The organism is Pelagimonas sp. KU-00592-HH, assembly GCF_040369695.1.
GTDB lineage: Bacteria > Pseudomonadota > Alphaproteobacteria > Rhodobacterales > Rhodobacteraceae > Shimia.
Genome location: NZ_BAABWM010000006.1, coordinates 1 through 56650, shown reverse-complemented (window position 1 = coordinate 56650; position 56650 = coordinate 1). Strand labels below are relative to the sequence as shown.

Below are 56650 nucleotides of genomic sequence, written 5' to 3'. Positions count from 1 at the left end.
GTCGGCAAAGCGCACATCGGCGAGGATCTTGCCGGTGTATTGGTCGACATGGATCGTTGTATCGCTGAAGGGGTCTGTGCTGTCGCTGCTCATCGAATCGCGGTTGATGGTCCAGACGCCGGTTTCGCCGCCCGGATAGGCGACGCGGAAACGCCCTGGAAGGCCGAGGCTTTGACCAAGGGCAATCAGGTTGTCGATGTTGACGGGTGTGCCTTCGGGGATGCCGAACTGACCGGCGTCTGACCCGGAGGCGGGCATGGGCGTTTGTTCCAGCGCCCATGGCACATCGTTGGTGTGGCCGTGATTCATGCTGGCATGGGTGGCGTCGGACAGGGGAACGTTGTCCCATTTGGCGGCGGGGAAGCTGCTCCAGGGTTGAACGAATTTACCACCCCAGACGCCGGCCCAGGACAGGCCGGAAAGCAGAAACACAACCATCAGGATGGACATCCAGAAGCCGATCGATCCATGCAGTGATTTCCAGAGGCTGCGGCCCCTTGCCCTCAGGTTGGGGATCAGAATGCTGGTGTCGCCGCCACGTGGCCACCACATGTAAAGGCCGGTCACGACCAGCACGAGACCCAGACCTGCCGCGATTTCGATCAGGCGGTCGCCGGTGGTTCCGATCAACAGATCAGAGTGGATGTTGTCGGCAAAGTCATACCATCCGGCGCGGCGATCCCAGGTCTCGATGATTTCACCGCTGTATTGGTCAATGGCGACCATGCGGTTTCCGGTTTCGGTTTTGACGCGGAAAACGGTTGCCAGATCGGGGGATTTGGGGCCGATCCATTCGGCAATTGTGCCGGGCTCGGCCGCGAGGACCGCATCGGACAGCGTGCTGGCGGCCATGGCTTCGCCAGTTGGGGTGACGGTGATCTTCTCGCCGTCGCGGCCGTCGAAGAGGTTGATGTACATCATCATCAGGCCGGTGACGGCGAGCATGATCATGAAGGGGATGACATAGAGCCCGGCATAGAAGTGCCAGCGCCAGGCAGACATGTAGAATTTTTGCGACAGCGCGTTCGCGCCGCCGTTGGTTTCGGTGGTCATGAGAGTCTCCAATAGACACGAAAGGGCAGGCCAGAGGCGCCCTGTTGATTTCAGATTGTCAGTGAGTGTCAGGAGAGATGTGGCGGACCACGGGCATCATAGCGCCAGTGAAAACCGGCGCTGCGATGGGTAAAGTCGCGGTGTTGCCAGCGGTTGATCACCGGGGCGACCATGTTCACGGCAGCGGGGGAAGAGTGCGACAGGTCTGCGGTTTGAACAGCCGCAAACGGGCAGGTCGAACTGGCGCGGGGATCGCTGTCGTCATGTGGGGTAGCATCGTCAAGATCGACAACGCGTTCCTCAACGCCGTATGCGGTACAGATCACCATCACCACCTTGCCGCTGTCATCCATGACGGGCATCCAGCCCTGAGGGATCAGGCTTGTCACTGCGAGCGCGATCAAAAGCAGTGCTGACAGGGGCAGGCGGCGGAGCATGGGGTTAGTCCAGGCTAGCGATGAGGGCCCGCAGGGTGGGGATGCCAAAGCCCTTTTCCGAACTTGTCAGAACGAGCTCGGGGAAGGCGGCAGGGTGTTTCGACAGTTTTCCGCGGACCTGATCGAGGATCTTCTCGCGGTCTTTCTCTTTCACCTTGTCGGTCTTGGTCATGACGACCTGGAAGGTGACGGCAGAGCTGTCCAGCAGGGACATGATTTCTTCGTCCACGGCCTTAACGCCATGGCGAGAGTCGATCAGGACAAAGGCGCGGCGCAGGTTCACGCGGCCCGAAAGGTACTGCTTGAGAAGCTTTTGCCACTTTTCGACCACCGGCAGGGGGGCGTTTGCATAGCCGTAGCCGGGAAGGTCGACGAGATAGTGGCTCTCGGCGAGGGTAAAGAAGTTGATTTCCTGCGTGCGGCCCGGCGTGTTGGAGGCGCGGGCGAGGCGGGTGCGGCCGGTCAGGGCGTTGATCAGAGACGACTTGCCAACATTCGAGCGGCCCGCAAAGCAGACTTCGATCCGGTCTGCCGGGGGCAGACCGTTCATGGCAACGACACCCTTGAGGAAATCGCTGTTGCTGCCGGCAAAGAGCTTGCGACCTTGCTCGCGTGCGAATTCTTCGGGTTCTTCGACGACGGGGAAGGGCAGTTGCATCACGAAACCTCTACGGTGTCGCCCACGGCGACGTCACCTGTGCCGGTGACAACGGCATAGACGCCAAATTCCTGGTGGCCACGCTTGTTCAGGGCATCCAGCGTATCCGCATCGCGCGCGCCGGTTTCCGGGTTGGCGGTGGTTGCGAGGCAGCGGGTGATCTCTTCGCGAACTTCCAGGGTGGCCCCGCCGATGCGCAGGGTTTTCCCGATCCAGGTTTTCTCTTCCCATGGCTCGAGGCCGGACAACAGGATGTTGCCGCGCCAGCGGTCCATGGACAGAGGCATCTTCATCTGCTCGGACAGGGCTTCGTTCGAAGCGATGTTGAGAAGGCTGATCGACGGGAAATCGGTGTCGGTCATGCCGCGATTCTCGACACGCAGGATGCGGGCCGACTGCGCGCGGTCGGCGGGCATGATCGGGCGCACCCAGTTCAGAAAGCCGCGCAGTTGGGTATCGGGGTTGAAGGTGATCTCGCCGTGACGCGGGTGCGTCAGGGTGACGGTGCCTTCGTCCTCGTTGCTTTTGGCGGTCACGGCCATCAGGCCGGGAGCCTTGGCCCCGCGCGAGAAGTTCACGCAGGCCACCCATTTGGAGCCGTCCGCCTTGGACACCTCATGCGCCACGGCCCAGCGGCGATCCCATGGCATGGTCTCGCCTTCGGTCAGAGTCACCCGGTCCACGGACTCGCGTCCGTGGGATTTGATCGGGTGACGCCAGAGGGCAGCGACGCGGATGCTCATCAGTCGCCCGACTTTGCCTTGCGGGCAAAGCTGCTCTTGATGTTGCCGAAGACGTCGGGTTTGTAGCCGTGGCTGCGCATGATGAGGTATTGCTGCGTAAAGGTGATCACGTTGTTGGTGATCCAGTACAGCACGAGGCCGCTTGCAAAGCTACCCAGCATGAACATGAAGACCCAGGGCATCCAGGCAAAGATCATCTGCTGGGTGGGGTCGGTGGGGGCCGGGTTCAGCTTCTGTTGCAGCCACATCGAGATACCCAACAGGATCGGCAGGATGCCGAGGCTGAAGATTTCGAAGAAGCCCAGTTCCGGAACCGCGAAAGGCAGGAGGCCGAAGAGGTTGATGATCGACGACGGATCGGGGGCCGACATGTCGGTGATCCAGCCAACCCAAGGGGCGTGACGCAGTTCGAGGGTTACGAAGATCACCTTGTAGAGCGAGAAGAAGATCGGGATCTGGATCAGGATCGGCAGACAGCCCGAGGCGGGGTTCACCTTTTCCTTCTTGTAAAGCTCCATCATGGATTGCTGCAGCTTCTGGCGATCGTCGCCAGCGGCCTCTTTCAGCTTTTCCATCTGCGGCTGGAGTTCTTTCATCTTGGCCATCGAGGCATAGGATTTATATGCCAGCGGGAAGACCACGATCTTGATCAGGACGGTCAGGCCGATAATCGCCCAGCCCATGTTGCCGATCAGGGCGTTCAGCCAGTGCAGAACCGCGAAGATCGGTTTGGTCAGGAAGAAGAACCATCCCCAGTCGATGGTGTCGAGGAAGCGGTAGATGCCGGATTCGTTCTGGTAGTTGCGGATGGCTTCCCATTCCTTGGCACCGGCAAACAGGCGCGATTCCATGTTCTTGGTTTCGCCTGCGGCAAGGGTCATGGTGGGGAAGCGGGCGATGGCCTCGTAGGTGTCGACCTGCGGCGAGTAGCGCAGAACCGAGGTGAAGGGCTGATCGCTGTTGGGGATCAGCATCGCCATCCAGTAGTGATCGGTAAAGCCGGTCCAGCCGTTGCCGGAGACCTGTTCGACGTCAGCGCCCGGTCCCCAGACCGGATCAACGCCAAAGTCCTGCATGTCGGAATAGTCGATGTCTTCTCGCTCTTCCGAGAGTTGGCGCATTGCGCCTTCGTGCAGGATGAAGAAGTTCTTGAGGTCCTGCGGCTCGCCATGGCGGGTCAGGGTGCCGTAGGGCGCCAGCGAGACGGTTTCCGAACCGCTGTTCTGAACGCTTTGATTGACCGAGAACATGTAGTTCTCGTCGATGCTGAAGGTGCGGCGGAAGGTCAGGCCGTTGCCGTTGTCCCACTTGAGGGTGATCGGCGAGGTGGTCGACAGGGTCGAGCCGCTTTCGAGGGACCATTCGGTGTTGGCACCGGGAACCTGGTCGAGCGAGAGGCCTGCGCCGGGGGCCCAGCCATAGAGGGCGTAGAAGGCGTTCGGCTCGCCGCGTTTGGCAAGGAAGGTCACCGTCGGCGAATTTTCGTCGAGGGTTTCGCGGTAGTCGTTCAGGTGCAGGTCGTCGAGACGGCCGCCCAGAAGCGAGATCGAACCGCTCAGGCGATCCGTGGCGATGTCGACGCGCGGGGCATCCTTGGTTTCCACGACGTCGGCCGTGTTTGTGGCCGCGCCGGCATCAGCTGCGGCGTTCGGGGTTGCCGCCGCGGGCTGGGTTGCCTCAGCGGTGATCGCGGGTGCGTTGGGATCTTCCACCGGATCGGGCGGGGGAAACATGATAAACCAGACCAAAATCACGACGAAGCTGAGTGCGGTCGCGAGAATGAGGTTCTTGTTCTGATCGTCCATTGCCGGAAGCCACCTGTCTCTTGAAACTTTGTGGTGGTTCAACAGAGGTGAGACCCAAAGGTCAAGCGGTTATTGGGATATGAGCGGCTTTGACCCCGCCAAACGGGGATCTGGCGGCCCTTAGCCGGTCTTGCGCCCAATTTGCGGGGGCGCAGCGAGGCGGGCGCGGTGTGCGCGTGTCCACGCAATTGTTTCTGCAAAGGGCATGGGATGGGCGATGCCAAAGCCCTGAACGTGGGCACAGCCCAGTTGGGCGAGCATGGTGTGTTCACCAGCGGTTTCCACGCCTTCGGCAAGGGTTTCGATACCGAGCCGTTCGCACATGGTGAGGATGGCGGTGATCATCCGCTGCTGATCCCCGTCGCGATCGACCTGAGACACAAACATGCGCGCGATCTTGAGGCGGGACACCGGCAACTGGCGCAGGGCACCGATCGAGGTCTGGCCGGTGCCGAAATCATCAAGGTCAATGCCGCATCCGAGATCTGCGAGCCGGGTGATGTTGCGGATCACCACGGTTTCCTTGGGGCCGGTAGCGACGCTTTCGAGGATTTCGATGGTCAGGCGTTCGGACAGGATGCCGAAACGGTCCAGCGCCCAGGCGACCTTGTCGGGCAGATTGGGATTGTGCAGTTCCTCGTCGGCGAAGTTGACGCCAACCTGCGGGATATCAAGCCCCAGCCTGTCCCATTTGCGCAGGGCCTTGAAGGCGTGGGCGAGCATCCTGTCGGTCAGGGTTTCCGACAGGCCATAGCGGTGCAGGAGGGGCAGGAATTCGATGGGGGGAATCACGCCGAATTTCGGGTGATCCCAGCGCGCGAGGGCCTCGAACCCGGACACGCGGCCTGTGTCAGTGGAAAGCTGCGGTTGAAACCATGCCTTGATCTCGTTGCGTTCAAGGGCAAAGGCCGCGTCGGCCTCGATCTGGCGATGTCGAAGCGCCCGCCGTCCGAGTTCGGGAGAATGGGCGCGGATGCAGGACGTGCCCTTGCGCCGCGCTTCTTCCAGTGCCTGTGCGGCGCAATCCAGGAAGGCGTTGGTCTCTTGTTGCGGTGTGGCGAGCGCAAAGCCGATGGAGCAGGTCGGCAGCAGCGTTGCATTGGGAAGGGTCACGGGCTCTTCGAGGGCGGTTTGCAGGCGTGCCGAGAGACGCAGGCAGGCGTCACGATCCAGCGAGGGCCCCGCGGCCAGTGTCGCGGCAAAGCGCGCCTCACCAATGCGGGCGACGTGATCGATATCGCGCATGGCCTGGCTGATGCGCAGGGCGGACTGGCGCAGAACCGTATCGGCACTTGCCTGTCCGTGGCGCGCCCGCAGGTCGATGAAATCATCGAGTTCGATGTGGAAGCAGGCGGTGGATTGATCGTCCCTGTTTGCCTGCGTCAGGGTCATTTCGGTCGCGATCTGGAACCCTTCGGAGTTCAGAAGACCGGTAAGCCCATCGCGCCCCTTGTCCCGCGCGGGTGGAGGAGGTGACGGCAGTGTCGAGACATAGGCCGCAGCGGGCAGCAGAGCCAGAATGGCAAAGACCCAGACCTCGCCCAAAAGAAGATAGGCGGACAGGATCAGGATCGGCGAGAGAATCTGAAAATACCGCGATGCGGCCCGGATGCCGTAGTGCCCCAGCATGGTCTGCCCCTTGTTTGGATCAGGGGCAGGTTAGGGGGCAGGATTTCCCGTGCGGTTAACGCAGCTTGGGAATATCGTTGCCAATTTCCTCAAATTGTTCCGTTCCGCGCATCAGGCCGGCGAAATCGAACAGTTTGGGATCAAGCATATGCGAGGGGCGGATGTTGGTCAGGGCACGGAACATGACCTGCCGCCGACCGGGGCTGTTCTTTTCCCATTGGTCGAGGATCTGCTTGACCTGCTGGCGCTGAAGCCCGTCCTGCGAGCCACAGAGATCGCAGGGGATGATCGGGTAGTTCATGGATTTGGCGAATTTCTCGCAATCTTCTTCGGCAACATGGGCCAGGGGGCGGTAGACAAAGAGATCGCCTTCTTCGTTGACCAGCTTGGGAGGCATGGTCGCAAGGCGGCCGCCGTGGAAGAGGTTCATGAAGAAGGTTTCGAGAATGTCATCGCGGTGGTGGCCCAGAACAACCGCCGAGCAGCCCTCTTCGCGGGCGATGCGGTAGAGGTTGCCACGACGCAGGCGCGAGCAGAGGGCGCAATAGGTGCGCCCTGCGGGGACTTTTTCCTTCACGACGGAATAGGTGTCTTGGTACTCGATGCGATGCTCGACGCCCATTTTCTCAAGGAACTCGGGCAGGACGGTAGCCGGGAAATTGGGTTGGCCCTGATCAAGGTTGCAGGCCAGAAGGTCGACCGGCAAAAGCCCGCGCCACTTGAGCTCGTGCAGAACGGCCAGCAGCGTGTAGCTGTCCTTGCCGCCGGAGAGGCAGACCAGCCAGCGTGCGCCGCGATCGATCATGCCATACTGCTCGATCGCCTCGCGCGTCTGGCGCACGATGCGTTTGCGCAGTTTCTTGAAACTGGCCGAAGAGGGGGCGCCGTGGAACAGCGGGTGGATATCGTCGAGATCATCAAGCATGGGCTGCCCTTTAGGGGAAACGGGCCTTGTGGGCAAGGATTCCCGCCCTGAGGCAGGCAAGAGTCATCCGATGGTGGGGTCGGGGCGTATCCGAAGGGAATACAGGAGCCTGCCATGCGTCTTTTCATTGTCTTTAGCCTTGCCCTTGCCACTTTGGTTGGTTGTGGCAAGCCGTCGCTTGATGATCCGAACCTGAGCGCTCGCAAGCTGGATCTCGAACGCTATTTTGACGGGCCAACCGTGGCCTATGGGCAGTTCCAGGATATCTTGGGGAACGTGCAGCGGCGCTTTAAGGTCACGATTGACGGGACATGGGATGGCAAGACCCTGACACTGGACGAGCGGTTCAAGTATGACGACGGGGGCACCGAGCGCCGTGTCTGGACACTGCGCAAGACCGGTGACGACAGTTGGGAAGGCACGGCGGATGGCGTTCAGGGCGTGGCGCGGGGCGAAGAGCGTGGCGATGCCTTCAACTGGCGCTATACCATCGATCTGCCGCGCGCCGATGGCGAGAGCACGATCCGCGTGACGTTTGATGACTGGATGTGGCTGATGGAAGACGGGCGGTTGTTGAACCGTGCCTATATGTCGAAAGCCGGGGTGCGTCTTGGCGAGGTCACGATTTTCTTCGAGAAGCTTTAGGGCTTCTTTTTCGGTTCCGGCACCGGATCATAGCCGTCGCCGCCGAGCGGATGGCAGCGGCCAAGGCGGCGGATGGTCAGGAGGGTGCCGCGAATGGGCCCATGCTTTTCCAATGCCTCGAGCGCGTAGGCCGAGCAGGTGGGTTGATAGCGGCAGTTGAAGCCGACCCAGGGCGAAAAGATCAGGCGATAGGCGCGGATCGGCAGGGCGACGATATGGGCAAGCGGTGACATGGCGCGAAGATAGGCGCGGCAGGGGGCATAGGGAAGTGGGGTGGCGGGTTTTGACGCACCCCACGCGCATTTTTGTGACTGGCGGCGGCGCAGAGAATTTTGCGGCGGTGCCTGCCCTCGCTTCGTAGCGAGAGGAAGCCACCACCATTTTCGGATGAAGGTTATCCGGGCATTTTCGCGAAGGCCGGCAGGTTTTCATCCAGGATCGTCGCGGCCATTACGCTTGATGTGTAGACATTGGCCTTGGGCGTGAATTCCTGTTGTTCGTTGATCGTGCCCGCGCGCAAGCCGATCATGCCCGGACGGTTCGAGTTCTGGGTGAACATCGGAGATCCGCAGTTTTCGCAGAAATGCTTGGTCATCAACGAGCCGGCGTCGGAATTGTGCTGAAAGGTCTTGGTTGTGCCGGTGATCTTGACGTCACTTTCCTTCATGAACATCAGCGCGGCATAGGCGCTTCCGGTGGCCTTGCGGCAATCGGTGCAGTGGCAATTTGCCATGACGGGCACCTCGCCATCGGCTTCGAAAGAGATTGCGCCGCAGAGGCATTGGCCTGTGAGTTTTGTCATTGGGGTCCCCTTGTCTCCTGTCCATCGACCTGATCGAGCCTAGGCCAATCGTGGCGAGCATCAAGGAGAGTGCGGGGTGTTCACGCAGATGTGCGTCAGCGCCTGTCGGCGTGCAGCTTGCGAAGGGCGTAGCGCAGATCGCTTTGCAGGACATCGAAGTTGCGGGCGGCGGTTTCGTTGGCGCGGCCGATCAGCACGTAGTCCCAGCCGGGTTTGCCATGGGCCGGCAGAACGAGGCGGGCGACTTCGCGCATCCGGCGTTTGGCGCGGTTGCGGGCGACGGCGTTGCCGACCTTCTTGGAACAGGTAAAGCCGACGCGGATGGCATCGGCTGGAACGTCTTCATCGGCGCGACGTTTGCGACCCTGCACCATCATCGCCTTGGTGCCCTGTTTGCGGGCGCGGGCGGCGGCGAGGAAATCGCTGCGGTTTTTCAGAACCTCAAGACAAACGGACACCGCCGGGGGCATGTCCCCTTGGGCGGCATTGCCATCCTCGGGGGCCTCCGGCGGTGTCATGTCCGTCAGAACGGTCGAAGCGCTTATGCGCTCAGCGACTTGCGGCCGCGCAGGCGGCGTGCGTTCAGGATCTTGCGGCCAGCTTTGGTAGCCATGCGCGCACGGAAGCCGTGGCGGCGTTTGCGAACCAGGTTCGAGGGTTGGTAGGTGCGTTTCATCGCTCCGTCTCCGTATCTGTCAGGGCGCCTCGCGACGGAATCGCGGGCCCAGGTGCTATTCGAAGCCCGGTCTATAGGCGGGCGGGAATAATAAGTCAAACACCGGATTGGCGTTTTGCAACAAAATCTGCACTGCAGGCAGCGCAATGTTTCAAAACCCCCGGTTTCTGGTCGCGCTTATCACGAGATTCGCCTCGGAGATCAAGCGACTGTGAGGTCCCTGTTGTTTTTTGTCGCCGTACCGCATGTTTAGAGCAAGCAAGCACATGGGAAGCCAATGAGTGACATGACAGAAACAGGCCGGAAACGCGGGTTGGGCCGCCTTTTGCCAATCGCGGTGATTCTGACGGTGGCGGGTATCGGTGCGGTGACCCTTGGCGACTACCTCAGCTTTGAGGCGCTGCGCGACAATCGCGAGGTGCTTTTGGCGTTTCGGGATGCAAACTATGTGCCGGCGGCCCTTGCGTTCATGGGCATCTATATCGTGATCGTGGCCTTTTCATTGCCCGGCGCGGCGGTGGCATCGCTGACGGGCGGGTTCATGTTTGGCACGGTGTTGGGATCAACCTTCAATGTCGTGGCGGCGACCATCGGGGCGACGCTGATCTTCTTGGCGGCGCGCCATGGATTCGGCGAGCGGCTTTCGGAGAAGATGGATGCGTCGGAAGGGCGGGTGAAACGCATGAAAGATGCCCTGGACGAGAACCAGTGGTCGATGCTGTTCCTGATGCGGCTGGTTCCGGTGGTGCCGTTCTTCGTGGCCAACCTGTTGCCCGCCATCGTGGGCGTGCCGATCCGCCGGTTCGTGATTTCGACCTTTATAGGGATCATTCCGGGCGGCGTGGTGTTTACCTCGGTTGGGGCGGGACTGGGCGAAGTGTTTGCCCAAGGCGAAGTGCCGAACCTCGGCGTGATTTTCGAGCCTCATATCCTCGGGCCGATCCTTGGCCTGTGTGCCTTGGCGGCGCTTCCTATTGTGATCAAGGCCCTGCGCGGCGGTAAGGACATCTGAACATGGAACGGATCAAGACGGATCTCCTGGTGATCGGCGCCGGGTCTGGTGGGTTGTCGGTTGCGGCGGGTGCCGTGCAGATGGGGGCGGATGTTGTCCTGTTGGAAGGGCACAGGATGGGCGGCGACTGTCTGAACTTTGGCTGCGTTCCGTCCAAGGCCCTGTTGGCCAGCGCCAAGGTGGCGCATACGCAGGCCCATGCCGCGGTGTTTGGCGTGGCGGATCAGGTGCCGCAGGTCGATTACGCGGCGGTCAAGGACCACGTGGCGGATGTGATTGCCCAGATCGAGCCTAATGACTCGGTCGAGCGGTTCGAAGGGCTGGGGGTTCGGGTGATCTCGGAGTACGGCCAGTTCCTTGGCGCAAACGAGGTGCAGGCCGGGGAGCATGTGATCGAGGCGCGCCGGATCGTGATCGCCACGGGGTCGAGTCCGTTTGTGCCACCGATTCCCGGGTTGGACAGCGTGCCTTACGAGACAAACGAGACCCTGTTCGAGCTGCGTGAAAAGCCGGAGCATCTGCTGATTGTCGGCGGTGGCCCGATCGGGATGGAAATGGCGCAGGCGCATCTTCGGCTTGGCTGCAAGGTGACGGTGATCGAGGGCGAGAAAGCGCTGGGCCGGGATGATCCGGAAATGGCGGCCTTTGTTCTGGACCAGTTGCGCGAAGAGGGGCTGGTGATCGAGGAAGGCGCTTTGGCGGCGCAGATCAGCGGTGAGGCCGGTGCCATTCGAGTTGAGGCCAAGGATGGCCGCGTGTTCGAAGGTTCGCATCTTCTGATGGCGGTCGGGCGCAAGCCGAACATTGACCGGTTGAACCTTGAGGTGGCGGGGATCGAGACCACGCGGGCGGGAATCAAGGTGGATCAGAGCCTGAAAACTTCGAACCGTCGGGTCTATGCGATCGGCGATGTGACCGGTGGCAAGCAGTTTACCCATGTGGCCGGATACCACGCGGGCGTGATCATTCGCTCGGCCCTGTTCGGGTTGCCCGCGAAGGAACGCAAGGACCACATTCCGCACGCGACCTATACCGACCCGGAGCTGGCGCAGGTTGGCATGACCGAGGCCGAGGCGCGGGCGGCGCATGGGGACGCGTTGGAGGTTGTTAGATTTGATCTGCACCACAACGATCGTCTGATCGCCGAGCGCAAGGCAAAGGGATTGATCAAGGCTATGGTGGTCAAAGGACGGCCCGTTGGGGTTTCCATCGCAGGCCATCAGGCCGGGGAGCACATAAACCTTTGGGCACTTGTCATCGCCAATCGTATGAAAATGGGACAAGTGGCCAGTATGGTGTCTCCTTATCCCACCGTTGGCGAGATCAACAAGCGTGCGGCCGGGGCCTATTTCTCGCCCAGACTTTTTGATAGTCCTAGGGTGAAACGGGTGGTTCGTTTCGTGCAACGCTGGTTGCCATAAGTTCATGTACGGAGCGCGGATGCTCAACACGTTATCGGGTCGATTCCTGTTTCTGACCATCATCTTCGTGATGGTGGCCGAAGTCCTGATCTTCGTGCCGTCGGTGGCGCGGTTCCGGGAAGACTATTTGCTGTCACGGCTGGAGCGGGCGCAGATCGCGTCCTTAGCGCTTTTGGCGGACGACATGATCGATGCGTCTCTGGAAGAAGAACTGCTGCGCAATGCGGGCGTTTTCAACGTGGTGCTGCGGCGGGACGAGATGCGGCAGTTGATCCTGACCTCGCCGATGCCACAGCCGATTGATGCCACGTTTGACATGCGCGATGCCGGTGCGCCCGAGTTGATCGGCGATGCCATGATGCGGCTGTTCGAGACCGATCAGAAGGTTATCCGGGTGATCGGTTCGCCGGTGCGCGAAGCCGGTTTGCTGATCGAGGTGACGATGGAGACATCGGGGCTGCGGTCGGCGATGATCGAATACGGTCTGAATGTTCTCTGGCTTTCGCTGGTGATCTCGGCGGTGACGGCGGCGCTGTTGTTCTTTGCGGTGCGCGGGATTCTCGTGAAGCCGATCAAGGGCGTGGTGCGCTATATGCAGGCCTATGCCAAGGCCCCCGAAGATGCGCGCGGGATCATTCACCCCTCGGCCGGGATCGTGGAGATTCGCGAAGCGGAAGAAGCGCTGGAGATGTTGCAGATCGAACTGACGGCGTCGCTCAAGCAGAAAGAGCGCCTGGCGCAGCTGGGTGGCGCGGTGGCCAAGGTGAGCCACGATCTGCGCAATATCCTGACGTCGGCGCAGTTGTTCACGGATCGGATCGAGATGAGCGAAGACCCGACGGTGAAGCGGATGGCGCCGAAGCTGGTGAATTCGATCACGCGGGCGGTGAACCTGTGTGAAAGCACGCTGGCCTTTGGCAAGGCGGAAGAACCGCCCCCGCGCCTGTGCCAGGTGGACCTTGGGCAGCTTGTGTCTGACGTGATCGAGAGCGAGCGTCTGGCGATTGGCGAGTTCGACCTGAGCTTTGCGGAAGACATTCCTGCGGGCATGGTGATGCGGGCCGATCCCGAGCAGTTGTACCGAGTTCTGTCGAACCTCGTGCGCAACGCGCGGCAGGCGATTGTTGCCACCGGCGTGCCGGGCGAAATCGCGGTTGCCGCTGTCGAGGAGTCGGATGCGTGGATCGTAACTGTGCGTGATACCGGCCCCGGATTGCCGCCCAAGGCGCGTGAGCACCTGTTCACACCGTTCCAGGGCGGGGTGCGCAAAGGTGGTTCAGGATTGGGGCTTGCGATTTCGGCCGAGCTGATTGGCGGGCATGGAGGGACGCTGGATCTTTTGTCGAGTGACGAAGGCGGTACGGCCTTTAAAATAAGGCTTCCGAAGGGTGATGTGGCAGAAAGTTGAAAAAACTTACTTTTTGCTCTTGCGACTCTCCAGCATACACTCTAAATCCCCCTTCACCGCGCTCTGGTAGCTCAGCTGGATAGAGTACTTGACTACGAATCAAGGGGTCGGGGGTTCGAATCCTCCCCAGAGCGCCATAGAATTCCAAGGCCCAGTCCACAGCGACTGGGCCTTACTTTTTTCTCCGGAAAAGTCGCAAACAGGCGTGACATGCGAGGCGCGGTCCTTGCAGGTTTGAAGACAGGATTTGCCTTGAGGAGACATTCATGCACCCGATTATCGCGCTTTGGTCTCATCCCCGATCCATGTCGACGGCGACCGAGCGGATCATGCGGGAGCGGGGGGATCTGCGCTGTTTCCACGAGCCGTTCATGTATGACTATTACATTGAGAGGCAGGTTCGGGTGATGCCGCATTTCGAACCTCAGGACGGGCATCCCGTGAGCTATGAGGCGGTGCGCGATATGCTTCTGACGGAGGCCGAAGCGCAGCCCGTGTTCATCAAGGACATGAGTTTCTATGTCATGCCGCATATCCTGAAAGACGAGGTCTGGCAGGGGCGGTTGGTGAACTGTTTCCTTGTGCGTGATCCGGTTGCGTCGATCCCGTCTTACTTCAAGCTGGATCCGGAGGTGACTCTGGACGAAATCGGGCTTGAGGCGCAGGCAGAGCATCATAAGGCCCTTGTGGCGGCTGGCGAGAAAGCGGTCGTGATCCGGGCCGAGGATATTCGTGGCGATGCCAGGGGCGTGTTGAGCGCGCTTTGGGCCGAGCTCGGTCTGGCGCCTGCGGATCACGCCTTTGACTGGCAGGGTGCGCAACCAGAGGACTGGAAGCAGGTCGAAGGGTGGCATTCGGATGTGACCAGATCGAATGGGATTCGCCCGATCACGGCCGAGGAGGTTGCAACCCAGAAGGCGAAGTTCGAGGCGATGAGCGGCGATCATCCGGCGATGCGCCAGTATCTGGCGCATCATCAACCGCATTACGAATACCTGTGTTCCCAAGCGCTGGGCGCCTGAGATTTATCAATCAGAGGCTGGCGAAGGCGCGATCGAGGCCGTCGTGGACCTGATCCACGTCTTCCAGTGACAGGCACATTGGCGGCACCATGCGCAGGCAGGACTGGAACGCGCCGGATTTGGACAGGATCAACCCGCTTTCGCGGCAGGCTTCGAAAACCGCGGCGGTGGTCTGCGGATCGGGTTCCTTGGTGGTGCGATCCTTGACCATCTCGATCGCCAGCATGAGACCGCGACCGCGCACGTCGCCAATGGCGGAATACTTGTCCTTGAGCGCGTGCAGTCGTTTCAGCAGGGCCGCGCCGACGGCCCGGGCGTTTTCCTGAACCTTGTCTTCCTTGATGACCTGCAAGACCGCGCGGCCGGCGGCGCAGGACGTGGGGTTGGCGCCATAGGTGTGGAACATGAACTTTTCGGCCATAGGGGCTGCGATGTGTTTGCGGGCCACGACCGCGCCCAGGGGGAAGCCGTTGCCGATACCCTTGGCCATCACGACGATGTCGGGGATGACGCCGTCGCGTTCAAACCCCCACATGTGATCTCCGGTCCGGCCGAACCCGGCCTGCACCTCATCGGCAATCAGCAGGCCGCCTGCGGCGTGAACCCGTTCCGCGGCACCGCTCATGTAGCCCTTGGGCATTTCGATAATGCCGCCGTACCCTTGTACGCTTTCGATGAACATGCCGGCAATCCGACCTGTGGTGGCAGTCTGGATGGTACGTTCGACCTCGTCGAGGTAGGGGGCGGTGCCGGGGCCAAAGATGCCGCGGTATTGGTTGGGCTCTGCGACAAAGGCGACGTTGCCGGGCATGCCGGGGTGACGCCAGCCGGAGATGCCGGTGATCGACTGTGCGGCGGCAGTGGGGCCGTGATAGGCAGATCGCAGGGCCAGCAGGTCAAGATTTCCGGTGTAGCTTCGGGCCATGGTCATCGCGAGGTCGATAGCCTCGGAGCCGGAATTGGTGAAGTGCACCACCCATTCGATATCGCCGTTCGGGTTTGGCATGGTGGCGGCCAGTTCCTCGGCGAAGTGGGCCGGGACGGGGTGATAGAACATGGTGGTGCAATGGGTGAGTTCCTGTGCCTGTTCCATCGCGGCGGCCACAACCTTGGGGTGCGAGTGGCCGACCGAGATGCAGACATTCATGCCCAGCAGATCGGTATACTTGCGGCCTTCAACGTCCCAAAGGTATTGCATCGAACCTTTTTTGAAGACCATCGGGTCCTTGAAGGGGATGAACTTGCGCTGGCTGGCGGCGTAGTAGTTATCGCGCCGATCAGCTGTTTCGCTCAGTGTCCAGTCAGTGTGCAGGGTCATGTCTGTTCTCCCTCGATTTCCCGGCTGCGGCGGGTCACGAATTCATCAAGTGCGTCGCGGATACCGGCGTCGAGTGCCGGTGGTTCATAGCTGTCGAGCAGGTCTTTCACGCGGGCGGTGGCGCGATCATGGGTCCAGAGTGCCCCTTCGGCGTGCCACTGTTCGTAGGTGCCGTTGTCGGACATGTCGCCCATCCAGAAGGCGGTTTCGAAGTTGTCTTGCGTGTGTTGGGCCCCAAGGAAGTGGCCGCCGGGTTCTACTTCGAAAAAGGCATCCATTGCTTGTGCGGCCTCGGAGACATCCACGCCCTGGGTGAAACGCTGCATGGCGGCGCAGCGGTCGGCGTCCATGACGATTTTTTCGTAGCCTGTGGTCAACAGCCCTTCGAGGCAACCGGTGGCATGGATGATGAAGTTCACGCCGGCCAGCGTCGCGCCCATCAGCTGGGCCTGTGATTCATAGCCCGCCTGCGCATCCGGAACCTTGGCAGCGGTGAGGCCGCCGACCGAGTGGAACGGCAGCCCTAAGCGGTCGGCCAGTGTTTTGGCGCACATCTGGAACTGGGTGCCTTCCGGAGTGCCGAAGGTGGGGGCACCGGTCTTGAGGCTGATCGGGGAAAAGAAGGTGCCGAAGGCGGCAGGAGCGCCAGGGCGGATCAATTGGATCAGGGCCACCGAGGCCATGACTTCGGCCAGAACCTGCGCCAGCGTGGCCGCCACCGAAACCGGCGACATCGCCCCGCCCAGCACGAAGGGGGAGACCACGGTGCATTGCCCGGCCCGGGCGTATTCCTTGAGGGCCCAGAGCATGGTTTCGTCCATCACCAGCGGGGCGTTGGTGTTCACCACCGAGTAGAGGACGCAGTTGTTGTCGACAAAGTCATGCCCAATGGCAATGCGGCACATCTCAATGGTGTCGCGGGCGCGTTCGGGGGCGGTGACGGCCCCCATGAACGGCTTGTCGTTGAGCGTGAGGTGGGTGTGGGCCATGTGCAGGTGCCGCAGGGGGACGGGCACATCGACCGGTTCAACCACGACGCCGCCGGAATGGTTTACCGCGCCGAGGCTGTGATGCAGCTTGGTGATGTTCTTGAAGTCCTGGAGCGTGGCGTAGCGGCGGCCGTTTTCCATGTCGTGAACGAACGGAGGGCCGAAGCTGGGCGCGTAGACCTGAGCCTTGCCACCGATCTGGATGGACCGTTCGGGATTGCGGGCGTGCTGGGTGAAGATTGGCGGGGCCGTCTTGATCTTGTCGCGGCACCAGCCGGGATCAAAGCGAACACGCTCGCCGCAAACCCGGGCACCGTGTTTGGCAAATAGGGCGAGCGTGTCGGGATCGCCGCGGAACTCCATACCGATTTCATCGAGGATACGGTCAGCGTTGCGTTCGATGATGTCGATCGCCTCGTCATCAATCAGGCTGACCTGACCGATGCGATTAAGGGTGTAGGGTGCGGCAAGAGAGGATTTGGCCGCACGGGCGGCCATGCGTTCGCGTCTGCCGCTGCGTTTTGGCGATGTACGGGCCATGTCGGACCTCCCTGCGCGTGGTCTGGTGTTTCAGACATGGCAAGGAAATCGTGATCCGCACAGCAAAACCACGCAGTATTAGGACCATTAATAATGTGAATTAGTGGTGGTAAATGACGTCGCCCGCGACCTGTGGCAGAAGTTTTTCGAAACTCTGGCGCAGGAGGTGGCAGCTTCTGGCTGCAATCTGTTGCGGTATGTCGGCGAGTTCGCCGGTGCGGTGGATGGCGAGGACAGAGCGTTTGAAACCGGTGAACGGGAGCGGTTCTACCCGCAGGGCCATGCCTTCGGCGATGGCGTCGATCAGCAGGCTAGGTGTGAGGATGGCAAAGCACTTGCCAGTGATGACACCCGCGACAACCATCGAGGCGCGGTCGGCGTCCATCGAGCGGGGCAAGTCGACCCGGCAGCGTTGTAGGTGCTGGTCCGTGCGCCGGCCTACCGGGGCATCCGAACTGAAGCGAACAAACGAAAGGTGGCGGGCGATTTCAGTAATGTCGCTGGTTTCGCCTTTGTAACCTTCTGGAAGAACGAGATAAAAGGGCTCTTCGAGAATTGGGATCGTGGTGTAGTCGGAGAGGTCGAACTGGGGGTCCGACGTGATGGCGATGTCGGTGCTGCGGGTGTTGAGGGCAAGTTGGTGATCCGTTGCCAGGCCCGCCGCAAGGCTCAGTTCCGGGATGGCGAGTTCGGAGCGGACCATGTCGAGGATGCCGGTGGTCAGGGTGGTGGCGATGGAGGCCAGCATGGAGACGCGCAGGATGGGCAGGGATGTGGACTGCACGTAGCGCAGGTCGGAGCGCAGATCTTCGACTTCGTTCAGGATGCGGAAAGCGCGGCGGTGCAGAATTTCACCGGAGTGGGTGAGTTCAAGCGGGCGGTGGGCGCGATCAAACAGAGTGGCGTGTAGCGCCCATTCCAGTTTTTTGATCTGCTGGGACACGGCGGATTGGGTCATGCCAAGGGCCGTTGCCGCCGAGGTGACATGGCGTGTATCGGCCACGGCCATGAAAACTTCGAGGGCGCGCAGCAGGTTAATGTCTGATTCCGCCTGTGTTTTCTTCATCTGGTTCTGACTTTCATTAGTCTTTCTAATTCTAGGCGCAAATTCTTGATCCGGCCCCTGTGCGAAGTCAATCGTGGTGTCACGCGGTGCAAGGCAGGGAGGCGACCGGCGCATGACGCATGTCATCATTATCGGGGGCGGGGCGATTGGCCTTGGGCTTGCCTATCATCTTGCCGGTCGGGTGCGGGTGACCGTGCTGGAGCGCAACCAGTTGACCAGCGGCACAAGCTGGCATGCGGCGGGCATTGTCGGGCCATTGCGGGCAACGCCCAACATGACCCGTCTGGCGATGTACGCGGGCGAGCTGTTCCCAAAACTTGAAGACGAAGTGGGGTTGTCTACCGGATACCGGAAGACGGGTGGTTACTGGCTGGCGCGTGAAGAGGCGCGCATGGACGAGTTGCACCGGATCGCGGCCCTTGGGCGGCACTTCGGCCTGACACCGTCCGTCGTTGGGCCCGATGGTGTGGAGGTGCCCGGACTTGCGCTGGATGGGATTATTGGGGCGCTGAAGGTCGATGAAGACGCCAATGTGAATCCGGTCGACCTGTGTATGGCCTATGCCAAGGGCGCGCGGTTGAAGGGGGCAGATATCCGCGAGGGTGTCGAGGTGGCAAAGCTGCTGGTGGAAGGCGGATGCATCAAGGGTTTGCGGCTGGCCGATGGCGCGGAGATGCTGGCGGATCAGGTGGCGCTGTGTGCCGGGGCATGGTCCAAGCGGTTGGCGGACAGGGCGGGCGTGGCTTTGCCCCTGCAGGCGGTTGAGCACATGTACGTGGTGACCGAGCCAATGGCGGGATTGCCCAATCCCTACCCCGTGCTGCGTGATCTGGATCGGGGTATTTATATCAAGGGAGATGCCGGAAAGCTGGTGTTTGGCGGGTTCGAGCCGAATGCCAAATGCTGGAATGCCTTTGGGCCGGAAGGAAACCGTCCGTTTCTCGAATTACCGGAAGACTGGGACCAGTTCACGCCTTTCATGGAGGCGGCGCTGGCGCTTGTGCCGGGGCTGGAGAAGGCGGGCATCCAGCATTTCATGAATGGTCCCGAAAGTTTCACGGCGGATACCAAACCCCTGATCGGGCAGACACCGGAAATCGACAACCTCTATGTTGCTGCGGGTATGAATTCGGTTGGGGTGATGTCTTCGGCTGGTGTCGGGCGCGTGCTGGCGGACTGGATGCTGGCGGGAGAGCCGCCGATGGATCTTTGGGAAGTGGATATAGCGCGGGTCGACCCGCGTGCGGCCGGGCAGGAGCACATCGAAACCCGCATGCAGGAGGCGGTGAGCGATGCCTTTGCGCTGCACTGGCCGTTCAAGCAGGCCAAGGCCGGGCGGGGATTGCGGACGTCTGCGCTGCACGCGCGCTGGGCGGCGCAGGGGGCCGTGTTTGGTGTCACCGCCGGATGGGAGCGCGGGTTGTGGTATGCCCGTGACAATAGCGAACGCAATCTGCCCTATTCGGTCGGGGCGCAGGCCTGGTATCCGGTGGCCTGTCGGGAGGCGGCGGAAATGGCGACGGGGGCGGTTCTTCTGGACCTTTCACCCTTTGGCAAATTCGATGTGGAAGGGCCGGGCGCGCTGGCGTTTTTGCAGCACCTGACAACTGCCAACATGGACGTGCCGGTGGGGCGGGCCGTGTACACGCTGATGATCAATGCACGCGGTGGAATCGAAGCGGATGTCACGATCCTGCGGCGCGGAGAGGCTGTGTTTCGGATCACCTCCGGGGCGGCAACGCGGTGGAAAGACATGGCTTGGTTGCGGCGTCACGCGGGTGGCTGGGATGTGCGCATTTCCGATGTCACCGAGGATGAGGTCGTGATCGGTGTGATGGGGGCCAAGGCGCGAGACGTCCTGTCGGCGGTATCGCCGGATGACTTGTGGGCGTTTCCGTTTTCTGCGGCAAGATCAGTCTCTATTTCAGGCAAAAACGCCCTTGCGACACGGCTTAGTTTCGTTGGTGAGCTGGGATGGGAACTGTGGATCCCTGTGAGTGAGGCCGGGGAGGTTTTTGACGCCTTGATCGCACAAGGCGCGCGTCCGATGGGGCACTTTGCCCTGGATGGGTGCCGGATTGAAAAAGGGTTTCGCCATTGGGGGCATGACCTTGGCCCCGAGATTTCACCGCTGGAGGCCGGGCTTGGGTTTGCGGTGGACTGGTCCAAGGAGTTCCTTGGGAAAGCGGCACTCGAAGCTCAGCGCGCGGCAGGGCTGTCGCGGCGATTGGTTCTGTTTGACCTGCCGGGCCATCCGCTTGTTCTGCATGACGAGCCGATCCGCGAGAATGGCCGTGTTGTGGGGCTGACCACAAGCGGGGCGCGCGGTGTGCGGACGGGAAAGACGCTTGCCTTGGGGGTGGTCGAGATCGCACCCGGCGAAGCGTTGGCGGCGACGGCGGAACGGAAATTCGAAATCGAGATCGCTGGGCGATGCTATGCAGCAGATGTTTTGCTGCGGCCGCCGTTCGATCCTAAAGGTGAGAGGATGCGGGGATGAGCACGACCGAGGCGCAGGTACTGATTATTGGTGGCGGTGCCATGGGGGTGTCGCTGATGTACCATCTTGCCAAGGCGGGATGGTCGGACGTGGTTCTGACCGAGAAGAACGATCTGACCCATGGATCAACGTGGCATGCTGCGGGGCTGTGTACGCATTTTGCCCATAACCCTACGATCCAGGAGCTGCGGGCGACGTCGGTGCGTTTGTATCGCGATATCTTGCCGGAGGAGACAGGCGATACCTGCGGGTTTCACCGATCTGGCGCGATGCGGATTACGTCGAATCCGGATCGGATGGACGAATTCGCCCATGTTGCGGGGCTAAGCCGGTTCACCGGGTATGAGTTGCAGATGCTGACGCCGGATGACGTGGCGCGGTTGCATCCCCTCGCCCGTACCGAAGGGATATTGGGCGGGATCTACGAGCCGGATGACGGCCATGTTGATCCATCGCTTGCGACCAACGCGATGGCCAAGGTGGCGCGGACGAACGGCGCGACTGTCCTGCGATACAATCCGGTGAAGGCGATCCGGCGCGAAGGTGGCTTCTGGATCGTGGAGACAGAAAAGGCGACGATCCGGGCGCGGCACATCGTGAACGCCGCGGGTACATGGGGGTGGGAAGTTGGGCAAATGATGGGTGTGAACATCCCGTCTGTGCCGGTTCTGCACCAATATCTCGTAACAGACACCGTACCCGCGGTTGCGGATCGGATCAGTCAGGGTCTGGCGGAATTGCCGATGATCCGCGATCCGGAAGAAAGCTGGTACGTGCGGCAAGAACGGGACGGGTTGATCCTTGGACCCTATGAAAAGGATGCGCAGCCGTGGTCGATTGACGGGTGCCCGCCGGATTTCGGGGCGGACCTGATGCCACCGGATCTTGATCGGGTCGAGCATATCATCATGGCCGCGATGGCGCGAATACCGGCGCTGGAGACCGGTGGGATCAAGTCGGTGGTGAATGGGCCCATCACCTTTACCCCGGATGCCAATCCGTTGATCGGGCCTGCGCACGGGGTGCCAAATGCCTGGTTGCTGACCGGATCATCGATGGGGGTGATGGAAGGGGGTGGGGCAGGGTGGTTCCTTGCGCACTGGATGACGCATGGCGCGCCGCCGATGGATGCTCTGGCTGTCGACAGCCGCCGTTTCGGGGCCTGGGCGGATCGGGACTATCGCGTGGAAAAGGCGGTTGAATGCTTTGGGCTGCAGTTCGGTGTGCATTATCCGCACGAAGAAAGGCCTGCGGCGCGTGATAAGCGATTGTCGCCTTTGCATGAATTGATGGTCGAGCGCGGCGCAGTGATGGGAGCGGCACATGGCTGGGAGCGCCCGAACTGGTTCAGTGACAAAGTCGGGGACGTGGGCGTTCCAAGGTTCCGGCGGTCGAATTGGTTCGAGCCTGTCGGGCGTGAGTGTGAGGTTGTGCAGACATCAGTTGGCCTTGCCGACTTGTCGGTGTTTTCGAAGTTCGAAGTGACCGGTGCGGATGCGCGGGCGTTCGTCGATGCGTTGGGCTGCAACCTTGCGCCCAAGGTGGGGCGCGTGGGGTTGACCCATGCGCTGACACCGGCAGGGGGAACACAGGCCGAATTCACCGTTAGTGCGCTGGCAGAGGATCGGTTTTACCTGACCTCGGCGGCGGCGGCGGAAGAAATGGATGAAGATCTGTTGCGTGCACGGAGTGACCGGTTCGATGTCGAGATCGCCAATGTCACCGAGGATTTTGGTGTGCTTGGTGTGATGGGGCCAAAATCCCGCGAGGTTCTGTCGGGGCTGACGGATGCGGATTTTGGGGCCGGGTTCCCCTGGTTGGCTGTCCGCGAGATCAAGGTGGCGGGTGTTCCGGTGCGCGCTTTGCGAGTCTCCTACGTGGGCGAACTGGGCTGGGAGTTGCATGTCGCCCGTGAGCGGATGCGGGAAGTTTTTGAGGCTGTTGAAGGCGCGGGCCAAACGCATGGTGCCGGTCTTTTCGGCGCCTACGCAATGAACGCGATGCGCCTTGAAAAGGGGTATCGGGCTTGGGGGTCGGACTTTACCACCGAGCGAACCCCGGCGGAAAGTGGCGCGGGGTTCCTGATCGACATGGCGCACGACTTTGTCGGCAAGCAGGCTTTGGCGGAACGTATGCAGGCCGAAGATCGCTGGGACATGGTGTTGCTTGAGGTCGAAACCTCCGAAATCGATCCGTATTTTGCGCATGGGGTGCTTCAGGGGGAGCGGGTTGTTGGTGTTGTCACCTCGGCGGCCTATGGGCATCGGACCGGGAAGACCCTGGCGCTTGCCTTTTTGCGGGACCGGAATGCGCGTGAGGGGCTGGAGGTGGATATTCTTGGGCGTCGGCGCTTGGCACGCGTTCTTGAAAAGGCCCCCTATGATCCGGAGAACCTGCGTCTGAAACAGGCGGAATAGGGTGTTCCGGGCGGCCAAATTTGTCAAAAAAGAGCGACTGTGAGTCGGCGTTTAATGCGCTGATTCTTTGTTTTGTGGGCGGCTGATCTGAAAAAGCGCTCTAAATTTATGAAATTAAAAGTGTGGAAATTTGTGCTGTTTTTCTGCGCGTGTCTTTGATTTTTTCAATTTAAGTATCTGAAAAAAATAAATAAGAGTTAGAAAATTGGAAATTCCGACTGTGAAAGAATTCGTAATATTGCGTCAAATGCGCCTTTGTAGTGCATAGATTATTGCGCAGAGTGTTTTGGCGTTGTAGGTCGGACCTACGCTGACGACGGGGTGCGCGCAGATTTCCGGTCCAGAGCAGCGCAGAAGATTGGGGCTTCGGCCCCACAAGGAGGACAAAACTCATGAAATTCACTTTCTCCCGTCGCGCCGCGCTGGGCGCCCTGGCCGGTGCCGCTGTTGTGGCTTCGGTGGCAACCACTGCCGCAGCCGACACCGTGCGTCTGCGCTTTCACACCTTCTATGGCACCGAGATCGACCATATCGCGAAGAAGTTCCGCAAATCGGTCAAGGATGCCTCGAACGGCACCCTGCGCATTCAGTATTTCCGTGGTGGTGAGCTGGTTGCGTCGGATCAGTTTGCCGATGCAGTTGCCAAGGGCACCATCGACATCGTGCATGGCACCGGTGGCTACTGGTCGGGTCAGATCGATGTGGGCAACATCGAGGCCGGTCTTCCCGGCGCTTGGGCAAGCGTTGACGAGGCCAAGGCCCTGTTCGACAGCGCCGAAGTTGATGCGCTGCTGACCTCGGCTTATGCCGATGCAGGTGCCGTTTACCTGGGCAAGGGCTATGGTCACAACTACGACCTGCTGACCAAAGAGCCGGTCACGTCGCTGGCGGACCTGAAGACCCGCAAAATCCGTGCGACGTCGAACGTTGCAAAGGTTCTGTCGGCGTTCGACATTCCGACCGTCTATTTGCCGGCGCAGGAACTCTATATCGGCATGTCGACCGGTGTTATCGACGGTGCGATCTACGGTGGCCCGGTTGAGTACGAGCAGCTGAAGCTGCACGAAACCGCGCAGAACTATACCTTCATGAACATGCTAATGCCGGGGTGGACCGAGACCTTCCTTGCCAACCCTGCGGTCTGGGAAAAGCTGTCGGATGAGCACAAGCAGATCCTTGAAGCCGCGATCCAGCAGTTTGCCGATGACATCCACCAGTGGCTGGCTGAAGGCAACGAAGGCGTCGCCGAAGGCACTTTTGAGTACGCAACCCTGCCGGATGCCGACTCCAAGGCGCTGACCCAGGCGGCACAGGGTGTCTGGGCGGAAGAGGCTGCGCGCTCGGAGCGCAACAAGGCGCTGGTTGATGCGCTGATCGCGAACGCCAAGGCGCAAGGCCGCCTGTAACATGCGCCTGGTGACAAGATATCTTGTCATTCAGGATGGCCTGTCCGAGTTCGTCGGGCGGGCCATTTCCTGGTTGACGCTGGCGATGATTGCCGTGCTGATGCTGGAGATCATCGCCCGCTATTTCCTGAACGCGCCGACCATCTGGGCGCATGAAACCTCGACCATGCTGTACGGGGCTTTTTGCATGTTGGCGGGGGCCTATACGTTGCGCCACCGGGGGCATGTGCGGTCCGAAGTGCTTTACGGCTTGTTGAACAAGCGTGGCAAAGCCTTCTTCGACACGATCATCTTTGCCATTGGTCTCGTTGTTCTGGGTGTTTTCTTCAAGATGGCGGTCGGCTTTGCGGCGGACAGCTGGGCGGTGCGTGAGTATTCGAACAAGAGTATCTGGCAGCCTGCGATCTATCCGATCAAGACGGTGATCCCCGTCGCGGTGGGGCTGGTGATCCTTCAGAACATCGCGGAATTGCTGCGGTCGGTTCTGACACTTTTGGGCGTTGATTTCGTGGACCCGCGCGAGCGTGAGGTGGAAAGCGATATCGATCCGGAACTACTTAAAGCCGCTCAAGACTAGGGCGCATCTGCGAGGGCGGCGCAGGCCGTCCGGGAGGAAGACTTATGGCTGAACTCGATCCGCTGGCCATTACCGCGATCATGTTTCTGTCGATGCTGGCCCTGATGGCGGCGGGATCGCCGCTGGCATGGGCGCTGACAATATCCGGCGTGGGAAGCGCCTATATGCTGTGGGGGCCGGGTGGTCTCGAGCTCCTTGTGAGTTCGACCTACAGCGCGATGGACAACTTCCTGTTGGTGGCGCTGCCGTTGTTCATCTTCATGGGCCTCGTGTTGCAGCGGTCGGGCATAACCGACGATCTTTTCGAGATGATCCACAAACTGATGGGCGGCGTGCCCGGCGGTCTTGGGGTTGGTACGGTCATCATCTGTGCCTTGATCGCGGCGATGGCAGGGGTGTCAGGTGCAGCAACCGTGTCGCTTGGCATCATTGCGCTGCCCGCGATGCTGAAGCGCGGCTATGACAAGAAGCTGGTCACGGGCACGATCATGGCGGGCGGGGCGCTCGGGTTCTTGATCCCGCCGTCGGTTCTGATGATCATCTACGCCTTCCTGAGCCGGGATTCCGTGGGCAAGCTGTTTGCCGCCGGCTTGATGCCGGGGCTGATGCTGGCGGGTATTTATATCCTCTATGTTCTGATCCGCTGTCGGATTGATCCAGATCTGGGGCCGCCCGCGCCTGCGGAAGAGCGGTTCAGTGGTATCGAAAAGCTGAAATCCCTGCGCCACCTGATTGCGCCGGGGGTGCTGATCGCGACGGTGCTGGGGTGTATCATCGGCGGTGTGACCTCGCCATCCGAGGCCTCGGCCATCGGTGCTTTCGGGGCGCTGGTGATTGCCGCGCTGCATGGCCGGGTGAACTGGGACATGCTGCGCTATGTGATGATCACCACAACCAAGTTGATGGGTATGCTGATGTGGATCACCATCGCGGCGGTGTTCTTTTCGAAGATCTACGTGGGTCTTGGTGCGGGCATGATCGTTGGTGAGTTGATCGAGGATTTCGAGCTGAGCCCGATGCTGGTGATTGTCGCAATGCTGGCGACCTATTTCGTGCTGGGCATGTTCCTAGATGACTTTGCGATTGTCTTCATCACCGTGCCTTTGTTCGTGCCGATCGTGCGTGACCTTGGGTTCGATACCACCTGGTTCGCGGTGTTGTTCATCCTGTCGATGCAGTCGGCCTATTTGACGCCGCCATTTGGCTACAACCTGTTCTATATGCGGTCGGTGGCGCCGCCGGAGATCACCATCGGCGATATCTACAAGGCGGCCCTGCCCTTTGTGGCGTTGCAGATCATCGGCCTCGGGCTGGTGGTGGCCTTTCCACAAATCGCGCTTTGGCTGCCCGGATTGCTGTTCTGAAACCAAAAAGGTTGGCGCGCCTGTGCCAACCCGTTTTCCCCAACTAAAAAGCCGCCTCTTGAGGCGGCTTCTTTTTTGGTTTGCAGGTGGTCTCAGCCGCGCGGCAGGACTGGTGCCGTCTTGTCGAGTTTCAGTTCTGCATCCGAGAATTTCCACGGGCCGCGAACGCCTTTGATGCCTTCTGGTTCAATCACCATGCCGCGGGCCTTGATCTGGGGGTCGTCAAACGCCTGACCGATGGAGTTGATGGGGCCAGCTGGCACGGTGGCCTTTTCCAGCGCGGCCAGCAGGTCAGCCGAGAGCCATCCGGTCAGGGAGGATTCGATTTCGGCGGTCAGGGCTTCGCGGTTGGAAACGCGCAGACCGTTGGTGGCGTAGTCGCCATTCGAGGCAAGGTCGGGACGTTTGATGACGTCGCAGAACCGCTGGAACTGACCGTCGTTGCCGACGGCGAGGATGATGTGGCCGTCTTTGGTGGGCAGAACCTGATAGGGCGAGATATTGGGGTGGTCGTTGCCCTTGCGCATCGGGCTGTTGCCGGTTGCAAGGTAGTTCATAGCCTGATTGGCCAGCATGGAGGTCGCGCAGTCGAGCAGGGACATGTCGATGTGTTGCCCCTTGCCGGTGCGGTGGCGTTGTTCGACGGCGGCAAGGATGCCGATGGTGCCATAGAGACCGGTCACCACATCGGTGACGGCAACGCCCACCTTCTGCGGTTGGCGATCCGGTTCGCCGGTGATCGACATGAGGCCGGAGAGACCCTGAATCAGAAAGTCGTAACCAGCGCGCTGGGCATAGGGGCCGTCCTGGCCGAAACCGGTGATCGAGCAGTAGATCAGCCGTGGGTTCAGGTCCTTCAGGCTGTCATAGTCGAGACCGTATTTGGCAAGGCCGCCTACCTTGAAGTTCTCGATCAGGATGTCGGCATCCTTGATGAGATCGCGGACCTTCTGTTGCCCTTCTTCGGTGCGAAAGTCGGCGGTCACTGCGGTCTTGCCGCGGTTGGCGGCATAGTAATAGGCGGCGGTCTTGTCGTCGTCGCGTTCGATGAAGGGAGGGCCCCAGGTGCGGGTGTCATCACCATTCTCGGCTTCGATCTTGATCACCTCGGCGCCAAGATCAGCCAACGACTGGCCAATCCAGGGACCGGCCAGTATGCGGGCCAGTTCGACCACTTTCAAACCTTCGAGAGGGGACATGTGCGTTTCCTTCGCGTTGAGAGCCCTGTTCGGGGACTAGAGATATGGTGGGGTGCAGGCCGATATGACTTCGGCCGGACGATCCGAGACATTGCGGAACCGATGGGGTTCGCGGCTGTTGAAGAGATAGGCATCACCGGCCTTGAGAATGCGGATTTCATCGCCGACCGTGACTTCGATTTCGCCCGAGACCACGATGCCGCCTTCGTTGGCGTCATGCTCGATCATCGAGGCACCGGTATCAGCACCGGCCTCGTAGACTTCGTGCAGGATCTGAAGGTTGTGGGCCTTGGCGTCGCCGACCTGCCGGATGGCGATTTTCTGAAGCGCCAGTTCGTCGCCCTGGTACAGCAGCGAGGTCAGGTCGCGCATTTCCGACGGGGTGAAGAACGGTTTTTGGGCGCTGATGGCCTCTGGCTCAAAAAATTCCGACATGGTGACGCCGAAACCGCCTAGAATTTTGCGCAAAGATGCCACTGAAGGGCTGCTGCGGTTGGTTTCGATCATTGAAATCTGTCCGTGAGGGACGCCGGCAGCTTCTGCCAACTTCCTTTGAGACATGCCAAATTGCTTTCTGAGCGCCTTGAGTCGGCCGCCAACGTCAAAATCGTCCGTCATCACGTCATATCCTCCATTTCTTTCCATCAGAATAAGCGAATCCCGTGATGTTGCGCAATTTACAGGTAGCAAAGTTCAAAATAATGAGCAATAAAAAGCGAGGAATCAAAGCGCAGACAGAGGAGATTCGCGCATGAGCGTTAGCCAGAACCTCAAGACACGCCGCGAGGCGGCGATTGCCAAGGGTGTTGCGACACGCGGCATCTATGCCGCTCGTGCGGAGAATGCGGAACTGTGGGATGCAGACGGTAAGCGGTTCATCGACTTTGCGGCAGGCATTGCCGTGAACAACACCGGCCACCGTCACCCCAAGGTCATGGCCGCGGTTGCCAAACAGGCGGAAGACTTCACCCACACCTGTTTCCACGTCGCGCCCTACGAGAGCTATATCGCGCTTGCCGAGCGTCTGAACGGTGCAACGCCGGGGGATTTTGAAAAGAAGACCATGCTGGTGACCACCGGTGCCGAAGCGGTTGAAAACGCGGTTAAAATGGCACGTGCCTACACTGGCCGCTCGGGCGTCATCGCCTTTTCGGGCGCCTTCCACGGCCGGACCCTTATGGGCATGGCGCTGTGCGGCAAGGTGAACCCCTACAAAAAGGCCTTTGGTGCGATGCCGCCGGAGGTGCTGCATGCGCCCTTCCCGAATGAATTCCACGGCGTGACCGTCAAACAATCGCTGGCGGTTCTGGACAACATGTTCAAAAGCTCGATCGATCCCGAACGCGTGGCGGCGATGATCATCGAGCCGGTACAGGGCGAAGGCGGCTTCAACGTGGCGCAGCCGGAATTCCTGCAGGCGCTGCGCAAGATCTGTGACGACTATGGCATCATCCTGATTGCCGACGAGGTTCAGGCGGGGATTGCCCGGACCGGCAAACTCTTTGCTTTCGAACACGCGGGCGTGGCCGCCGACCTGGTGACCATGGCCAAGGGCCTGGCTGGCGGGTTCCCGCTCTCAGCCGTGACCGGTCGGGCCGAAATCGTCGATGCTGCCCCTGTGGGCGGCATCGGCGGCACCTATGCCGGTAACCCGCTGGCCGTTGCCGCGGCGAACGCCGTTTTCGACGTGATCGAGGAGGAAGACCTCTGCGCCAAGGCGACCGAGATCGGGGATGCGATCAAGGCACGCCTGACCGAAATGGCGGCGCGTCAGGGCAACGAAGCCATTGGCGATGTGCGTGGCCTTGGCGCCATGGTCGCCTTTGAGATGGTGACCGATCGCGCAACCAACAATCCGGATGCGGCCCTGACCCAGGCAATTGTTGCCGAGGCGGAAGCACGCGGGCTGATCATCCTGCCCTGCGGCACCCGCGGCAATGCTGTGCGCCTGCTGCCGCCGCTGACCACGCCGATGGCGCAGGTCGAGGAAGCACTGGATATTCTTGAAGCCTCGATCGAGGCGGCCATCAACACGACCGCCCAGGCTGCGGAATAAGGAGAGACACCCATGGCAAAAGATCTAGCCCCGCAATCGCAACCTGGTTTGAGCGGGTTTTCCTGGGAGGATCCGTTCCTGCTGGAAGGCCAGTTGAGCGAAGAAGAGCGCATGGTGCGGGATGCGGCCAAGGCCTATTGTGACGAGAAGCTGATGAGCCGCGTCACCGAGGCCTTTGCCAAGGAAGAAACCGATCCGGAGATTTTCCGCGAGATGGGCGAGATGGGCCTGTTGGGCACCACCATCCCCGAGAAGTTTGGCGGCATCGGCGCAGGTTACGTGACCTATGGTCTGGTGGCGCGCGAGGTCGAGCGGATCGACAGCGGCTATCGCTCGATGATGTCGGTGCAGTCCAGCCTCGTGATGTATCCGATCTATGCCTATGGCACCGAAGCGCAGCGCATGAAGTACCTGCCCAAGCTTGCGAGCGGTGAATGGATCGGCTGTTTCGGCCTGACCGAACCGGATGCGGGTTCGGACCCGGGTTCGATGAAGACCGTGGCGAAGAAAGTTGACGGCGGCTATGTGCTGAACGGCTCGAAAATGTGGATCTCGAACGCGCCGATCGCCGATGTCTTTGTGGTCTGGGCCAAGTCCGAGGCGCATGGCGGCAAGATCAAGGGTTTCGTGCTGGACAAGGGCACCAAGGGTCTGAGCGCGCCGAAGATCGAGGGCAAGCTGTCGCTGCGGGCGTCGATCACCGGCGAGATCGTGATGAACAATGTCGAGGTCGGCGAAGACGCGCTGTTGCCCGATGTCGAGGGTCTGAAGGGGCCGTTTGGCTGTTTGAACCGGGCGCGGTACGGCATTGCCTGGGGCGCGATGGGGGCGGCCGAGTTCTGCTGGCACGCGGCACGCCAATACGGTCTGGATCGCAAGCAGTTCGGCAAGCCGCTGGCGCAGACCCAGCTGTTCCAGCTGAAGCTGGCCAATATGCAGACCGAGATCACCCTTGGCCTGCAGGCGGCGCTGCGGGTCGGGCGGCTGATGGACGAGGCGCAGGCGGCGCCGGAGATGGTGTCGCTGATCAAGCGCAACAACTGCGGCAAGGCGCTGGACATCGCGCGGGTGGCGCGTGACATGCACGGCGGCAACGGCATCAGCCAGGATTTCCACGTGATCCGCCACATGGTGAACCTCGAGACCGTGAACACCTACGAGGGCACCCACGACGTGCACGCCCTGATCCTGGGCCGCGCACAGACCGGCCTGCAGGCCTTTGCCTAAGCCTTTCTGAAGGGCCCCGGTCTTCCTATCCCCAGTGGCCCTTCAGTCCTGGGGAAAGCCAGCTCCCCCGGCTTTCCCCACATATTCCCTTCCCGAGATCGAGAGACTTCCATGAAACAGAACCTTATCGCAGGTGACTGGGTCGACGGGCTGGATGCCGTCGAGAACCGCAACCCCGCCGACATTTCCGAAGTAATCGGCCTGTTCGCCCGTGCGTCGGCGGACCAGGTGGATCAGGCCGCACAGGCCGCCCGCGCGGCATTGCCGGGGTGGGCCAATGCCTCGCCACAGGTGCGTTCGGACCTGTTGGAGGCGATTGCGCAGGAGTTGTTCGCGCGAAAGGAAGACATTGGTCGGGTTCTCGCGCGGGAAGAAGGCAAGACCCTTGCCGAAGCCATCGGTGAAACCGCTCGTGCGGCCCAGATTTTCCGCTTTTTCGCAGGCGAAGCGATCCGCGTGGCAGGGGATGCCATAGCGTCGGTGCGCCCGGATGTGGATGTTGATGTCGTGCGTGAACCGGTTGGTGTGATTGGCCTGATCACGCCCTGGAACTTTCCGATTGCCATCCCGGCGTGGAAGATCGCGCCGGCGCTGGCCTATGGCAACACGGTGTTGTTCAAGCCGGCCGATCTCACACCGGCAAGCGCGCATATCCTGTCGGAGATCATCCACTATGCCGGATGTCCTGCGGGTGTGTTCAACCTCGTGATGGGGCAGGGATCGGTTGTTGGCAATGCGATTGTGTCCCACCCCGAGGTTGATGCGGTGTCCTTTACCGGCTCGGTGCCGGTGGGCCGCAACCTCGCGGTCGAGGCGGCGAAGGGCATGAAAAAGGTGCAGCTCGAGATGGGCGGCAAGAACCCGATGGTCATCATGGATGACGCGGACATGGATATTGCCGTGTCGACCGTTTTGAACGGGGCGTTCTTCTCGACCGGTCAACGCTGCACGGCGTCGAGCCGGATCGTGGTGCAGGCGGGCATTCATGACGCTTTTGTCGAGCGTCTTGCCGCCGAAGCGCAGGCGTTGAAGATCGGCAACCCGCTCGATTCTTCGGTGCAGATGGGGCCGGTGGTGTCGGAGAAACAGCTGTTCAACAACCTCAGCTATGTGGACGTGGCCAAGCATGAAGGTGCCGAGGTGATTGGCGGGGAACGTCTGGCGCTGGAGACCGAAGGGTATTTCCAGGCACCTGCGATGTTCGTGAACGCGACCAACGAGATGCGCTCGAGCCGTGAAGAGATCTTTGGCCCCTGTGCCAGCATCATCAAGGTATCGGATTTCGATGAAGCGCTGGCGGTGGCAAATGACACCGAGTTCGGGCTGAGCTCGGGGATCTGTACCTCGAATCTCAAGTTTGCGCGTGAATTCAAGCGTCTCAGCGAGGCGGGCATGGTGATGGTGAACCTGCCGACGGCGGGAGTTGATTACCACGTGCCCTTTGGCGGGCGCAAAGGATCGTCCTTTGGTTCGCGTGAGCAGGGGCGCTATGCGGCGGAGTTCTATACCGCTGTGAAAACCGCCTACAGCTTTGCGGGGTGAGGTGATGGACTTTCAGTCGGTCGGGGTGATCGGAGCCGGGCAGATGGGCAACGGGATTGCCCATGTCTGTGCGATGGCAGGGTATGATGTGGTTCTCAACGACATCTCGCCCGAAGCCCTGACCGGGGCTGTGCAGCGGATCGAGAAGAATACTGCGCGGCAGGTTTCGAAGGGGCAGATTTCGGAGGAAAGTCGCGCTCTGGCATTGCAGCGGATCAGGACCACGACCGACCTTGGGTCGGTCGGCGGGTGCGACCTCGTGATTGAGGCAGCGACCGAGCGGGAAGTGGTCAAGGACCAGATTTTCGCGGGGTTGCAGGCGTCATTGGCGCCGCAGACGGTGCTGACCACGAATACATCTTCGATTTCAATCACCCGGCTGGCGGCCAAGACGGACCGGCCGGAGCGGTTCATGGGGTTTCATTTCATGAACCCGGTGCCGATGATGAAGCTGGTGGAGTTAATCCGGGGCATCGCAACGTCGGAAGAGACGTATCAGGCGATGCTGACCGTGGTGGGCCGGCTTGGTAAAACCGCGGCAAGTGCCGAGGATTACCCGGCTTTCATCGTGAACCGTGTACTGATCCCGATGATCAACGAGGCCTGCTATGCCTTGTACGAGGGTGTCGGCAACGTCCAGAGCATCGATGCGGCGTTGAAGCTGGGCGCGAACCATCCGATGGGGCCGCTTGAGCTGGGTGATTTCATTGGTCTGGATACGTGTCTGGCGATCATGAACGTGCTGCATGACGGGTTGGCAGACACCAAGTATCGCCCTTGCCCGTTGCTGGTGAAATACGTTGAAGCCGGATGGCTTGGGCGGAAAACCAAGCGCGGTTTCTATGACTATCGTGGTGAGGTTCCGGTTCCGACCCGCTGAGGCAGCGGGCCGGAATTTGCGTGATCAGGCGTTGATGTCCTGTGGTAGCAGGTCCTGCGGCATGTTCTGGTAGCAGACGGGGCGTAGGAAGCGGCGGATTGAGAGGGTGCCGACGGAGGTGGCCCCGAAGTTTGTCGACGCCGGGTAGGGGCCGCCGTGCACCATGGTCTCGCTGACCTCGACGCCGGTTGGGAAGCCGTTGGCCAGAATACGGCCTGCCTTGCGTTCGAGGATGGGCAGGAGTGTTGCGGCGGATTGAACGTCGTCTGCCTCGATGTGAAGGGTGCAGGTGAGCTGGCCTTCGAGATTCTCGGCAAGTTCGCGCATCTCAAGGATCGAGTTTGCGGTTACAATCAGGCCAAGAGGGCCGAAGACTTCTTCTGCGAGATGCGGGTTCTGTAGCCAGTTTTCTACCGTGGTTTGGTAGAGATTGGGGCTCGCTCTGCGTGGGGCGCTTTGGGTGGTTAAGATCTCGTGCACCCCTTGCGTTGCGGCCATCTGAGCCTGACCACTTTGGTAGGCGGAGGCGATACCGTCGGTGAGCATGGTTTGAGGTGGAACTTCAGCCAAGGCGGCGCGGGCGGTTTCTATAAAGGCTTCTGCCTCGGGGCCTTCGGGCAGAACCACAATGCCGGGGTTGGTGCAGAACTGGCCGGCCCCCATGGCCAGAGAGGCGGCCCATCCCCTGGCAATGTCCTCACCGCGGATTTCGAGGGCGGAGGGGAAAACGAACATAGGGTTCACCGAGCCGAGTTCACCGAAGAACGGGATCGGTTCCGGGCGGGCGGCGCAGAGATCGAAAAGGGCGCGCCCCCCGGCCAGCGAGCCGGTAAACCCGACCGCCTTGATGAGCGGGTGCTGTACCAGCGCTGCACCGGCGGCGCGGTCGTTTCCCTGGATCAGGCTGAAGACGCCGGGGTGGATGTTGCAGGACTGGATTGCGGCATGGATGGCCTCGGCGATGATTTCGCCGGTGCCGGGGTGGGAGTCGTGCCCCTTGACGACAACGGGACATCCTGCGGCGAGGGCGGCGGCGGTGTCGCCACCGGCGGTGGAGAAGGCGAGCGGGAAGTTGGAGGCACCGAAGACGGCGACGGGGCCGATCGGGCGCTGGATCATGTGCAGATCGGGACGTGGCTGGGGCGTGCGATCCGGCAGGGCGGGATCGTGGCGGCGATCAAGGTAGTCGCCTTTGCGGATGTGATCTGCAAACAGGCGCAACTGGCCGGTGGTGCGGCCGCGTTCGCCCTCAAGGCGGGCTTTGGGTAGGCCAGTTTCCTGTGTGCCGATCAAGTTGATCGCTTTGGCGCGGGCTTCGATTTCGTCCGCGATGGCGTCAAGGAGGGCGGCGCGCTCAGAGCGGGAGGAATATCCGAAGCTCCAGAATGCCTCTTCCGCAGCGCGGGCGGCGGCGTCGACGTCCGAAGCACGTCCTATGGCGAAGTCATATTCAGGGCCAAAGGCAGGTTGGGATGAAAAGGTGGTGTCGCCTGCAATCCAGTTGCCAGCGATCAGGTGTTTTCCATGTGGGGTAAAGGTCATCGGGTCCTCGGGAGAATCATTTATGGATAATGTATCCAAAATCCCGATGCGCGCAAGGAGTCGCGCAAACGCTGCCGTCAGTCTTCGTCGGCAGCCCGTTTTGCGGCGACCATTTCCAGAAGCTGATCCTTGGTGCGGCGGATGTGGTTGTCGAGAAGGGCGCAGGCTTCGTCGATCTTGCCGGCCTGAGCGAGGGTGAGCAGGCTGCGGTGTTCTTCCTTGGCCGGGTCCCGCTGCTTCATCACGCTCAGGTGCATACGGACATAGCGATCAGACTGAAGGTTGATGCGATGCAGCAGATCGTTTGTCAGACGCCGTCCGGCAGCGGCATAGAGATTTGAGTGATAGTCGTAGTTAAGCGCGCCCCATTTGCTCACGTCGTCGGCGTCGTAGGAGGCTTCCATCTCATCAAGGATCTTGTCGCAGCGCGCAAAGTTGGTGGAGGTCATCAAGGGGATGGCGCGGCGGAACAGATCGACTTCGAGCATGATGCGCAGGTCGAAGATCTCGCCGATTTCCTCGAGCGAGTGTTTGGTAACCTGTGCGCCCCGGTTGTTGGTCAGCTGCACAAGGCCTTCGGCATCCAGACGCTTGAGGGCTTCGCGGATCGGCATGCGCGAGACCTCGTATTCTTCGGCAAGGGCCTCCTGACGGATGGTTTCGCCCTCGGCGAGTTCGTTGCTCAGGATGCGTTCGCGCAGGTCATTCGCGATGACATCGGGAAGGCTTTGTCTTGAAATTGCACGTTTGCCCGCCATGAGCCCGTCTCCGCTCTTTGCCTGAATTTTGGATACGAAGTGTCCTTTGAGTTTGATTAATAAATCAAAAGGCGAGCGGAGATGAAAGCCCAAGACGTCAAAATAGCCTCATGGGATGTTGTATCCATCGAGTTGCCCGCCTGGATCAGGCGCCCCAGGTGTCGCTCAGGCGGTAGCCGCCGGGCCAGGGATCGTCGGGGTCGAGCATGTGTTGATGGATGCCGGTGATCCACCCCCGGCCAGAGATTTCGGGCACGATGGCGAGGCGGTCTCCGACAGATGTTGTCTCGACGATGCGCCCTGAAAACTTTGATCCGATGATCGAGATGGCATCAAACGTCTGACCGGGGTGCATCTCTCCCTTGGCGGCCATCAGGGCCATGCGCGCGGAAACGGCGGTGCCGGTGGGGGAGCGGTCGACCTTGCCGGGTTGAATGGCGACGGCGGATTTGCCGCTCAGGCCGGTTTCGGTTGTGGAGAGCGGGCCACAGAAGGCGCAAAAGGAGATGTGATCCCAATCCGGATTTTGCGGATGGGAGAACCCCAGTTGTTCGTTGGCGGCATTGGTGATCGCGACGCCGGTGCGGGCGATGTCCTTGGCCTCGCTTTCGGTGATGCCGAACCCAAGCGCGGCGGCATCCACGACAACGAAGCTATCTCCGCCATAGGCCGTGTCGACGGAGAGGGTGCCAAGGCCTTCGACTTCGAGAGGCACGGCGATCTTGTCGGCGAAGCTCGGGACGTTCTGAACGAAGATACGCTCGGCCTTGCCATTGAGGCACTCGGCGCGGACACGGACAAGGCCGCCCGGCGCTTCGAGGGTAAGGTGGGTGACAGGTTCCTGCATCGGGAGGATGCCGCCATCCAGAAGAACGGTCGAGACGCAGATGGAGTTGGAGCCTGACATCGGCGGCGTGTCTTCGGGTTCCATGATGATCCACGCGGCATCGGCCTCGGGGTGTTTGGGCGGGACCAAGAGGTTCACATGGCGGAAGACGCCGCCGCGGGGTTCGTTCAGGACGAAATTTCGCAGCGTCTGATCTTCGGCGATGAAGCTGCGCTGATCCCAGAGGGTGTCACCGGGGGGAGGGGCCACCCCGCCCACGATGACGTCGCCAACTTCGCCTTCGGCATGGGCCGAGATCACGTGGATGGTTTTAGTGCTGCGCATGGGAGCTCCTGAAGGTTGCTGCCGTATTTGGGCCTAATTGGACGGTGAAAAGGGGCATTCGGCTGGCTTGTTCACGACATGGGATTGCAAGAGGCGACTTGGTCAGAATCGATCCGGTGCGAAGGCTGAAAGGTCGAGTTGCGGGGTTTGATGGGTGGCCAGGTCGGCGACAAGTTCGGCTGTGCCGGCGGATTGGGTCAGGCCAAGGTGGCCGTGTCCAAAGGCGTAGAGGACATTGGGGGACTTGGGGGAAGGACCGATGACCGGAAGGCTGTCGGGGAGAGAGGGGCGGAAGCCCATCCATTGGGTGCCACCACTGGTGTTAAGGCCGGGCAGGAACTCTGTCGCTTTACGCAATAGAATATCGGCGCGCTTGTAGTTGGGCGGCAGGGTCAGGCCGCCAAGCTCTACGGCGCCACCGATGCGCACGCCGCCGCCGATCTTGCTCGCGACAAAGCCGTGGCTTGAGAACGTCAGGTGCGTGCGCAGGTCAAAGGCGCCGGGGGGCAGGGTGGTGTTGTAGCCGCGTTCGGTTTCCAACGGAATTTTGTCACCCAGTGTGCGGGCAAGGTGGTGCGACCATGCCCCCGCACAGATGACCGCCTTGGCGGCGTTGATCGGGCCATCGCCGGTGTCGAGGCGAACGCCAATGGCGTCGGAGTGGAGGGCCGTGATGTTTGCGGTTTCGATCTTGCCGCCGCGCGCGAGGAAAGTCTGCGAGAGATGCTCGGTCCAGGCTTTTGGATCGGTGGTGTTCATCCACGACGGGGTGAAGGCCGCATGGGTGAAACGCGGATCGAGGCCGGGCTGAATCTCGGCAATGGCTTCGGCAGAGTCAAGTGTGTCGATTGCGATCCCGTGATCGCGGCGGGCCTGAATGCCCGCTTGGTTGGCGGCGAACTCTTGGGCGCCTTCGTAGAGTTGCAACTGGCCTTCGCGTTGCATCATGTGTTCACCGTCCGTTGCGGTGATTTGGCGCTGCAAGGCGGATTTGCTGTGATCCATGAGCGCGGTCTGGGCCGTCATCGAGGTGGCGTAGCGGTCGGGCCAGCTGGCGCGCCAGAAGCGGAGCATCCATGGCGCGATTTTCAGGGCGTAGGATGGCGGGATCGAAAGCGGGCCGAGCGGATCAAGCAGCCACTTGGGGGCCCTGCGCATGATTCCGGGGGTGGCGAGGGGGATGATCTCGGTAAAGGCAAAAGCGCCGGCGTTGCCCTGAGAGGCTTCGGTGGCGACACCGCCGCGATCGAGGACGTGAACCGAGAGCCCGCGCGTTTGCAGGGCAAGCGCGGCGCTGATGCCAACGATCCCGGCACCGACGACGATGATTTCTTGTGACATGTTTGGCCTTTGTTGATCCGGCGAACTGCCGGGCACATTCCGCGAGAACGGACCGCCCGGCAAGGGTTTATAGTGCGATGCCGTCCCTGAAGGGGTCGGCCGCGTCGAACATGAGGTGGGTGTTGGCCGTCACGAAGGCCTGACCGGTGATCGTGGGAAGGACACCACCGTTTGGTCCGGGTTGGTAGGACAGGCGGTAGGGGCTTCCAATCACGCTTTGCTGAATGATCTCCTGACCCGGTGCGAGGGTGCCCCTTGCGGCGAGGCTGGCAAGGCGGGCGGAACTTCCGGTGCCGCAGGGCGAACGGTCATAGGTGTCATCGGGACACAGGACGAAGTTGCGGCTGTGGATGCCGGGGGTGTCCGCTCGCTCCTGGAACACGACGTGATCAATGGGTTCGCCGGCCTCGCCCCCCAGCCCAGCCGCATTGGCTGCGTTGCGGATGGCGATGCCGGCGTCCGTGAGTGCGCGAATGTTGGCCGGTGTCACGGGGATCGGGCTTGGGTCGATGATGTAGAACCAGTTGCCGCCGTAGGCGATGTCGCCGGTGATGGTTTCCAGCCCCTCAACTCTGACTTGGGCGTCTGCCTGCACGAGGCGGCTTTCGACATTGCGCACGGTGACCGTGTTGGCGTCGGACAGCGTGACTTGGACGATACCGGCTGGGGTTTCGATCTTGTGTGTGCCGATGTCGATGCGGCCGAGATGGGCGAGGGTGACGGCAAGGCCGATGGTGCCGTGACCGCACATGCCCAGAACGGCCCCGGCGTCGAAGTAGATCACGCCGGTTGCGCAGGACGGATCGGTTGGCGGCACGAGAAGCGCGCCAACCATCGCCGGTTGGCCGCGGGGTTCCCGCATGACCGACAGGTAGAAATCTGCGTGGTCACTGGCCAGCCGTCGCGCGCGTTCGGCCAGCGGCCCCGACCCGAGGTCGGGACCCCCGTCGAGGATCACCCGCGTGGGTTCTCCGCCGGTGTGACTGTCGATCACATGCATTCGCTGATGATCCCGCCTTGCGCCGACCAATCGGCAAACCATGCGCGGAACTGGGCGTATTGCTGTTCGCAATAGTTGCGCTGGGCGTCGGAGAGGATGTCCGTCTCGACAAAGTGGCGGCGGTATTCGTCTTCACCGTTCAGCACGAGGAGGTGCTTGTAGTAGAGAACAAGATCGGTGCCTTCATCGAAGCTTGCCAGCACGGCAAAGGCTTCGTCCAACTCGCGGGCGCGCTGGCGGGCTTCGGCGTGACCTTCGGCGGCCTTTTGCGACAGCGCGGCGAGCAGCAGGGCCTCTTTCGGCAGGGCAGTGCCGATACCGGTGATCGAGCCGGTGGCACCGCAGTTGACAAAGCCGTGGTAAACCTCGGTGTCGACGCCGACCATCAGGGTGACCTGATCGTCGCGAGAGGTGATGTGTTCGGCGGCATAGCGCAGGTCTTCTTCGCCGCCGAACTCCTTGAAGCCGACAAGGTTCGGGTGTTCCGCGCGCAGTGCGAAAAACAGGTCGGCGCGGGTGGCAAAGCCGTAGACGGGGCTGTTGTAGATGATGGCCGGAACGTCGGGTGCTGCGGAGAGAATGGCCTTGAAGTGGTTTCTCTGGGCGGCGATCGACTGACCACGCGACAAGACACGGGGGATGACCATCAGGCCGGCGGCGCCAACCTTTTGGGCATGGGCGGCGTGGGCAACGGCAGAGGCGGAATTGATGGCGCCGGTGCCGACAACCACGGGAAGGCCTTCGGCGACAAGGCGTTCGACACCTTCCATGCGCTGGGCGTCGGTGAGCAGGGGCCAGTCGCCCATCGAGCCGCAGTAGACGACGGCGGACATGCCGGCCTGGATCATCTCGTGTCCTTTCCGGACGAGCGCGTCATAATCCGGGGTGCGGTCTTCTTTGCAGGGGGTCATCAGGGCCGGCATGGTGCCGGTGAAGATATTCTGTGACATTGGGGTCTCTTTACTGACTTGGAAACGGGAGGGCCGGGCGCGGGTCAGCGCACGTTGGCTAGAAACTTCTGGGTGTGTTCGGATTGGGCGTTGCCGAAGATCTGTTCGGGAGGACCGATTTCTTCCATGACGCCCTGATGGAAGAAGGCGACCCGGTCGCTCACGTCGCGGGCAAAGCCCATTTCGTGGGTGACGCAGATCATGGTCATGCCTTCCTCGGCGAGCATACGCATGGTTTCCAGCACCTCGCCCACGAGTTCGGGATCAAGCGCCGAGGTGGCTTCGTCGAACAGCATGTACTCGGGTTCCATCGCCAGTGCGCGGGCAATGGCGAGGCGTTGTTGCTGGCCGCCGGACAGGGCGCCGGGGTAGACATCGAGTTTTTCGCCAAGGCCCACGTGTGACAGCTGTTGGGCCGCGACGTCGCGGGCGTCGGCCTTGGATTTGCCTTTGACGATGCGCGGGGCGAGGGCGACGTTTTCAAGTGCTGTCAGATGCGGGAAGCTGTTCCACTGCTGGAACACCATGCCGAGTTTCTGGCGCAGTTTGTTGATGTCCGTGCCCTTGGCGTGAACGTCGGTTTCATCGACGACGACCTTGCCCTCCTGGATCGGTTCAAGCCCGTTGATGCAGTAGAGCAGGGTGGACTTGCCGGAGCCAGACGCGCCGATGACCGAGAGAACTTCGCCTTTCTGGACGTCGAGGTTGATGCCTTTCAGCACGTGCAGCGTGCCGAAGTATTTGTGCAGGTCACGAATTTCGATCATTGAGCCCACCTTTTTTCAAGTGCCGCGGCATAGCGCGAAATCGGATAGGACAGCGCGAAGTAGAACGCGCCGGCGAGTGTGAGGATGAGGAAGGGTTCCTGGGTGCGGGTGATGAGGATCTGGCTTGCCTTGAGGAGTTCGACGTAACCAAGCACTGAAACCAGCGCGCTGTCTTTCATCACGCCGAGCGCGACACCCACCCACGCCGGGAAGACGGCGCGGCCACCAATGGGGAGCACGACGTGACGCAGATCCTGCCAATAGGTCATGCCGAGGCTGCGGGCGGCGCGGCGCATTGGTGATCCGACGGCTTCGATGCCGCCGCGTGCCACGTTGGCGACAAGGGACGCGGTGTAGATCGTGAGGATGACAACGCCGGAGGCGAAGGGATCGAGGTTCAGCCCGACGATCGGGGCAAAGTTGTAGAACAGCACCAGCTGGATGATCAGCGGGACAGACCGGAAGATATCCAGGATCGGGGCGACGGTCAGGGTTGCGGCGAGTTTGCCTTCGTAGAGTATCCAGCCGAAGATCGCGCCGAGAACCGTGCCGATGGAGATGGACAGCAGGGAAATCCACATCGTGCGCAGGGCTGCTTCGCCAAGGAACCACAGGTCGTTGATGTTGAAGCCGCTGAAGAAGGTAACAGTGGGTTGCATGGAAATCTCCTCAGTAGCGGAACAGCCGGATCGCCAGTAGGCGCGAAGCTGCGAGGATGATTTTGACGATCACGTAGTAGATCACGGCGGTGATGGCGAAATACTCGAAGATGCGGAAGGTGCGGCTGGCGAAGAACTGGGTCTCGCCGCTGAGTTCGCGGAAGCCGACAAGCATGCCGAGCGATGACATCAGGACCGCCCAGACCATCTGGTTGGTGATCGGGTGATAGACGATACGAAAGACCTGCGGGATGACAACGCGGGTGTAGGCCTGCCATGCGGTCATGCCAAGCGACCGCGAGGCGCGCAGCTGGGTGTCTGGTACAGCCTGGAAGCCGCCCCGGAAGTTCTCGGCAAGGTAGCCGGCGCAGTTGAAGCTGAGGCCGGTCAGGACGATGAGATAGGGTGACAGGTGCAGGCCGAAGGCGCCAAGGCCGAAGCCGAAGAAGAAGAGCTGGAACAGCGCGGGGGTATTGCGGGCAACCTCGACCCAGGTGGAGGCCAGCCAGTAGAGTGGCCCCTTGAGGTGGAGCCGGATCAGCGCAAGGCAGAGGCCGATCACGATGCCGATGATCATCGCCAGAACGGCCACCTGAAGCGTCAGGAAGGCGGCGTCGATCAGGTCCGGCAGGCTTTTCATCACCGGGCGCCAGTGAAAGTTGTAGTCGAACATGGGAAATCCTTCCGACCATCGCCTGACAGGCAGGCGATGGCAGGTTTGGGAAAGTGAGGATCAGTACATCACGCCGGGAATGCGCAGTTCCGGTGCGTTGCCACCCACGTATTTGCCCCAGAGCTCAGCGTAGCGGCCCGAGCGCACCTGATGGGTCACGAAGAGGTTGAGGTAGTTGATCCATGTGACGTCTTCGCGCTTGCCAACAACCGAGGTGTAATCGGTGGTCCAGGGCATGCGGGGGCCAGCGAGGACGGAGTCATATTGCTGGGTGATCGGCAGAACGGCGGTGTTGGTGGTGATGCCGATGTCAGCCTTGCCCTGTGCTACGGCGAGAAAGACTTCGTTCTCGGACTGGTAGCCCTGATAGTTGCCTTCTTCGCCCCATTCGGCGGCGATCTTCAGCCATTCCTGCTCGGGCACGGTGCCGATAGCGGCGGCGACGCGTTTGCCGCGGATGTCCTCGAAGCTCTGGATGCCGCTGTCTTTGTTGACGACGCCCTGAGCGTAATAGATCGCGTAGGGAATGGTGAAGCCGACGGTGCGGGCGCGGGCAAGGCTATCGGAGGTTGCGCCGAAGACCACGTCGGCGCGGCCGGTGACGATCACGGGAAGGCGTTCGGCCCAGGTGACCGGCAGGATTTCCGCTTCGACTTCGAGAGCGGCGGCGAGGTCGTTGCAATAGTCGACGTCAAAGCCGGCGGGCGCGTTGTTGGCATCGCGGTATCCGATTGGTGGGAAATCAAGCACCACGCCACAGCGCAGGGTGCCACGATCCACGACATCATCCAGCGTGTCGGCAATAACGGGGGCGGTTGTGCTGGCCAGCAGAACGGCAGCGGCAATCATTTTCTTGATCATTTTTGGGGTTCCTCTCAGTTGGATGAATTATGGGATAAAGGATTTTGGATACAAAATCCATAATTAGAAAATTTTGCCAAATTTTGCTCTGAACTGCGGCTCAGGGGTGGAGTAAGATTTTGAAAGGGAAGGGGAAAGTGGCTGGTGCCGCGCATTTGCAGGCGCGGATCGTGTCGGGCGGGTTTGGACGCGCCGCGCGAAAATTTCGGACGGAGAAGGGGCGAACGTCGATGTGATTCGCGATGCGACCCCCAGAGGTTTTCCGGAGGTCGCTGGCTTATGCCGGGGTCAGACGCACTCGCGGTCCGCGATGTCGAGTGTGCGGTCGAGGATTTCGAGGCCGGTCATCAGGTCCTTTTCGGAGATGTTGAGCGGCGGCGTCAGGCGGATCACGTTCGAGAAGAACGAGAGGTAGAGGCCGTTGTTCATGGCAAAGCCCATCATCTCGGTCATCGGCTTGGCATCGTCCCCCTTGGCCGCGAATGGCACAAGCGGTTCGCGGGTTTCACGGTTCTTGACCAGTTCGATGCCGTTGAACATGCCCTTGCCGCGAATATCGCCAATCGAGGGGTGTTTCTCGGCGAGCTTGTGCAGTTCGGCGCGCAGCTTTTCGCCCATGGCGGTTGCATGGGTGAGGGTGTCTTCCTCCTGCATGGCGCGGATCGCGGCGACACCGGAGGCACAGGCCAGCGGGTGACCGGCGTAGGTGAGGCCGCCGGGCAGGGGATAGTCCCGCAGCCAGTCGTGCAGTTCGGTGCTCACCGACATGGTTCCGAGGGGTACGTAGCCCGAGTTGATGCCCTTGGCCGAGGTGATGATGTCGGGCTGAACGCCCCAATGATCGACGGCAAACCATTTGCCGGTTCGGCCAAAGCCGGCCATAACCTCGTCCGCGATCAGGAGGATGCCGTATTTCTCGCAGGTTGCCTTGATCGACTGGAGATAGCCGTCGGGCGGAACGAGGATGCCGTTGGTGCCGACGATGGGTTCGAGGATGACGGCCGCCACGGTGTTGGGGTTCTCGTACATCAGGAGTTCTTCGAGATGCGGTCCGCCCTGGGCCACAGGACAGTTCGCCGGATCGGTATAGCCGGTCGGCAGGCGGTAGAGGTAGGGGTCGAGCATCCGCACGATACCGGGCATGTCGGCGCGGGTCAGGTGGTGGCGCGGATCGCCTGTGAGCGAGAGGGTGCCGCCGGTTGCGCCATGATACGAGCGGTAGCGGGCGACAATCTTGGTGCGGCCGGTGTAGTGACGGGCCAGCCGGATTGCGGTTTCATTCGCGGCCGAGCCACCCGTGGTAAAGAAGGTCGACGAGATATTGGCCGGCGTTATGTCATTCATCAGCGCGGCCAGTTCCGAGCGCACGTCCGATCCCATCGCCGGGCCGATGTAGCAGAGCTTGTCCGCCTGATCCTTGATGGCCTGCACGATCTTGGGGTGCTGGTGGCCAAGGTTGGCGTTCACCAGCTGCGATTGGAAGTCGAGGTAGCGTTTGCCATCGCTGTCCCAGAACCACGACCCGCTGGCGCCGGTGATGACTCGGGGTTTGCCGCCCTGTTTCGACCAGCTTTGCAGATAGTGATTGGCGTGCATGTCCTGCACCCATTCTGGGTCATGTGACGGGTAGGCGTTGGAAAGATCGTCCATTGGTTTGGTCCGTTTGTTGGAGCGGTCGTTAGTCGAGTATGGCCGTGGCCTGGCCCAGGGCGTCAACATCCGGCGTGACGCCAAGGCCCGGGCCTTCGGGTGGGGTGATGCGGCCGTCCTTGCGGCTTGGCGCGTCGGGATCGAGGCGCGGGCCGACATAGTGGGACAGGTCGCAGGTGTTCATGATGCCGCGTGCGGGTGTCGAGGCGGCGAGGTGCAACAGGGCGGCCGTGGTGACGTCACTGCCCCAGGTGTCTTCGATGCACATCTGGGTCCCAAGGGTCAGGCACAGATCACGAATGCGGCGCATGTTCGAAAGACCGCCCATCTTGGACAGTTTCAGGGCGGCGGCGTCCATGCAGCCGGCCTGATGTCCGGCAATCACCGACGCTATGTCGTGCGCACTTTCGTCCAGCTTCATCGGAAGGCCGGTGGCGGCGCGGACGTGGGCGCATTCTTCGATGGTGGCGCAGGGCTGTTCGAGCATGATGTCGAGATGGGCGACGGCGCGGCCCACGCGGGTGGCGGTCAGGGCATCCGCGCCGCAGTTCCAGTCACCATAAACCAGAGGGCCGTCGCCCACGGCTTCGCGGACCTGCGTCAGGCGGGCGACATCGGCCTGCCAGTTGCTGTCGGCACCCAGTTTGACCTGAAACTGGCGCATGCCGAGTTCATAGGCTTCGCGCGCCATGCGGGCCATTTCCTGCGGCTCGACGCAGGTGATCGAGTGGTAGAGGGGCATGTCCTTGACCGCGCGCCCGCCAAGCAGCGCGTAGAGCGGCAGGTTGGCGGCCTGGGCTGTCAGGTCCCAGAGGGCGGTGTCGATCGCAGACTTGGCGTAGTCATGGCCGATGAGGTGTTTGTTCAGCCGTTCCATGAGGGCTTCGGGGCCAATCGGATCGGCGCCGATCAGCGCGGGTGTCATTTCCTCGAGTGCCGGGATGACACCCTTGGCGTAGGCGGGAAGATAGTGGGGGATCGGGCAGACCTCGCCCCAGCCGGAAAGGCCGGTATCGGTGTCAAGGCGAAGGACAACGGAAAGGGTCGTGTCGCAGGTTTTGCCCTCGGCCATGTAGTAGGTTTCATGGCTGGTCAGGGGAACTTCCCAAGCGGTGATGCGGGTGATTTTCAAGGGCGGCCTCCCGGTTGTTTATGAGTGTTTCCTGTCATCAGGCGCGGGTTTCGTAGGTGGCGACGGGTGCGCCAAGGGTGTCGAGGTCGGGGCTGACGCCGAGGCCCGGCAGGCTGGGTGGCGTGGCAGAGCCGTTGTTGTTGCGTGCGCCTTGGTTTGGCACAGGGTCGACCGAGAGGTGATAGTGGCAGAGCCAGCTTGCCAGACGGTTGGCGTCCGGGGTCGAGGCGGCGAGGTGGATTGCGGCGGTGTCGGCAAGGGCCGAGCCGCCCAGATCCTCGATGTGCATCTGCCAGCCGACGGAGACGCCGAAATCGCGGATCTGGCGGGCCTTGGTCAGGCCGCCGACGCGGTTAGGTTTGACCTTTACGCCTTCGCAGGCTCCCCGTTTCCATGCGTCGAGGTGATCGGAGAAGCTGTGCATGCATTCGTCGAGCATGATCGGATTGGAGACGCGGGCCGCCACATGGGCGCATTGGTCGAGGGTCTCGCAGGGTTGTTCGACCCAGTCGCGGGCCTTGGTGCTGTTCAGCACTTCGATGGCGACGGCGGGTTGCCATGCGCGGTTCACGTCGAAGGTGACCTTGTGCCCCTTGGGCAGGCCCGCCGAGATGGCTTCGATGCGGTCGATGTCCATGCCGATGTCGGTGCCGCCGACCTTGGCGGAATGCACGGTATAGCCCTTGGCCGCGGCCTTTTCGATCAGGGCGAGCATGTCTTCCGGTGTGCCGGTCGAGATCGAGGAGTTGACGAGAACGGGGGTCGCCTCGCTTCCGCCCATGAGTTGCCAGAGGGGAAGGCCTGCGGACTGGCCGAGGATGTCCCAGCAGGCCATGTCGATGGGGGACTTCACATAGGGGTGGCCGGGCAGCTGGATGTCCATCACCCGGTTGATGTGGTCAAGGCTGCGGGGGTCTTCCCCGATCAGGAAAGGCGCGAGCGTTTGAACGCCGGCACGGATGCCCGGGCCGTGGGCGGGCAGGTAGGTATGACCCCAAGGGCAACCCTCGCCCCAGCCGGTGATCCCGGCGTCGGTGTCGATACGGATGAACGTGCTGTCGAGCGTTTCGAATTTCAGCCGACCTCCCGAAAGCCAATAAGGCTCGGTCAGGGGCATGCCGAGTTGGTAGACCGTGATGCGGGTGATCTTCATCTGCGTACCGATTGGAAAGAGGAGAGCGGGGGCCGTGGCCCCCACCTGTTTGGTTTATTCCGCCGCTTGCAGCACTGCGTCGGTGCGCGGGCGTTCGGATTTGGGATCGTAGGCCGCTTCGCCAAGGATGCGCCCGTTGCGGGGTTCGCCTGCGACGATGACCTCGACTTCGGTGCCGGGTGTCGCGGCCTGCGGCTTTACATAGGCAAAGGCGAGGATCTTGCCGACGGTGTGGCCGTAGGCGACCGAGGCCGTTGCGCCGACCACTTCGCCGTCAACGCGGATGGCTTCGCCGCCGTGACCATCTTCGATGCCGTCGGGGTCGATCTCGAGGTAGGCGCAGATCCAGGGCAGTTCGCCGCTGTCCGCGCTGGCGCGGGTGGCTTCGACGCCGAGGTAGTCCTTGTCGAGTTTGACGAAACGCATGACGTTGGCTTCGGGCAGGGTGACTTCGTTGGTGAGCTCGCCTGCACCAGGGAAAGCCTTTTCCATGCGCAGGGAGTTCATGGCAAAGGAGCCGTAGTTCTCTATGCCGTGCGGTTCGCCGGCGGCCCAAAGCGCGGTGTAGACATCGACGCAGGCTTCGTCCGGCATGTGCAGTTCCCAACCGAGTTCACCGGCATAGGACATGCGGAAGGCCCAGACCTTGTGGCCTGCCACCGTGATTTCCTGTGCCGAGAGCCAGCGGAAACCGGCGTTGGACAGGTCGGCATCGGTGCATTGGGCCAGCACCTCGCGGGATTTCGGCCCGTTCAGGGACAAAGCCGACCAATCTTCGGAGAGCGTGGTGACGGAGACGGTCTCTCCCGCGAGGTTCTGGTTCAGGTGATCCACAAGGCGTTGTTCGAAGAAGGCCGCGCATACGAGGTAGTAGCGATCCTCGGCCATGCGCACGATGGTGGTTTCCAACTCGATACGACCGCGACGGTTCAGCATGTGGGTCAGCGTGATCGAGCCGTCTTTTTGCGGCATCTTGTTGGCCGTCAGACGATCCAGATAGGCATGTGCATCCGGGCCGGAGACTTCGACCTTGGTGAAGGCGGTCACATCCATGATGCCAACACCTTCCCGAACGGCCTTGCACTCGTGGGCGACCATGTCGAACACCTCGTTGCGGCGGAACGAGTAGTGATCCTGCTGCGCGACGCCATTGCGGGCGAACCAGCGAGGGCGCTCGTGGCCGAAGACCTCTTCGTAGACCGCGCCCTTTTTCTTGAGGATTTCATAGAGCGGCGAGGGTTTGATCGGGCGACCAGCGAGACGGTTGAAGTGCGGGAAGGGGATTTCGTGGCGCAGCTTGTAGTCTTCGTGGGCCTTGATCACCTGCCAGTCTTTCTTGGCGTAGTCACCGAAGCGGCGGGGATCGTAATCGCGCATGTTGATGTCAGCCGAGCCATGCACCATCCATTTCGCCAGTTCACGCGTCAGGCCGGGGCCCCATCCGATGCCGATCTGGGTGCCACAGCAGCACCAGTAGTTTTTGACACCCGGCGCTGGGCCGACCATTGGGTTGCCATCCGGCGGGTGCGAGATCGCACCGTGGACTTCGCGAGTGATGCCCAGTTCAGCAAAGATCGGCATGCGCTCGAGCGAGTTTTCGAGCCAGGGCATGACGCGGTCATAATCGGCTTCGAACAGCCAGTTTTCGTATTCCCACGGGCACTCATCGTGCCAGACCGAGTTCGAGTTCTCTTTCTCGTAGATGCCGATGAGACCCTTTTTCTGCTCCATGCGGATATAGCCGGAGACCATCTTGTCGTCGCGGATGACCGGCAGTTCGGTGTCGAGATCCTTGAATTCAGGCACGTCCTCGGTGACGAAATAGTGGTGGGTCATCGAGGTCATCGGCAGTTGCAGATCTGACCATTCCCCCATCTGGCGGGCATAGGTGCCGCCCGCGTTGACGACGTGTTCGCAGGTGATGGTGCCCTGTTCGGTTTCCACGACCCACTCGCCGGCATCGTTCTGAGTGATGTTGGTGGCGCGGCAGTGGCGGAAGATCTTTACACCCTTCTGGCGGGCGCCGGTGGCCATTGCCATCGTGACGTTTGACGGGTCCACGTGGCCATCGTCGGGGGTGTAGAGCGCGCCGAGCACACCGTCGAGATTGTAGTAGGGGTGCTTTTCGGCAATGAAGGCGGGGTCAACCAGTTCGATATTGAACCCCAGCGCGCGACCGACCGACAGGGTGTGGCGCAGCCAGTCCATTTCATCTTCGGTATAGGCCAGACGGAAAGAGCCACAGCCGTGCCAGGTGACGGCCTGGCCGGTTTCCTCTTCGAGGGTCTTTGAATAGAGGCCGATATTGTAATCAACCATCTTGCCGAGCCCGTAGGAGCTGGTCGAGTGGGTGATCTGGCCGGCAGCGTGCCAAGTGGAGCCACTTGTCAGTTCCGCCTTTTCCAAGAGCACGGTTTCCTCACCCCAGCCTTCATGGCCCAGGTGATAGGCCAGGCCGCAGCCCATGACGCCACCGCCGACGATGACGACTTTTGCGCGCGCTGGCAGTTCTTTTTTGGACATCGCAAATTTTCCTGTTCGAGAGTCGAAGATTTCTGTGGATTTGATATGCAAACACTTGTACCACGGTCAACAGAAAATGAAACAAATGATCGTACCAAGATAGCAAATGAGCCAAACAAGCGTATCAAATGCCGTGCTGGATCGCCTGTCGGAGGAGTTGGATGAGCTGACTCCCGAGGCACGCAAGGCTGCGCGCTATGTGCTTGAAAACCCAAGGGACGTTGGCTTTTTGACGGTACGAGAGTTCGCTGATGCCGCGAACGTGAAGCCAAATACGATTGTGCGGATGGCACGGCAGGTCGGTTTTGATGGCTATGACGACTTTCGCGAGCCGTTCCGCGAGGCTATTCGCGCCGGCACCGCCACCCTGCCGGACCGGGCCCGGTGGCTTCAGGACATCCAGAAGCGCGGCGGAATGGGACGTTTGTACGCTGACATGGCGACAAGCGCGTTGCGCAACGTCGAAGAAACCTTTGCGGCGGTCGATCAGGCAGAAATGAGTGCGGCGGCCAAGGCGGTTTGGGACTCGCGCAATGTCTATACGCTTGGGGTTGGTGTGAACCACGCAAACGCCAGCAACTTTACCTATCTTGCCTCGACGGGCATGACCCAGTTCCACGCCATTCCGCGCCCCGGGTCGACCAGCGTCGACGACCTTGCCTGGGCGGATTCGCGCGACGTGTTGATTGCGATCACCAGCCGCCCCTATCGAAGCGAAGTGATTGCGGCGGCCGAAATGGCCAAGGAGCAGGGCGTGACGGTGATTGCCTTGTCAGATTCGCCAGCTTCCCCGATTGCCCGCATCGCGGACCACAGTTTTATCATCGCGATGGACACGCCACAGTTTTTCCCGTCGTCCGTCTCAACTCTCGCACTTCTCGAAACCCTTCTCAGCTTTGTCATCGCGTCTGCGTCTGACGAGGTCGTTGGGCGCGTCGAGAAGTTCCATGAACGTCGCCAGCAACTTGGTTTTTATCAGGAGGATCCCTCATGAATGCGCCTTTGACCCATTCTCTTGAAGCACGCTACTACACCGACCCCGCCATCTTTGAGGACGAGATGCAGGGCCTGTTGACGCGCACTTGGCAGTTTGCGCTGCACAGCTCGGATATTCCGAACGTTGGAGACTATTTCGCCTTTGAAGTTGCCGGCCAGAGCCTGTTCGCAATCCGCGGGCGTGATGAGGTGGTGCGTACCTTCTATAATGTCTGTCAGCACCGCGCGCATGAAATGGTTGCGGGCAAGGGTAACACGCGGGTCGTGGTCTGCCCCTATCACCAGTGGACCTATGAGCTTACCGGTGGCCTGCGCGCCGGGCCGAACATCAAGAGCGTGCCGGGTTTTGATCGCGAAAAGATCTGCCTGACCGAAGTGCGCACCGAGGATTTCCACGGCTTCATTTTCGTGAACCTCGACAATGATGCCGCGCCGATGGACGAATGGTATCCGGGCGTGCGCGAGGAATTGGCCGAGTTCGTGCCACACATCGCCGACCTTAAGCCGCTGGAATGGGTGGAATGCCCCGAGAAGTGCAACTGGAAGGTTTCGGTTGAGAATTATTCGGAGTGTTACCACTGCCCGACCAATCACCCGACCTTTGCTGAGGGTGTTATCAAGCCTGAGACCTATGACATCCAGCCCGCCGACGAAGGCTATGTCCTGCGCCACATGACCGAATGTCAGAGCCTCGACAAGATGACCTATCCCATCGATCTCGAAAGCAATGCGCGGGCGGGGGATTACCAGAGCTGGTTCCTGTGGCCGATGTTCTCGTTCCAGTGCTATCCGGGCAACGTTCTGAACACCTATCATTGGCGCGCGGAAGACGTGAGCAACTGCACGGTCTGGCGCGGCTGGTACACCGAGGGTGGTCACGAGAGTGACGTGATCCGCGGCCTTGCAGTGCAAGATCGCGAAACCACGGTGGAAGAAGACATCCGTCTGGTTGAATCGGTACAGCGTGGTCTGCGTTCGAAAGGCTATGTGCCCGGTCCGCTGGTTCTTGATCCCGGTTGTGGCGTGATGAGCGAACATTCGATTGCCCGTCTTCAACAGTGGATGCGGGAGGCTGTGGACGGCTGACCCGGAAGACGCCAGCAGGGAAAGGTGAAGGTCTCAACGGCAATTCGATTTGGTTATTGCAATTCGAATGGTTGAGACGTTCGCGCTTTCTGTTTGATCACCTGAAATGGCGGATGAAGCAAGGAGGAGCTTTGACATGTTGATGCCGGAGAAGTGGACAGCGGAGCAGAAGCTGTTTCCCTACCAGGTGGGGTTTACCTGTCCGCCGTTTGACTATGACGCGGCGCCAAGTGACTTCCTGCGGATGTGTCCGGATACCGTTGGGGTGCATGGCTGGATGTTGCACGTGCCGGACTATGCGCACGGGCTGGATCAGCGGAAACAGAACTTTGGCATGATGGACGATTTCGTGCACTGCATGGCGCGCAACGGCGCGGATGTGGCGGCGCAGGTGGGGTCGAACTGGGTGCATGCCAGTGGGCTTGGCGTGGAGGGCATCCGCCAGCATTGCCAGGATCTTTCGGACAAACATGGCGTGGCGTTCCACATGGCGGGCTACGCCATGGTCGAGGCGCTGCGCGAGATGAACGTGGAGAAGGTCGCGCTGAATGGTGCCTATCACTGGCCGGGCTGGTGGCAGGGTACCGTCGGATTTCTGAAGGAAGCCGGGTTTGACGTTCTGTGGGCCGGTAACTTCGTCGATCAGGGCTGGTTCGAGACGCAGGAAGACGTGAATGCGCTGCGTTGGATCTTTGATGGCGATCTGGCGACCAAGAGTTTCGATTTCGTTGCCGACAAGGCACCCGATGCCGATGCCTATCTGATCAACGGCATGTGCAATTTCCGGCGGGACGACGGGGTGCCGCAGCGGCCGCTTCACCTGACCCGCGATCTCGAAGAGCGGTTGGGCAAGCCGGTCATCGGCCACGATACCGCGTTGTACTGGCGCATTTTCAAGACACTGGGGATTGCCCCCGTGACGCAGCAGGACCGTCTGCTGGAAAGCCTGAAATCCTAAGAGCCAAAAAGGCCGTTTCACAGGGAGTATGAACATGCACAAGATCGTTGCCCTTTGGGCGATCCCACGGTCGACCTCGACTGCTTTTGAATGGATGATGCGACAGCGTGGGGATCTTGATTGTCTGCACGAGCCGTTTGGTGAGGCCTGGTACCAGGGGGAAGAACCGCTTTGGCAGCGCTTCAAGCCGGGTGAAAAGACAACGCCGGGTCTAACGCTGGAAAGCGTGTGGGAGGATATCAAGGCGCGGGCCGAGAAGGGGCCGGTTTTTCTCAAGGACTTCCCGCACTACATCAACCATATGTGGACGCCGGAGTTCCTGTCGCATTTCACCCATGCCTTCCTGATCCGCGATCCGGCGAAAACCATCAGTTCGATGTACAACAAGTGGCCGGATTTCGATGAGGGGGAAGTGGGGTTCCCAGAGCAGCGCGCGCTGTTCGATCTGCTGACGGCGCTGGATGGGGGCAACCCGCCGCCGGTTGTCGACAGTGATGATCTTCTCGAGAACCCGCACGACATGACTGCGGCCTTCTGCGAGTCGGTTGGCATTCCCTTCATCGAAGAGGCCCTGAGCTGGCAGGCAGGCGGCGATCCTTCGGCGCACAGCTGGTGGGATGGCGGTTCTTTCCATGCCAACCTTGCCCAATCGACCGGCCTGAAGCCGCAGGTCCGCAAATACGTTGAGGTGTCGGACGCCCCGGAACGGGTGCAGCAGGTGCATCGCCGTATGAAGCCCCACTATGACCATCTCTATCAACACCGCATAACGCTCTGAGGAATATACTCGTGTCAGACATCAAACTTTATTGGCAGAACTACATCGACGGCGCCTGGGTCGATGGGGGTTCCGGCCGCATCAGTGTGACCAATCCTGCAACCGGCGGCCAAATAGCCGAACATGCGCTGGCGGATGCTGCCGACGTTGACCGTGCCGTCATGGCGGCGCGGCGTGTGCATCTGTCCGGCGTTTTGACCGACATGCGACCGGTGGAGCGGGGCCGTTTGGTTCAGGCCATGGGCAAGTACCTGCTGGACCATATCGACGAGATCGCGCCGGTTCTGACGCTCGAGCAGGGCAAGCCGCTTTGGGAAGCGCGGATGGAGGTTCAGGGGGCCGCGAGGTACTTTGAGTACTATGGCAATCAGGCGGAGACCGTGGAGGGGCGTTCGATCCCGCTTGGATCGGGCTATTTCGATTTCACAACTTACGAACCCTTTGGTGTTTCGGCGCAGATCATCCCTTGGAACTATCCTGTGGAAATGACGGCCCGGTCGCTTTCGGCGGCGCTAGCCACCGGGAACACGGTGGTGATCAAGAGCCCGGAGATGACACCGCTGACCAATGCCTGGTTTGCACATGCCGCCGAGGCCGTTGGCCTGCCCACAGGTGCCGTCAACATCCTGTGCGGCTATGGTCACGAGGCCGGGGCGGCCTTGTCCTCGCATCCGCAAGTGAACCAGATCGTGTTTACCGGTTCGGTGCCGACCGGGATCGCCATCGCCTCGGCTGCTGCGCGCAATGTCGTGCCCTGCGTTCTGGAACTGGGTGGCAAATCTGCGGCCATCGTGCACGACGATGCCGACCTTGCCGCCTTTGAGAATGATGTGCGCTGGGGTATCTGGTTCAACGCGGGCCAAGTGTGTTCGGCCATGAGCCGGGTGATCGTACACGAGAGCGTGCATGACGAACTTGTCGAGCGCCTGACCACGGTTGCAAACGGTCTGAGCGTCGGGGCGGGCATTGAGCGGCCCGAGTTCGGTGCCAACATGGGGGCAATGGTAAGCCACGGCCAGCGGGACCGCGCGGTCGGGATGGTGAATGACGCCATTTCGGCGGGTGCCCTTGCCGCCGCCGGTGGACATGCGCCCAATGATCCCGGGTCCTTTCTTGCACCCACCGTGTTGTCGGGTGTCACCCCGGATATGACCATTGCCCAGGAAGAAGTGTTCGGGCCGGTGCTTTCGGTGCTGAAGTTCCGCGATGACCACGAGGCGCTGGAGATCGCCAATGGCACACCCTATGGCCTTGTCGGCGGCGTCTTTACCCGCGACATCGACCGCGCCACCCGTGCCGCGCGCGACGTGCGTGCCGGACAGGTGTTCGTGAACGAATGGTATGCGGGTGGTGTTGAAACTCCGTTCGGCGGATACGGCAAATCGGGTTACGGTCGGGAAAAGGGGCGCGAGGCGCTCTGGAACTACGTACAGACCAAGAATGTCGCCATCAAACTGAGGGCCTGACCGGCAATGACCCAGCCAACCTCAATTCGCCAGGTCGTGGAAAACGGGCTTTGCATCGGCTGTGGCCTTTGCGAAGCCCTCGCGCCTGCGTGTTGGCGGATGGCGTACACCCCGGAGGGCCGTTTGCGGCCCTTGGCCCTGGCTGCGGGAGATGAAGCAGACATCCTTGCCGCCTGTCCCGGTGCCGTTGCAGCGGCCTTGCCGGGGCCTGCGCCGCAAGAAGACGGGATCTGGGGCAAGTACCATGGCATGACCCGTGCCTGGGCTGCTGATCCGGATATCCGCTTTCGCGCGGCCACCGGGGGCATCCTTACCGCATTGGGTGCCTATCTTCTGTCGTCGGGCAAAGCGCGTTTTGTGCTGCACTGCGCCTCTGATCCAGCTGCGCCGATGCAATCGACATGGGTGATGAGTGAAACGCCCCAAGACGTGATCCACGCCTGCGGTTCACGATACGGGCCGTCCGATACACTGGCCGGGCTGGAGGCTGCGCTTGCGCGGGGCGAACCCTTTGCCGTGATTGCCAAACCCTGTGACGCAGGGGCGATCCGGCAGCGGGCCAAGTCTGATCCTCGAATTGATGAACTGGTTGTGGCGGTGCTGGTGATGGTCTGCGGCGGGGCGTCCGACCTTGGCAAGAGCCGGGCCGTTCTGGACGAGTTCGACGTGGACGAGCGTGATCTCACCCTGTTTCGTTACCGTGGCTATGGCAACCCCGGTCCCACCCGGATCGAAACCCGGGACGGCATGGCGTTTGAAAAGACCTATCTCGACATGTGGGCGGACGAGTCGGGGTGGCGTATTCAGAGCCGCTGCAAGATTTGCCCGGATGCCATCGGCGAGGCGGCCGACCTGGCCGCGGCCGACATCTGGCCCGGCGGTGCACCGGTTGGCGAAGACGCGGGCTTCAACGGTGTGATTTCACGCAGCGCCCGCGGGCAGGCCGTGCTCGATGCGGCTGTTGCGGATGGGGCGGTTCGGCAGGACAAGGCGCTGACGCCACGCATGTTCGATGATTTCCAACCGCATCAGGTGCGCAAGAAGCAAAGGCTGGCGGCGCGTTTGCGCGGGCTGCAGAAGGCAGGCCAACCTGTTTTTGCCCACGAGGGCCTGCGTATCGAGGCCTTGGACACGCGGGACATTCAGGAAGAACAGGGAACGCTGGACCGCGCCAATGCGGGCCGCTTTACGGAAACCATGCCAACGGAGAATGAATAGATGGCTGACCTCTTCAACGAAGACCTTTTCCTCAAAGGCCTCGAGCAACGCAAAGGCACCCTTGGTGCCGAGTACGTGGAAAAGAACCTGGCTGCGGCGGACGAGTTTACCCGACCCTTCCAGGAAGCCATGACCGCCTGGTGCTGGGGCTTCGGCTGGGGTGACGACGTGATTGACGCCAAGACCCGCTCAATGATGAACCTCGCCATGATCGGTGCGCTGGGTAAGATGCATGAGTGGGAAATCCATTGCAAAGGCGCGCTGAACAACGGCGTCAGCAAGGAAGAGATCAGGGCAATCATCCATGTCGTTGGTATCTACTGCGGTGTTCCGCAATCGCTGGAATGCTTCCGCGTGGCGCGCAGGGTTCTCGAGGAGCGGGGCTTGCTCTGAGGGCATCAAATCACTGGCTATTCGGAGAGAGGTGCCTGTTCGGGTGCCTCTTTCGCGTTTTTGATGGAAGTGACTCGGAAATACGGGGGGCGACTCGCAGGTGATTCAACGCCCGATTCCGGACTTTTCTGGCCGATACTCCATCGAATAGTATCGAGGGGCTCCTCACCAACTAGATATGGTGGTCAGGTTTGCCGGGCTCTGGCGGTCAATAATGTGGCTTCCGCCTTATTTTTAAGGATGTTTGAATTTTTTGTA

General features: G+C 61.1%; 51 protein-coding genes, 1 tRNA gene and 1 pseudogene (1 of these 53 cut by a window edge). 22 read left to right on the top strand and 31 right to left on the bottom strand.

Annotation, left to right across the window (positions count from 1 at the left end):
* From ABWV42_RS19225 to ttcA, 7 genes are all read right to left on the bottom strand, one after another.
* Positions 1-1053 carry the 5' portion of a PepSY-associated TM helix domain-containing protein gene (locus ABWV42_RS19225; protein ID WP_353341596.1) on the bottom strand. The gene continues 336 nt to the left of window position 1, outside the view, so the window shows 1053 of its 1389 coding nt (coding positions 1-1053); the start codon lies at positions 1051-1053; its stop codon lies off the left edge, out of view.
* Between the two features lie 68 nt (positions 1054-1121).
* Positions 1122-1490 (bottom strand): DUF2946 family protein, encoded by a 369-nt coding sequence (locus tag ABWV42_RS19220; protein ID WP_353341595.1) that lies wholly within the window; start codon positions 1488-1490, stop codon positions 1122-1124.
* Between the two features lie 4 nt (positions 1491-1494).
* The gene (gene yihA / locus ABWV42_RS19215) at positions 1495-2148 is read right to left on the bottom strand and encodes a ribosome biogenesis GTP-binding protein YihA/YsxC (RefSeq protein WP_255109949.1); all 654 of its coding nucleotides are present in this window, start codon (positions 2146-2148) and stop codon (positions 1495-1497) included.
* Complete coding sequence (locus tag ABWV42_RS19210) at positions 2148-2891, bottom strand: MOSC domain-containing protein (RefSeq protein ID WP_353341593.1); 744 nt, start codon at positions 2889-2891, stop codon at positions 2148-2150. Before ABWV42_RS19210 ends, yihA begins: the two co-directional genes overlap by 1 nt.
* A complete protein-coding gene (yidC, locus tag ABWV42_RS19205; RefSeq protein ID WP_353341592.1) occupies positions 2891-4696 on the bottom strand; it encodes a membrane protein insertase YidC in 1806 nt (601 codons plus the stop codon). Before yidC ends, ABWV42_RS19210 begins: the two co-directional genes overlap by 1 nt.
* A gap of 120 nt (positions 4697-4816) precedes the next feature.
* A complete protein-coding gene (locus ABWV42_RS19200; RefSeq protein WP_353341591.1) occupies positions 4817-6325 on the bottom strand; it encodes a putative bifunctional diguanylate cyclase/phosphodiesterase in 1509 nt (502 codons plus the stop codon).
* A 55-nt stretch (positions 6326-6380) separates the two neighbouring features.
* Positions 6381-7250 carry a tRNA 2-thiocytidine(32) synthetase TtcA gene (gene ttcA, locus ABWV42_RS19195; protein WP_353341590.1) on the bottom strand — a complete coding sequence of 290 codons (870 nt, stop codon included), beginning with the start codon at positions 7248-7250 and terminating at the stop codon, positions 6381-6383.
* A 114-nt stretch (positions 7251-7364) separates the two neighbouring features.
* On the opposite strand from ttcA, the gene ABWV42_RS19190 reads away from it, so the two are divergent.
* Complete coding sequence (locus ABWV42_RS19190; protein WP_353341589.1) at positions 7365-7895, top strand: DUF3833 domain-containing protein; 531 nt, start codon at positions 7365-7367, stop codon at positions 7893-7895.
* On the opposite strand, the gene yidD is transcribed toward ABWV42_RS19190, so the two are convergent.
* From yidD to rpmH, 4 genes are all read right to left on the bottom strand, one after another.
* Positions 7892-8128: a membrane protein insertion efficiency factor YidD gene (gene yidD / locus ABWV42_RS19185; protein ID WP_255109960.1), complete on the bottom strand. Its 237-nt coding sequence runs from the start codon at positions 8126-8128 to the stop codon at positions 7892-7894. The two genes, ABWV42_RS19190 and yidD, sit on opposite strands and share 4 nt — an antisense overlap.
* Positions 8129-8289: 161 nt before the next feature.
* On the bottom strand, positions 8290-8697 hold the full coding sequence (locus ABWV42_RS19180; protein WP_255109962.1) for a GFA family protein: 408 nt from the start codon (positions 8695-8697) through the stop codon (positions 8290-8292).
* Positions 8698-8792: 95 nt separating this feature from the next.
* Positions 8793-9215, bottom strand: a complete 423-nt coding sequence (gene rnpA, locus ABWV42_RS19175) for a ribonuclease P protein component (protein ID WP_353341588.1) — start codon at positions 9213-9215, stop codon at positions 8793-8795.
* Between the two features lie 23 nt (positions 9216-9238).
* Positions 9239-9373 carry a 50S ribosomal protein L34 gene (rpmH, locus tag ABWV42_RS19170; protein ID WP_035260992.1) on the bottom strand — a complete coding sequence of 45 codons (135 nt, stop codon included), beginning with the start codon at positions 9371-9373 and terminating at the stop codon, positions 9239-9241.
* Positions 9374-9650: 277 nt separating this feature from the next.
* Here rpmH and ABWV42_RS19165 point away from each other — a divergent pair, with 277 nt between their 5' ends.
* From ABWV42_RS19165 to ABWV42_RS19145, 5 genes are all read left to right on the top strand, one after another.
* Complete coding sequence (locus tag ABWV42_RS19165) at positions 9651-10385, top strand: TVP38/TMEM64 family protein (RefSeq protein WP_353341587.1); 735 nt, start codon at positions 9651-9653, stop codon at positions 10383-10385.
* Between the two features lie 2 nt (positions 10386-10387).
* A complete protein-coding gene (locus ABWV42_RS19160; RefSeq protein ID WP_353341586.1) occupies positions 10388-11806 on the top strand; it encodes a dihydrolipoyl dehydrogenase family protein in 1419 nt (472 codons plus the stop codon).
* Positions 11807-11825: 19 nt separating this feature from the next.
* On the top strand, positions 11826-13214 hold the full coding sequence (locus ABWV42_RS19155) for a sensor histidine kinase (RefSeq protein WP_353341585.1): 1389 nt from the start codon (positions 11826-11828) through the stop codon (positions 13212-13214).
* 60 nt (positions 13215-13274) lie between these two features.
* Positions 13275-13351 (top strand) — tRNA-Arg (locus ABWV42_RS19150).
* Between the two features lie 129 nt (positions 13352-13480).
* A complete protein-coding gene (locus tag ABWV42_RS19145) occupies positions 13481-14236 on the top strand; it encodes a sulfotransferase-like domain-containing protein (RefSeq protein WP_353341584.1) in 756 nt (251 codons plus the stop codon).
* Positions 14237-14246: 10 nt separating this feature from the next.
* Here the strand turns inward: ABWV42_RS19145 and ABWV42_RS19140 are convergent, their stop codons facing one another.
* The 3 genes from ABWV42_RS19140 to ABWV42_RS19130 all read right to left on the bottom strand — a co-directional run bounded on the left by ABWV42_RS19140 (position 14247) and on the right by ABWV42_RS19130 (position 18149).
* The gene (locus tag ABWV42_RS19140; RefSeq protein ID WP_353341583.1) at positions 14247-15554 is read right to left on the bottom strand and encodes an aspartate aminotransferase family protein; all 1308 of its coding nucleotides are present in this window, start codon (positions 15552-15554) and stop codon (positions 14247-14249) included.
* The gene (locus tag ABWV42_RS19135) at positions 15551-17083 is read right to left on the bottom strand and encodes a trimethylamine methyltransferase family protein (RefSeq protein ID WP_353341582.1); all 1533 of its coding nucleotides are present in this window, start codon (positions 17081-17083) and stop codon (positions 15551-15553) included. The genes ABWV42_RS19140 and ABWV42_RS19135 overlap by 4 nt, the downstream gene beginning before the upstream one ends.
* A gap of 100 nt (positions 17084-17183) precedes the next feature.
* The gene (locus tag ABWV42_RS19130; protein ID WP_353341581.1) at positions 17184-18149 is read right to left on the bottom strand and encodes a LysR family transcriptional regulator; all 966 of its coding nucleotides are present in this window, start codon (positions 18147-18149) and stop codon (positions 17184-17186) included.
* 112 nt (positions 18150-18261) lie between these two features.
* On the opposite strand from ABWV42_RS19130, the gene ABWV42_RS19125 reads away from it, so the two are divergent.
* From ABWV42_RS19125 to ABWV42_RS19105, 5 genes are all read left to right on the top strand, one after another.
* Entirely contained in the window at positions 18262-20649 is a 2388-nt protein-coding gene (locus tag ABWV42_RS19125; protein WP_353341580.1) for a GcvT family protein, read from the top strand.
* Positions 20646-23066, top strand: coding sequence for a GcvT family protein (locus ABWV42_RS19120; RefSeq protein WP_353341579.1), 2421 nt, complete (start codon positions 20646-20648; stop codon positions 23064-23066). The genes ABWV42_RS19125 and ABWV42_RS19120 overlap by 4 nt, the downstream gene beginning before the upstream one ends.
* Before the next feature lie 392 nt (positions 23067-23458).
* Entirely contained in the window at positions 23459-24472 is a 1014-nt protein-coding gene (gene dctP, locus ABWV42_RS19115; protein WP_255109974.1) for a TRAP transporter substrate-binding protein DctP, read from the top strand.
* Position 24473: 1 nt separating this feature from the next.
* Positions 24474-25049, top strand: coding sequence for a TRAP transporter small permease subunit (locus ABWV42_RS19110; protein ID WP_255109976.1), 576 nt, complete (start codon positions 24474-24476; stop codon positions 25047-25049).
* Between the two features lie 44 nt (positions 25050-25093).
* Complete coding sequence (locus ABWV42_RS19105) at positions 25094-26413, top strand: TRAP transporter large permease (protein ID WP_255109978.1); 1320 nt, start codon at positions 25094-25096, stop codon at positions 26411-26413.
* Positions 26414-26505: 92 nt separating this feature from the next.
* Here the strand turns inward: ABWV42_RS19105 and ABWV42_RS19100 are convergent, their stop codons facing one another.
* The 3 genes and pseudogenes from ABWV42_RS19100 to ABWV42_RS19090 form a co-directional block, all read right to left on the bottom strand.
* On the bottom strand, positions 26506-27612 hold the full coding sequence (locus ABWV42_RS19100; RefSeq protein WP_353341578.1) for a CaiB/BaiF CoA transferase family protein: 1107 nt from the start codon (positions 27610-27612) through the stop codon (positions 26506-26508).
* A 36-nt stretch (positions 27613-27648) separates the two neighbouring features.
* Positions 27649-28047 carry a cupin domain-containing protein gene (locus ABWV42_RS19095; protein ID WP_353341629.1) on the bottom strand — a complete coding sequence of 133 codons (399 nt, stop codon included), beginning with the start codon at positions 28045-28047 and terminating at the stop codon, positions 27649-27651.
* Positions 28048-28230, bottom strand: a pseudogene (locus ABWV42_RS19090) (helix-turn-helix domain-containing protein); the annotation flags it as partial.
* A gap of 133 nt (positions 28231-28363) precedes the next feature.
* Between ABWV42_RS19090 and gabT the strand changes: the two are divergent.
* From gabT to ABWV42_RS19070, 4 genes are all read left to right on the top strand, one after another.
* On the top strand, positions 28364-29668 hold the full coding sequence (gene gabT / locus ABWV42_RS19085; RefSeq protein ID WP_353341577.1) for a 4-aminobutyrate--2-oxoglutarate transaminase: 1305 nt from the start codon (positions 28364-28366) through the stop codon (positions 29666-29668).
* Between the two features lie 12 nt (positions 29669-29680).
* Positions 29681-30895: an acyl-CoA dehydrogenase gene (locus ABWV42_RS19080; protein WP_353341576.1), complete on the top strand. Its 1215-nt coding sequence runs from the start codon at positions 29681-29683 to the stop codon at positions 30893-30895.
* A 111-nt stretch (positions 30896-31006) separates the two neighbouring features.
* A complete protein-coding gene (locus ABWV42_RS19075; protein WP_353341575.1) occupies positions 31007-32437 on the top strand; it encodes an aldehyde dehydrogenase family protein in 1431 nt (476 codons plus the stop codon).
* Between the two features lie 4 nt (positions 32438-32441).
* The gene (locus tag ABWV42_RS19070) at positions 32442-33317 is read left to right on the top strand and encodes a 3-hydroxybutyryl-CoA dehydrogenase (protein ID WP_255110259.1); all 876 of its coding nucleotides are present in this window, start codon (positions 32442-32444) and stop codon (positions 33315-33317) included.
* Between the two features lie 24 nt (positions 33318-33341).
* Here the strand turns inward: ABWV42_RS19070 and ABWV42_RS19065 are convergent, their stop codons facing one another.
* From ABWV42_RS19065 to ABWV42_RS19000, 14 genes are all read right to left on the bottom strand, one after another.
* Positions 33342-34859, bottom strand: a complete 1518-nt coding sequence (locus ABWV42_RS19065) for an aldehyde dehydrogenase (NADP(+)) (protein ID WP_353341574.1) — start codon at positions 34857-34859, stop codon at positions 33342-33344.
* 77 nt (positions 34860-34936) lie between these two features.
* The gene (locus ABWV42_RS19060) at positions 34937-35617 is read right to left on the bottom strand and encodes a GntR family transcriptional regulator (RefSeq protein ID WP_255110264.1); all 681 of its coding nucleotides are present in this window, start codon (positions 35615-35617) and stop codon (positions 34937-34939) included.
* 145 nt (positions 35618-35762) lie between these two features.
* Complete coding sequence (locus ABWV42_RS19055) at positions 35763-36788, bottom strand: trans-3-hydroxy-L-proline dehydratase (protein ID WP_353341573.1); 1026 nt, start codon at positions 36786-36788, stop codon at positions 35763-35765.
* A 102-nt stretch (positions 36789-36890) separates the two neighbouring features.
* Positions 36891-38129: an NAD(P)/FAD-dependent oxidoreductase gene (locus tag ABWV42_RS19050; RefSeq protein WP_353341572.1), complete on the bottom strand. Its 1239-nt coding sequence runs from the start codon at positions 38127-38129 to the stop codon at positions 36891-36893.
* 67 nt (positions 38130-38196) lie between these two features.
* Positions 38197-39129 (bottom strand): 4-hydroxyproline epimerase, encoded by a 933-nt coding sequence (locus tag ABWV42_RS19045; RefSeq protein WP_353341570.1) that lies wholly within the window; start codon positions 39127-39129, stop codon positions 38197-38199.
* Positions 39120-40079 (bottom strand): dihydrodipicolinate synthase family protein, encoded by a 960-nt coding sequence (locus ABWV42_RS19040; protein ID WP_353341569.1) that lies wholly within the window; start codon positions 40077-40079, stop codon positions 39120-39122. Before ABWV42_RS19040 ends, ABWV42_RS19045 begins: the two co-directional genes overlap by 10 nt.
* A gap of 44 nt (positions 40080-40123) precedes the next feature.
* Positions 40124-40846 carry an amino acid ABC transporter ATP-binding protein gene (locus ABWV42_RS19035; RefSeq protein ID WP_353341567.1) on the bottom strand — a complete coding sequence of 241 codons (723 nt, stop codon included), beginning with the start codon at positions 40844-40846 and terminating at the stop codon, positions 40124-40126.
* On the bottom strand, positions 40843-41505 hold the full coding sequence (locus tag ABWV42_RS19030; protein WP_353341565.1) for an amino acid ABC transporter permease: 663 nt from the start codon (positions 41503-41505) through the stop codon (positions 40843-40845). The genes ABWV42_RS19035 and ABWV42_RS19030 overlap by 4 nt, the downstream gene beginning before the upstream one ends.
* 10 nt (positions 41506-41515) lie before the next feature.
* Positions 41516-42178, bottom strand: a complete 663-nt coding sequence (locus ABWV42_RS19025) for an amino acid ABC transporter permease (RefSeq protein ID WP_353341564.1) — start codon at positions 42176-42178, stop codon at positions 41516-41518.
* Between the two features lie 60 nt (positions 42179-42238).
* A complete protein-coding gene (locus tag ABWV42_RS19020; protein ID WP_353341563.1) occupies positions 42239-43039 on the bottom strand; it encodes a transporter substrate-binding domain-containing protein in 801 nt (266 codons plus the stop codon).
* A gap of 288 nt (positions 43040-43327) precedes the next feature.
* Positions 43328-44689, bottom strand: a complete 1362-nt coding sequence (locus ABWV42_RS19015; protein ID WP_353341561.1) for an aminotransferase class III-fold pyridoxal phosphate-dependent enzyme — start codon at positions 44687-44689, stop codon at positions 43328-43330.
* 28 nt (positions 44690-44717) lie between these two features.
* The gene (locus ABWV42_RS19010; RefSeq protein WP_353341560.1) at positions 44718-45821 is read right to left on the bottom strand and encodes a mandelate racemase/muconate lactonizing enzyme family protein; all 1104 of its coding nucleotides are present in this window, start codon (positions 45819-45821) and stop codon (positions 44718-44720) included.
* A gap of 37 nt (positions 45822-45858) precedes the next feature.
* The gene (locus tag ABWV42_RS19005; RefSeq protein ID WP_353341559.1) at positions 45859-46974 is read right to left on the bottom strand and encodes a mandelate racemase/muconate lactonizing enzyme family protein; all 1116 of its coding nucleotides are present in this window, start codon (positions 46972-46974) and stop codon (positions 45859-45861) included.
* Positions 46975-47028: 54 nt separating this feature from the next.
* Positions 47029-49497 carry an FAD-dependent oxidoreductase gene (locus ABWV42_RS19000; RefSeq protein WP_353341558.1) on the bottom strand — a complete coding sequence of 823 codons (2469 nt, stop codon included), beginning with the start codon at positions 49495-49497 and terminating at the stop codon, positions 47029-47031.
* Positions 49498-49603: 106 nt separating this feature from the next.
* Between ABWV42_RS19000 and ABWV42_RS18995 the strand changes: the two genes are divergently transcribed.
* From ABWV42_RS18995 to ABWV42_RS18965, 7 genes are all read left to right on the top strand, one after another.
* Positions 49604-50491 carry a MurR/RpiR family transcriptional regulator gene (locus ABWV42_RS18995; protein WP_353341556.1) on the top strand — a complete coding sequence of 296 codons (888 nt, stop codon included), beginning with the start codon at positions 49604-49606 and terminating at the stop codon, positions 50489-50491.
* Positions 50488-51579, top strand: a complete 1092-nt coding sequence (locus tag ABWV42_RS18990) for an aromatic ring-hydroxylating oxygenase subunit alpha (RefSeq protein WP_353341555.1) — start codon at positions 50488-50490, stop codon at positions 51577-51579. The genes ABWV42_RS18995 and ABWV42_RS18990 overlap by 4 nt, the downstream gene beginning before the upstream one ends.
* A 136-nt stretch (positions 51580-51715) precedes the next feature.
* Positions 51716-52537: an aspartate racemase/maleate isomerase family protein gene (locus ABWV42_RS18985; RefSeq protein WP_353341554.1), complete on the top strand. Its 822-nt coding sequence runs from the start codon at positions 51716-51718 to the stop codon at positions 52535-52537.
* Positions 52538-52571: 34 nt separating this feature from the next.
* Positions 52572-53315 carry a sulfotransferase-like domain-containing protein gene (locus ABWV42_RS18980; RefSeq protein ID WP_353341553.1) on the top strand — a complete coding sequence of 248 codons (744 nt, stop codon included), beginning with the start codon at positions 52572-52574 and terminating at the stop codon, positions 53313-53315.
* A gap of 11 nt (positions 53316-53326) precedes the next feature.
* Positions 53327-54781: an aldehyde dehydrogenase family protein gene (locus ABWV42_RS18975; RefSeq protein ID WP_353341552.1), complete on the top strand. Its 1455-nt coding sequence runs from the start codon at positions 53327-53329 to the stop codon at positions 54779-54781.
* A gap of 99 nt (positions 54782-54880) precedes the next feature.
* Positions 54881-55999 carry a Coenzyme F420 hydrogenase/dehydrogenase, beta subunit C-terminal domain gene (locus tag ABWV42_RS18970; protein WP_353341551.1) on the top strand — a complete coding sequence of 373 codons (1119 nt, stop codon included), beginning with the start codon at positions 54881-54883 and terminating at the stop codon, positions 55997-55999.
* Positions 56000-56392 (top strand): carboxymuconolactone decarboxylase family protein, encoded by a 393-nt coding sequence (locus tag ABWV42_RS18965; RefSeq protein ID WP_255110305.1) that lies wholly within the window; start codon positions 56000-56002, stop codon positions 56390-56392.
* Positions 56393-56650 lie beyond the last annotated feature (258 nt).

What these genes read in the sequence shown, in the direction of transcription:
- ABWV42_RS19220 (WP_353341595.1), bottom strand. Translation starts at nt 1,490, where the DNA reads ATGCTCCGCCGCCTGCCCCTGTCAGCACTGCTTTTGATCGCGCTCGCA.
- yihA (WP_255109949.1), bottom strand. Translation starts at nt 2,148, where the DNA reads ATGCAACTGCCCTTCCCCGTCGTCGAAGAACCCGAAGAATTCGCACGC.
- ABWV42_RS19210 (WP_353341593.1), bottom strand. Translation starts at nt 2,891, where the DNA reads ATGAGCATCCGCGTCGCTGCCCTCTGGCGTCACCCGATCAAATCCCAC.
- yidC (WP_353341592.1), bottom strand. Translation starts at nt 4,696, where the DNA reads ATGGACGATCAGAACAAGAACCTCATTCTCGCGACCGCACTCAGCTTC.
- ABWV42_RS19200 (WP_353341591.1), bottom strand. Translation starts at nt 6,325, where the DNA reads ATGCTGGGGCACTACGGCATCCGGGCCGCATCGCGGTATTTTCAGATT.
- ttcA (WP_353341590.1), bottom strand. Translation starts at nt 7,250, where the DNA reads ATGCTTGATGATCTCGACGATATCCACCCGCTGTTCCACGGCGCCCCC.
- ABWV42_RS19190 (WP_353341589.1), top strand. Translation starts at nt 7,365, where the DNA reads ATGCGTCTTTTCATTGTCTTTAGCCTTGCCCTTGCCACTTTGGTTGGT.
- yidD (WP_255109960.1), bottom strand. Translation starts at nt 8,128, where the DNA reads ATGTCACCGCTTGCCCATATCGTCGCCCTGCCGATCCGCGCCTATCGC.
- ABWV42_RS19180 (WP_255109962.1), bottom strand. Translation starts at nt 8,697, where the DNA reads ATGACAAAACTCACAGGCCAATGCCTCTGCGGCGCAATCTCTTTCGAA.
- rnpA (WP_353341588.1), bottom strand. Translation starts at nt 9,215, where the DNA reads ATGACACCGCCGGAGGCCCCCGAGGATGGCAATGCCGCCCAAGGGGAC.
- rpmH (WP_035260992.1), bottom strand. Translation starts at nt 9,373, where the DNA reads ATGAAACGCACCTACCAACCCTCGAACCTGGTTCGCAAACGCCGCCAC.
- ABWV42_RS19165 (WP_353341587.1), top strand. Translation starts at nt 9,651, where the DNA reads ATGAGTGACATGACAGAAACAGGCCGGAAACGCGGGTTGGGCCGCCTT.
- ABWV42_RS19160 (WP_353341586.1), top strand. Translation starts at nt 10,388, where the DNA reads ATGGAACGGATCAAGACGGATCTCCTGGTGATCGGCGCCGGGTCTGGT.
- ABWV42_RS19155 (WP_353341585.1), top strand. Translation starts at nt 11,826, where the DNA reads ATGCTCAACACGTTATCGGGTCGATTCCTGTTTCTGACCATCATCTTC.
- ABWV42_RS19145 (WP_353341584.1), top strand. Translation starts at nt 13,481, where the DNA reads ATGCACCCGATTATCGCGCTTTGGTCTCATCCCCGATCCATGTCGACG.
- ABWV42_RS19140 (WP_353341583.1), bottom strand. Translation starts at nt 15,554, where the DNA reads ATGACCCTGCACACTGACTGGACACTGAGCGAAACAGCTGATCGGCGC.
- ABWV42_RS19135 (WP_353341582.1), bottom strand. Translation starts at nt 17,083, where the DNA reads ATGGCCCGTACATCGCCAAAACGCAGCGGCAGACGCGAACGCATGGCC.
- ABWV42_RS19130 (WP_353341581.1), bottom strand. Translation starts at nt 18,149, where the DNA reads ATGAAGAAAACACAGGCGGAATCAGACATTAACCTGCTGCGCGCCCTC.
- ABWV42_RS19125 (WP_353341580.1), top strand. Translation starts at nt 18,262, where the DNA reads ATGACGCATGTCATCATTATCGGGGGCGGGGCGATTGGCCTTGGGCTT.
- ABWV42_RS19120 (WP_353341579.1), top strand. Translation starts at nt 20,646, where the DNA reads ATGAGCACGACCGAGGCGCAGGTACTGATTATTGGTGGCGGTGCCATG.
- dctP (WP_255109974.1), top strand. Translation starts at nt 23,459, where the DNA reads ATGAAATTCACTTTCTCCCGTCGCGCCGCGCTGGGCGCCCTGGCCGGT.
- ABWV42_RS19110 (WP_255109976.1), top strand. Translation starts at nt 24,474, where the DNA reads ATGCGCCTGGTGACAAGATATCTTGTCATTCAGGATGGCCTGTCCGAG.
- ABWV42_RS19105 (WP_255109978.1), top strand. Translation starts at nt 25,094, where the DNA reads ATGGCTGAACTCGATCCGCTGGCCATTACCGCGATCATGTTTCTGTCG.
- ABWV42_RS19100 (WP_353341578.1), bottom strand. Translation starts at nt 27,612, where the DNA reads ATGTCCCCTCTCGAAGGTTTGAAAGTGGTCGAACTGGCCCGCATACTG.
- ABWV42_RS19095 (WP_353341629.1), bottom strand. Translation starts at nt 28,047, where the DNA reads ATGTCGGAATTTTTTGAGCCAGAGGCCATCAGCGCCCAAAAACCGTTC.
- gabT (WP_353341577.1), top strand. Translation starts at nt 28,364, where the DNA reads ATGAGCGTTAGCCAGAACCTCAAGACACGCCGCGAGGCGGCGATTGCC.
- ABWV42_RS19080 (WP_353341576.1), top strand. Translation starts at nt 29,681, where the DNA reads ATGGCAAAAGATCTAGCCCCGCAATCGCAACCTGGTTTGAGCGGGTTT.
- ABWV42_RS19075 (WP_353341575.1), top strand. Translation starts at nt 31,007, where the DNA reads ATGAAACAGAACCTTATCGCAGGTGACTGGGTCGACGGGCTGGATGCC.
- ABWV42_RS19070 (WP_255110259.1), top strand. Translation starts at nt 32,442, where the DNA reads ATGGACTTTCAGTCGGTCGGGGTGATCGGAGCCGGGCAGATGGGCAAC.
- ABWV42_RS19065 (WP_353341574.1), bottom strand. Translation starts at nt 34,859, where the DNA reads ATGACCTTTACCCCACATGGAAAACACCTGATCGCTGGCAACTGGATT.
- ABWV42_RS19060 (WP_255110264.1), bottom strand. Translation starts at nt 35,617, where the DNA reads ATGGCGGGCAAACGTGCAATTTCAAGACAAAGCCTTCCCGATGTCATC.
- ABWV42_RS19055 (WP_353341573.1), bottom strand. Translation starts at nt 36,788, where the DNA reads ATGCGCAGCACTAAAACCATCCACGTGATCTCGGCCCATGCCGAAGGC.
- ABWV42_RS19050 (WP_353341572.1), bottom strand. Translation starts at nt 38,129, where the DNA reads ATGTCACAAGAAATCATCGTCGTCGGTGCCGGGATCGTTGGCATCAGC.
- ABWV42_RS19045 (WP_353341570.1), bottom strand. Translation starts at nt 39,129, where the DNA reads ATGCATGTGATCGACAGTCACACCGGCGGAGAACCCACGCGGGTGATC.
- ABWV42_RS19040 (WP_353341569.1), bottom strand. Translation starts at nt 40,079, where the DNA reads ATGTCACAGAATATCTTCACCGGCACCATGCCGGCCCTGATGACCCCC.
- ABWV42_RS19035 (WP_353341567.1), bottom strand. Translation starts at nt 40,846, where the DNA reads ATGATCGAAATTCGTGACCTGCACAAATACTTCGGCACGCTGCACGTG.
- ABWV42_RS19030 (WP_353341565.1), bottom strand. Translation starts at nt 41,505, where the DNA reads ATGCAACCCACTGTTACCTTCTTCAGCGGCTTCAACATCAACGACCTG.
- ABWV42_RS19025 (WP_353341564.1), bottom strand. Translation starts at nt 42,178, where the DNA reads ATGTTCGACTACAACTTTCACTGGCGCCCGGTGATGAAAAGCCTGCCG.
- ABWV42_RS19020 (WP_353341563.1), bottom strand. Translation starts at nt 43,039, where the DNA reads ATGATCAAGAAAATGATTGCCGCTGCCGTTCTGCTGGCCAGCACAACC.
- ABWV42_RS19015 (WP_353341561.1), bottom strand. Translation starts at nt 44,689, where the DNA reads ATGGACGATCTTTCCAACGCCTACCCGTCACATGACCCAGAATGGGTG.
- ABWV42_RS19005 (WP_353341559.1), bottom strand. Translation starts at nt 46,974, where the DNA reads ATGAAGATCACCCGCATCACGGTCTACCAACTCGGCATGCCCCTGACC.
- ABWV42_RS19000 (WP_353341558.1), bottom strand. Translation starts at nt 49,497, where the DNA reads ATGTCCAAAAAAGAACTGCCAGCGCGCGCAAAAGTCGTCATCGTCGGC.
- ABWV42_RS18995 (WP_353341556.1), top strand. Translation starts at nt 49,604, where the DNA reads ATGAGCCAAACAAGCGTATCAAATGCCGTGCTGGATCGCCTGTCGGAG.
- ABWV42_RS18990 (WP_353341555.1), top strand. Translation starts at nt 50,488, where the DNA reads ATGAATGCGCCTTTGACCCATTCTCTTGAAGCACGCTACTACACCGAC.
- ABWV42_RS18985 (WP_353341554.1), top strand. Translation starts at nt 51,716, where the DNA reads ATGTTGATGCCGGAGAAGTGGACAGCGGAGCAGAAGCTGTTTCCCTAC.
- ABWV42_RS18980 (WP_353341553.1), top strand. Translation starts at nt 52,572, where the DNA reads ATGCACAAGATCGTTGCCCTTTGGGCGATCCCACGGTCGACCTCGACT.
- ABWV42_RS18970 (WP_353341551.1), top strand. Translation starts at nt 54,881, where the DNA reads ATGGCGTACACCCCGGAGGGCCGTTTGCGGCCCTTGGCCCTGGCTGCG.
- ABWV42_RS18965 (WP_255110305.1), top strand. Translation starts at nt 56,000, where the DNA reads ATGGCTGACCTCTTCAACGAAGACCTTTTCCTCAAAGGCCTCGAGCAA.